Source organism: Sphingomonas sp. LR59, assembly GCF_036855945.1.
GTDB lineage: Bacteria > Pseudomonadota > Alphaproteobacteria > Sphingomonadales > Sphingomonadaceae > Sphingomonas.
In genome coordinates this window covers 976,029-1,033,699 of record NZ_JASPFL010000001.1, presented here as the reverse complement: position 1 = coordinate 1,033,699, position 57,671 = coordinate 976,029, and the positions used below count along the sequence as shown (strand labels likewise).

Genomic DNA, 57,671 nt, shown 5'->3' with positions numbered 1-57,671 from the left:
GAGGCGCTGACGGTCGGCGCCGCCGGCCGCTACGAGCATTACAACACGTTCGGCAGCGCGTGGGTCGGCAAGGTCAACGCGCTCTACAAGCTCGTCGAGGGCCTCTCGGTCCGCGGCAGCTTCGGCACCGGCTTCCACGCGCCGTCGCCGGGCCAGTCGAACGTCTCGATCGTCACGACGTCGTTCAACAACGGCAACGCGTTCCAGGCGGGCACCTATCCGGTCGACAGCGCACCGGCGCAATATTACGGCGCGGAGGCCCTGACGCCGGAGAAATCGACCAACTATGGCGTCGGCGTCATCCTCGAGCCGGTCCGCGGCATGACGATCACGATCGACGGCTATCAGATCGATCTGCGCAACCGGATCGGGCTGACGTCGCCGTTCATCGTCGACGCGGCGGCGGTCGCCGCGCAGCCGGCGCTGCAAGCGGTCGGCGTCGATGGCCAAGTGCAGTATTTCACCAACGGCTTCAAGACGCAGACGCGCGGCGTCGACTTCGTCGGCACCTATCGCACCAAGTTCAGCGGGGCGATGCTCAACTTCTCGCTGGCCTACAACTACAACAATACCAAGCTCAAATCGTTCGACCAGCAGGTGATCGGGCTTGCGCAACGGATCGACGCCGAAAACCTGGCGCCGAAACATCGCCTGGTGGCAAACGCGAACTGGTCCTTGGGCAATCTGAGCTTCAACGTGCGTGAAAACTATTACAGCTCGTGGACCAGCGCGCAGGATTACGGGGTGACGGTCACCAAGGCGGCTACCGCGACGACGCCGGCGGAGGGGTACGCCAATCAACGGTTCGGCGACAAGTTCACCACCGATCTCGAACTGAGCTACATCTTCGCCGAGCATTTCACGCTGTCGATCGGGGCGCAGAACTTCACCGACGAGCACCCCGATCGCCTTGCGGCGAATTCGACGGTGCAGATCTATCCGCTGACCGGGGGAACGTCCGATGGTCAGGTCTATGCGCGGAACGGCGGACCGTTCGGGTTCAACGGCGGCTTTTATTACACCCGCCTGCGCGTGAAATACTGATCCGGACAGGGGCGCAGGATGCGCCCCTGTTGGCCAAACCGGTCCGTCTTGGCGGAGCATGCTTTGCGGCGTGCTCCGCCTTACCGATTCTGCTGTGACTGAACGGATCGGACTCTTCACGGATCGCCATCAGGCCGCCTCGGACCTGACCGCATGGTTCGCACTAGGCATCCAGCAGACCAACCAAGTGGTAGATAGGCATTGACGCCAGCGTGGTATGCGGACATTCAGTGCGCTACCGATCACTTGGTAGGGAAAAACTATGACTGACCTGCTGCCCTCAACGCCCGCGACGACCCAATCAAACACGCCTGCGAAGCTCCGACTGTTCACGTCACCCTCCGCGTTCCCCAACCCGCAGCGTCTGCGCATCTTCCTGCATGAGAAGGGCATCGCCGACCGGTTCGACGAAACCGTCTACGATATGTCCCCGGTCGGCGAGCAGCGGCAGTGGAAGCATCTGAAGATGAACCCCTGGGGCGAGACGCCGACGCTTGAACTGGCGGACGGCAGCTTCATCTCGGAGACCGCGGCGGTCGTGCGCTATCTCGACCAGGCGTTTCCGGGTCGGCGGATCATGGGTGAGACACCGGAAGACCAGGGTCTCGACACGATGTGGGACAATCGGATCTGGGTCCATATCCTCTACCGCATCACGACCGCGTTCCACGTCCTGCACCAGGGTCTCGGCCCCAAGCTCGAACTGACCGCCAACGCCGCGTGGGGCGAGCATTGCCGCAAGGAGGCGCTCGCGCATACCGCGCTGGTGGACCGGCATCTAGCCGATGGCCGCGAGTGGCTGCTCGGGGGTGACGAACCCACATTCTCGGACATCACGCTGGCAACCGCGATCGCGTTCTCGAAGTTCGAGGTGAACGCGATGCCGCTCGACGAGCGGTATGAGCATATCGATGCGTTCTGGCAGCGTTGGCAGCGCCGGCCGACGTTCCTCGCCGCCTATGCGGATCGGAGCAGCGGCGTGCCGGAACTCGACGATCGTCGCTAATCAACGTGCGGTCGGCGGACCGCACGTGCCGACGGCCGCCACGTGCGGTAGGAATAGGGGCGGTTCGGAATGAGGGCGCCCTAGCGCTTCACCCGCACAGCCATCGGCGCATTGCCCTGATCGGCGGCGACCGAGCTTGCGGATCGACCTGCAGCGTCCTGGATCGTGCGGTCCGCGCCCGCCGCGAGGAGCATGTCGACCTGCCGCGTGCGGTTGAAGAGCGAGGCCATCATCAGCGCGGTCTGCCCGGCATTGTTGCGCGTGTTGACGTCGCATCCCGCCTTCAGCAGCCGCGCCGCGATCGCGTCCTCGCCCTTGAAGGCGACGCCCATCTGCGCGGTGTTGCCCTGATCGCGGTCCGGGCGGCATGCGTTCGCCCCCTTGGCGATCAGCGCGTCGACGGTCGCCGCCTGCCCATTATACGCGGCCAGGATCAACGGCGTGAAACCGCGATCGTCATACGCATTGATATCCGCACCAGACTTGAGCAGCGGATCGATCATGTCGGTGCGACCGAGCCGGGCCGCATCGAACAGCAATTGCTGACGGCGCTCCGGCGATGGCGCGACGACCTGAGGCGCGACGCCCTGAGGCGCGGCTGGGCGGTTGGCGGGCGCGGCTTGCGGGGCCGCGGCGGCGGCGAGCGCCGCGAAGAATATCAGCATCGTCAGTCTCGTTTCTCGACAATAAAGCGGGAGGGGGCACGGATCACGCCGCACCCCCTGCCCCTTTTTTAGCGGCGCGCAGTCTGCGCCGGGTTGGCGGTGCGGTAGTCCGCGACGGCGCGCAATACGTCCGCCATCGGCACATTGACCGCGGTCGCGAGACGCGTGCCGAAGTCCTGATCCGCCTGGTAGAAATAGCTGACCATGATCGTCTTCGTCCGCGCCGACGTGACGACGTTGAGGTCGCCCGCCAGATTGGTGACGAGGTCGGTCCGATCCTGCGGCTTCAGCGCACGGTAGAAGGCGCCCGCCTGCGCGAAGTTGTTGGTCTTGGCGATCGGCTTGGCGTCGACCGTCGCATCGACTGCGTAGGTCGAGGCGCGGTAGCGGGCGTCGGTCGACTTCGCGGCGGTTGCGGCCGGGAAATAATTGACGTCCGAGGTCCGCGTGGCGTGATCGAGCTGACCGTCCTGATTGTTGTTGACGACGCTGGCGAGCGGCCGGTTGACGGGCAGCTGCATGACGTTGGCGCCGATGCGGTGACGCTGCGTATCCGAGTAGGAGAACAGCCGGCCCTGAAGCATGCGGTCGGGCGACGCCTCGATCCCCGGCACCATGTTGGCGGGCGCGAACGCCGACTGCTCGGTGAACTCGAAGAAGTTGGTCGGCACCTTGTTGAGCGTCATCTCGCCGATCTTGCGGAACGGCACGCCCAGCCACTCCTTGGTGTCGTCGAACGGGTTATAGTCGAGCTTGGCGAACTCGGATGACTTCATCGTCTGCATCATCAGATCCCAGGTCGGGAAATCACCTTTGGCGATCTCGCCGTAGAGATCGTCGGTGAGGTAGTTCCACGACGCGGTCGCGACCTGTGCGCCGTTGAGGTTCTTCACGCCCTGGCGGCTGATCCAGCGGAACTTGGCGAACACGGTTTCGCCCTTGGCATTGACCAGCTTGAACGCGTGGACGCCGTTGCCGTCCATCGTCCGGTACGACGCGGGCGTGCCGAGGTTCGAATAGACGTGGGCGAGCATGTTGGTCGCCTCGGGCGTGGCCGAGAAGAAGTCGAAGAAGCGGTTGGGGTCCTGCTTGTTGGTCACCGGCGAGGGCTTCAGCGAATGGATCATGTCCGGAAACTGGATCGCGTCGCGGATGAAGAAGATCGGCAGGTTGTTGCCGACAAGGTCCCAATTACCCTGATCGGTGTAAAACTTGGTCGCGAAGCCGCGTGGGTCGCGCATGCCCTCGGGGCTGCCCGACGGGTGGATCACGGTCGAGAAGCGGACGAACACAGGTGTCTGCTTGCCGGCCGCGAACAGCGATGCGCTGGTGATGTTGGAGATATCGGCGGTCGCGGTGAACACGCCGTGCGCGCCGGTGCCGCGCGCATGGACGACGCGCTCGGGCTCACGCTCGCGGTCGAACCGGGCGAGCTTCTCGATCAGCGTGGTGTCTTCGAGCAGCACCGGACCAAGATCGCCGGCTGCCTTCGAGTTACGGTTCTCGCCGATCGGCGCACCGTTGTCCCGGGTCATCTGCGGGGTCGAGGCGCTGCCTGCATCGCCCTTCGCATCGACCGTTCCTGCGACGCCCGCCTGCGCGAGCGCGGGCTTGCCGGCGCTGACCGGCGCGGCCGCGGTGGTCATGCGGGTCTCGGCCTGCGTGTCGGCTGGCGTCATCGTCTGCGCGGCAACCGGCTGGATGAGGGCGCTGGGCGAGGCTGCGACGAGCAGCATCGCCGCCATCGCCTGACGGCTGTTCAAGTTCTTCATCGGGACCCTTTGTCTGTGCTCGCGCCCGTGGACGCGTGCCCGCACGGAACGTGCGGCGAGCCGCGGTCCCTGGTCGAACGATGTCCGCATTCGAAACGGGGAATATCCATGACAGCGATCGAGTCCTTCGATCGGCCGTTCCGGAGGCGTTATTGTCGGTTATTCTTGAGGGCGGCAGAAGCGCCAACAACCGGCGTCTCGCGCGCCGTCAATGTTGCGGGTCGGCCGACACCGTGCCGAGCAGGTGCGTCGTAAAGCGCGGCAATGAACAGGGGTCGGTGCAACCGGCTACGGACAACGTGGCAATCTCGGGCGGTGTGTCGATCGACAGCGGCGTGCGGTACCGCATCTGGTCGAGCCCTTGTGCGACATAGTTGATGCGGACGACCTGCCGGCCGGTCTTGGCGACACGCCAGACCTCGAACACCAGACCGCCACCGGGTGCGGCTTCGCCCGCGCCATAGTCGTGCAATTTCCAGTTCAGGCCGAGCAGTCCGGCGAGCATCGTCACGGTGCCGTCGTGTCCGCTGAGGACGACGATCTTCTCCGCCTCGCCGATCGGATCGGCGAGCGCGGTCGCGCCGACACCGCGCTGGAGCGTCGCGAGCAGCCGCATCGCTAGGTAGCTGCTGGTCTGGCGTCCGACCTCCGGGGTGCGGGTGCGCAGGTCGATGCCGGCGCCGTGCACGACGAGCGCCTTGCCGATCGTCGCCGCATCGATCCCGCGCCATCCGGGGAAGGCGAGCCCGTCGGCATAGGCCATCACCAGGCTCTCGGCGATCCCGGCGACTTGCAGGCTGGGGGATGACAGGTCCGGTTTGCCATCGTCGATCCGCATCGCGACGGGCGTGTCGCTTAGCCGGCGCTGCACCTTGGTCCGCTCGACCGCCGAGCAGGGGATACGGCGACATTGCAGCAACACCGCCTCGAACCGGTCGCGATCGGGGGTTTGGCGCGCGTCCCATGCCGCCAGGTTACCGTCGACCCGCGCGGATATCGCCGCCAGCATCCGCTGAGGGTCGAGTGGCGCGAGCGGCGTCTGCGGTGCCTCGAACAGCGGATCGGGGGCCGCGGCGGACTGGTGGATCGTCGCTGTACATCCCGGCGTCAGGCCGGCGGCGAGTGCGGTCGCGGTCGCCTCGGTGCGCTGCGTATGGTTCGCCCAGTAATAGACCGCGCAGTCGTTTGCGCCGAGCAGCCCCAACTGCCGGTAGTGGTCGCGATACCAGCCGCCGAGCATCGTCACGAGCGTTGCGCCGTTGGCGGTCAGGTGGCCCGGTGGCACCGCGAACCGCGGCCACGCCCGGCGGCTGTAGCGGCCGAGCTCTTCCGGGCTCGACATCGCACTGCGGACGCCGTGGCGCATGACGATGACCACGCGCTCGAGCTTGTCCTGTGGCGGCGGTGTGGTCTGCGCCGCAACCGCCCCCGCCATGGTCGAGAAGACCAGTGCGAAGCCGGCTGCGAGCGGTGCGACCCGCATCAGAACTTCGCCCGGACGCCGGCGGTGAAGGTGCGGCCGTAATCGGTATAGCCCGCAAATTGATTGTCGCGGACATATTGCCACTGGACGCCGCCCGCGACGTTCATGCCCTGCACGACGAAGGTGACGTTCGGCGTGACCTTGTACGACATGTCGAAATCGAGACTGCCGAACGCGCTATCATTGTTCGCCGCCAGCCCGGCTCCGCCGACGTCGCGCAGCACGTTGCCGCGCCAGCTATAGCTGACGCGCGCGCCGACGCGCTCTTTCTCGTAGAACGCGGTCAGGTTGAAGCTGTCCTTGGCGACGTCGACCAATGCGTCGCGGAACGTGCCGCCGGTCGCCAGCGCATAAGTGCCGCCGGTCTCGGTGTGCGTGTAATTCGCCTGCGCGCCGAGACCATCGAACGGCGCGGGGAGCATCTTGAAAAGCTGCTGATAGGCGATTTCGATCCCGGCGACATAGGCGTCGCCGCCGTTCTTGGGCGCGGTCAGGCGATAGGTCTGGCCATCGAGGACGAAGTCGCGCGTCTGCTGGAACACGAAGGTGGTGATGTCCTTGTAGAACACGCCGCCGACCAGCGCGCTGCCGGGCGCGAAATACCATTCGACGGTGCCGTCATATTGCCACGCCTCGAACGGCTTCAATTCGGGGTTGCCGCCGACCGCGGTGAGGACGGTCGGGCTCGAATTGATCGTCAGGCGCGGGGCAAGATCGGCGAGCGACGGCCGGGTAATCACTTTGGAGGCGGCGAAGCGCATCTGCAATTTGGGGGTGAACTCGGCGACCAGATTGAGCGAGGGGAGGAAATTGTCGTAGGTCTTCTCGTAGCTGACCGGCAGCGCGACCTTGCCGTCGTCGGCATAGCCCGACGAGGTCTGGCGCGTCCGGGCATAGCGCACGCCGACGTCGCCGCGCACCGCGATGCCGCCGATCGGGAACGCGAAGTCGGCCATGCCGTAGCCCGCGAGGATCTCCTCGCCGATCGCATAGCTGTTGCGCAGATCGCCGCGCGCGAGCGGGGCGGCGAGCAACGCTTCCTTACCGGTGGCGGCAGCGAGGAACTTGGCTGGGTCCGGTATCGCCCAGGTCGTCGGCAGATCGCCCTTGGCACCGTCGAGGAAGTCGTCGACCGGGAAGGGCACGAAATAGCTCGCGTCGAAATACTTGCCGGTGATGCCGCTGGTGAAGTTGATGTCGCGGCGATTATAGGCGCGCGTCCGCTTCTGGTATTTCGCACCGGCGTGCAGCGCGCTGAAGACGCCGGTGAGGTCGCGCGTGATGTCGAGCTTGGCGGCGCGCTCGCGGTCCTTCGAGATCGTTGACGCGGTATTCGATCCGCCGGCCCGGCAGCAGCGCCGGGTTCGACAGATCGGCGTCCAGCAGCGTCACGTTGGGCAGCCGGTCGCCCGCCTTGGCGAAGTCGAAAATCGTCGCGCCGACCGTCCCGAGCAGGCGGGTGCGATAGATCGGCTCCGGCGTATTCGAATAGGCCTGACCGATGCTGCCATCCGCAGCGATCGTCCAGCCGTTCGCCTGCCACCGTGCGTTCGTGCCGACCAACCAGTTCTTATATTGCAGCACGGACGTCTCGCGACCGATCTGCGTGGTCGAGGCGGTCGTCGTCGCGCCGGTCAGCACGCCGTTCTCGATCACCGCGCTACCCGGTACAATCCCGCGCGGCAGGCCGGCGCCATCCGCCGCCGAATAGGTCAGCTCGTCATAGGCGACGTTCAGCCGGCTCCACAGCCCGTCGACGTTCAGCTCGAACCGGTCGTCGGGCTTCCACTGCGCCGCGCCGTTGAGGCCGATCCGGTCGCGCTTCTCCTGCTCGAGCGTCGGGCGGATCGCGGTGGGGATCAGGATCGTCTCGCTGTCGAGCGAGCCGTTGCCGTCGGTATCGATCTTGCCGTCGGCCCAGCCGACGCCGGTGATGCGGTCCTGACGGGTGGTGCGTTCGTCATAGACGGCGGCGATCAGCGCGCCGATCTTGCCGTCGGGGCTTGCCCAGCTCGCCATGCCGGACAGGCGCGGGTCGACCGTATCGGCAAGCCGCGGCGAGCTGGCGGTGGCGGACAGCGACAGCACCGGCTTCTTCAGGTCGAGCGGGCGGAAGGTGCGCAGGTTGATGGTGCCGCCGATGCCGCCTTCGTCGAGGCTCGCGCGCGGGCTCTTGATCACCTCGACCGCGGACATCAGCTCGGAGGGCAGCGTGTCGAAGCGGAACTGGCGACCGCTCTGGCCGCTGTCGCGGACATTCTCGTTCACCGCGACCGAGCGGTCGTTGAGCGTGACGACCTGGAAGTTGGCGCCGAGCCCGCGGATCCGGACGAACACGCCCTCGCCGCGATCGCGGACGATCGACACGCCGGGGACGCGCTGGAGCGCCTCGGCGATGTTTTGCGCGGGGAACTTGCCGATGTCCTCGGCCTTGACGACGTCGATGACGTTGGTCGCCTTGCGCTTCTGCGCGAGCGCGGTGGTCAGGCTGCTGGCATAGCCGGTGACGACGATTTCGGCGGTGTCGTTTTGAGCGGCTTCGGTCGCCACCGTCTGCGGCGCGGTGCTGACGACCGCACTCGATACGAGCAGCGCGCCATTGGGCTCGCGACGCACGGTAAGCGGCGTGCCTGCAATCAGGCGCTCGACCGCAGCCTGCGGGGCCATCGTGCCGTTGAGCGCGGGGGCGGTCATCCCGGCGACCGCGGCGGGCGTGAACAGGATGTCGGTGCCGCTCTGGCGGGCGAGCGCTTCGAGCGCCTTGCCGAGCGGTTGGGCTGCGAGATGCAGCGTTACGCGCGCCTGCGCGGTCGCGGCGGTGGCGAGAAACGCGGTCGACAGCGCGGCAACGGCGGCGCCCAGCACGAACGATCGGCGCAGACGCCGGCGATTGGTGATCACGGTGTTCATCCCCCCAAGGAAGGCGGCGATGATGCCGCACCTCCTCGACGGGCGAGGATCGATCTACCCCACCCCACCCCACGGCGAATTGCGGCGAACTTTATCCGCCGAGCAGGATCGCGCCCTCGATCGTCCGCACCCGCAGCGCGAGCAGCGTGGCGAGCGACCGGCCCAGCGCGACGTTGTCGCCCATCCGGTACATCCCGCTGACGCGCACTCCGGCGACCGCCGGGTCGGCGATCACCAGCCGGGTCGTGCTGTAGCGGTTGGCCTCTTCGGCGACTGCGGTCAGCGTATCGTCGTGGAACGCCGCGCGGCCGCTCGTCCAGGCCTGCGTCGCGGCGAGATCGGGGCGGTCGATCCGGCCATCGACCAGGCGCTCGCCACCGGTCAGCTGCCTTGCGCCGCCGGTGGTCTCTATAGCGCTGCCCTCGATCGCGGTCACCGCGATCCGGTCTTCGCGGTCGCGGCGCAGGTCGAACCGGCCTGCGCTTGCGGTCATGTCCCCTCGCCCCGCGTCGATCGTGAACGGGATGGTCCGCGGCGCCACGGTTAGGTCGACCCGGCCGCGCTCCAGCCAGAGCTGACGGCGATCGGCGGTCGCGATCAGGCGAACACGCGTTGCCGCGTCGAGCAGCAGCGACGAGCCATCGCGCAGCCCGATCCGCCGCTGTTCGCCGATCCCCGTCTCGTACGGCGTCGCGGCATGCGCGGCCTGGAATGCGATCGTTCCGCCGGCGGTCGTCGCGGTTAGCGCCATGAGGCCGGCGAGTGCGCGACGCCGCGTCACCGGTGCTCGCGACGGCGCCGTTCCCGGCACCATGTCCCAAAGATCGGTAGCACGCTCGAACCGTTCGGCATGATCGGGGTTCGCGGCAAGCCAACGCCGGAAGTTCGCCGCGTCCTGCGCGGTCGCGTCGTCGGCATTGAGCCGCGCGATCCAGTCGGCCGCGCTTCGGTTGGTTGCAGCCGGGTTCGCATCAAAGCTGTTCGGGGGACGACGGCCGGGCATCGCGAAACTCACCAACCCTCCGTCCAATCGGCCAAGAAGGTCATCGCCTTGGCCATGTGCTTCTCGACCGCGCCCTGGCTGATGTCCAGCCGCTCGGCAATCTCGCGGTATTTATACCCGTCGAGCCGCTGCATCAGAAAAATCTCGCGGGTCCTGGGCGTCAGCCGGTCGATACCCTCGCGGACTCGCGCCAATCGCGCCTTTGCGATCATCACCTCGTCCTGGATCGGTGCGGGGTCGCGCAGCCAGTCGATCGCCTCGACCGGTTCGCACGTCCCGCGCACCGCCTCCCGGCGAAACGCATCGCGCCCCCGGTTAACCGCGGCGTGGACCAGGAACGCCTCGTCGTTGCGCGGCGCGGTCGCCAGCCCCGCCATGCTGACATAGGCGTCGTGGAGCAGGTCCTCGCCATCCGTGCGCCGCGTCATCCGCTCGACCTGCGCGCGCAATCGCGACCACCCCTGCCACAGACCGCGTGGCGCAGGTTCGGTCGCGGTGAGGTTGGCGGCAGTCATCCCCCGACCGGGTATGAGCCTGCCGGTACAGTTTGATGACGTCGCAGGGTCGGATCAATGACACGGACGTCGCCGATCCCGATCCGTCCTCACCGCGACGTCAACGATCGCTAGTCGACGGAGCCCGTCTGCATCAGACCGCGCACATCGGCAGCGACCTGATTGTTGGCGCCGAGCCGCTCGATCAGCTGCGCCTGACGGCTGCCGCGCAACCCGGCGGTGGTGAGCTGCTTGTCGCGGACATAGGTGTAGACGCCGCTGACCGCGAAGGCCGAGACATACGCGATATGCGCCTTTTGCGCGGCGTGCGTTGCGGTGAACGCGTCGGATTCGAAGAACGCACGCCGGGTCAGCGGGCTTTCGAAGGCGAGTTCGATCACCGCGATCCGTGCGCGCTCCGGGGGTACCAGATGATCGACATTGGGTGCCGGCGGGGCGGGTTCGGCATTGTCGTAGCGGTCCGGCACATGCAGACGAAGCTTCAACACCGCGGCGTCGGCGGCGAGCGTTTCGGCAAACTCGGTCATGAACGTGGCGAACGTCCCGGCGTCGCCGTCGGCCGCGCCGAAGTGGACGTGGATACGGTCGAAGCCGTCATCGCCATTGGGGATCGGATCGGCGATGCGGTCGACCAGCGTGCGCGATCCGTTGCACAGCGCATAGGCGACGGTAGCCGCGAACATGTTCTGCTCGTCGGCGAACAGGATGTGGCTCGCCGCGTTGAAGACGTCCTGATCGGCCTTCGACGCGAACCCGATCTCGACGCCGCCGTCGAGTTCGTAGTCCGCGAACGGCGCAATACCGTCGATAGCCGGCCAGAGATGCGCATCCTGTTCGCGGTTCAGATGGTTCTGGACGTACCAGCCGAGACCCGGGATGCGCGAACACAGCGGGCCGTGGACGTCGCGCCAATAGGTGGCGAACACGTCGTGCGGCACGCGGGGGCGGCGCAGGACGGTCGTGTAGCTGTTGATCGCGATACTCGCGTCGCGCGATGCGTAATCGGTCGTGGTGGAAACCTTGGGCATGGGTGACATCCTGATGATGAGGGGGTTAACGCGCGTCGGTGGGGAAATGCGGCAGGACATAGGTCGCGAGTTCGTCGGCCACGTCGGCAAACGGGCGGCGCGACGGCTTGGGGTTGAGCGCGACGTGCGCCACGCCCTCGTCCCGCTGCCGCTTCCAGAGGTCGATCAGCGCGTTGCGACCGCTGCGGATACCGCCGCTGGCATAGGCTAACGGTGCATCCGGGTCCGCGAGCAGGTCGAACATCGCGCCATAGCCATAAGGCTTATATGGGCCGCCCGCGGTTGCCGTTCGCCACCGCGCGAGAACATCGGGCAGGCGCCGCGCGTCGCTGAGATGCCAGATCCAGCCATCGGTGTTCGCGCCGAGCCAGTCCAGCGTCTGCCCCGCGCGACCGATCGCGAGGATCGGCAATCGCGGTCCGACCGGTTTGGGGACCATGTCGATGCTGCCGTCGAGCGTGCCGTAATACGCAGACGCATGCCGGGCGAACGACCGTTCGGTCGCGGCGCGGATGACGTCGATCGCATCGCGGTAGCGTTCGGGACGATCGTCGAGGTTGCTGTCGAACGCGGCGAACTCCGACGGCCGGTCGCCGGTCGACAGCCCGAGCAGAAAGCGCCCGCCGAGCAACTGGTCGACGCTTGCCGCCTGCTTGGCGACGATCAGCGGATCGCGCAGCGGCAGGACGATACCCGCCGTGCCGATCGCGATCCGCGTCGTCTGCGCCGCGAGCCAGCCGGCATAGACCATCGGATCGAGGACTTGCCCGACATCGCCGAAGCTCGGATCGTAGAACGGCACGTCGCGCAGCCAGATCGCCGCGAAGTCGAGCGCATCGACCTTTCGCGCCAGTGACGCGTGATCGGCAAGCGTCGGCCACGGCGCGGTCGGATAGGCTTCGAGCGGGGCGATGAAGCCCAGCGTCAGCCGGCCGGGCTGGAACACGCGCGCATAGGCGGCGTGTCCGGCCAGATCCGGTGCCAGTGCGTCCGGCGTGTCCATCAGCTGACGCTCCGGGCCTTCAGCCGATGCACCAGCGGCGTCACCAGCACCGCGAGGATCGCGATCGCGGCGGCGACATAGCCGACCGCGCCGAGCCCGAGATGCTGGATCACCGAGCCGCCAATGATCGCGCCGAGGCCGATCCCGGCATTGGCCATCGAGACGTTGAGCGTGCCCGCCAGCGCCTGCGCATGGCTCGCCGACTGCATCACGCGCACCTGGCAGATCGGGTAGAGCGCGGTGTTGGCGATGCCCCAGACGGCGAGCGCGATCGCCAGCCAGACGGTCGAGCCTGCGACCAACGTCGTCGCGGCCATACCGGTCGCCAGCACCAACGCGGTGATCGCCGTGACCAGCAGCGGCCCGCGGCCGACGAACTGCCCGCCCAGCCAATTGCCGGCGAGACCGACGATCCCGAAGCCCATCAGCCACCAGCCGACCTGCCCTGCCGGAATATGCGCGATCTGCTCGAGCGTGTCGGCGAGATAGGTATAGGCGGTGAACATCGCGGTGAAGACGATGACCGACAGCACGACGTTACCGAGGAAATACGGGTCCTTGAGGATGCGTGCCTGTTCGGCCAGCCTGACGCGCGCGGGACGTGCCAGCGTCGGCATCACGACGAGCAACAGTACCGCCATCAGCAGCGACAGTCCCGACAGTCCCCAGAACGTCCCGCGCCAGCCGAACGCGGTCGAGGCGAGCGTCCCGAGCGGAATGCCGAGCACCATCGCGCCGGAAATCCCGAGATAGACGTTGGCAACCGCCTTGCCGGCCTTTTCGGGACCTGCGAGTTCGCCTGCGGTTTCGCTGGCGGTGCCCCAGAACACCGGTAGTGCCAGCGCAGGCAGGAACCGCGCGAGGCCGAGGACCCAGATATCGGGGGCCGCGGCGGCCAGAGCGTTCGCACCGGCGAAGATCACGAGGATCACGACGAACAGACGCTTGCGCTCGAAGTGCGAAAGCATCGCGGTCAGGAACGGCCCTGCAAGCATGACCGTGAAGGCGAACAGCGTGACGAGCTGCCCCGCGACGGTGATCGAAATGCCGAGATCGCGCGCGAGGCTCGGCAACAGTCCGACGATGATGAACTCGGTGGTGACGATCACGAACGCGGAGATCGCCAGTAGCAGCACGGCGAGGCCATGCCCCGCCGACTTGGTGCCCGGCGGGGCGGCGTGGATAGAATGGCTGGGGGACGACATTGGCAAAGGACTCCTGAATGTCGCCCTCTCTACGCGCGACGAAAACGCACGTCGTGCGGCATTAATTCGTGCATAGAGCGACAATTATTCCATAATGGACGCATCCCCATGATCCCGTCGGAACGTCTCAAGGGTATCGAAGCCTTTGTCTGCACCGCCGATGCGGGCAGCTTCACCGCCGCCGGGGCGCGGCTCAACCTGACCAATTCGGCGGTCAGCAAGAGTGTCGCGCGGCTCGAGGCGCGGCTGGGCAGTCGGCTGTTCGAACGGACCACCCGCCGCCTGACGCTGACCGACGTCGGTGCCGCTTTCTACGAAACATGCGTGCGGGTGCTCGGCGAGCTCGCCGATGCCGAGGCGGTGCTTGCAGCGCATCGGTCGGAGATCGTCGGGCGGCTGAAGGTCGACGTGCCGATCGCGTTCGGGCGGATGCAGGCGATGCCGCTGCTGCTCGCCTTTGCCGAACGCCACCCGAATTTGCGCCCGAGCATCACCTTCACCGACCGCAAGATCGACATCGTCGAGGAGGGCGTCGACGTCGCGATCCGGATCGGCGCGGGCGAACCATGGCCGGACAATCTCGGTCACCGCTACCTCGGCAGCGAGCGCGTCGTCATCTGCGCCGCCCCCGCTTATCTGGAGCGGCGGGGCATGCCTGCGAATGCCGATGCGCTCGCGGCGTTCGACTCCATCCTCTTCGGCCGCGGCGATGGCAGCACGGCCAACTGGCGGTTCGCCCGCGACGCCGGGCGCATCGAGGAATACCCGATGGAAGCCCGCATCGTCCTCGGCAGCGCCGAAGCGCAGGTCGGCGCGGTGAAAGCCGGGTTCGGGATCGCCCAGCTCGCGACATGGTTGATCAAGGACGAACTCGATCGCGGCGAGCTTGTCGAGATCCTCCCGGAACTGGCGACGGTGGGCCTGCCGCTGCATCTGGTCTGGCGCCGAAGCCGCCAGCTTACGCCCAAGGTCGACGCGCTGCTCGAAGCGCTGACCGAGGGGTTGCGGATCGAGTGACCGGCGGTGCCGGTCAGCGTGCCGGGGTGACGGGCGGCTGGGCGGCCGGGGCGGCGAACGTCCTGGACAGTCCGTGATAGAGTTTCTCGCGACAGACCCACTGGCTGGCGGCGTCGGCGATGAACGCGGTCGCGAACATCGGCAGCATCAGCCCCCGGCTCGCGGTCGTCTCGGACAGGATGATGACCGCGGTCAGCGGTGCGCGGACGACGCCTGCGAAATACGCGACCATGCCGAGGATGACGATCGCGCTCGCCGGCTCGCCGGGGAACACCTGCCGCAGCAGATTGCCGACGCCTGCACCGACCGCGAGCGACGGCGCGAAGATCCCGCCCGGCAGCCCTGCGATCGCGGTCGCGGCGGTCGCCACGAACTTGGCCGGTCCGAACCACAAGGGCGCATCGACCCCGACGATCATCGCGCGCGCCGCGGAATAGCCGGTGCCCCAGGTCAACCCGGTCGCCACGCCCAAAACCGCCACCACCACGCCGCAGCCGCCCGCGAATGCGACGGGGTTGGCGCGGGTCCACTGCGTCACCCAGTTGCGGGCGAGCGCCATCGCCAGCAGCGTGCGCGAGAACAGGCCGCCCGCCATCCCGCCGACGATCCCCGCAACCGGCGCGACCAGCAGCGCCGACAGCAACGGCATATGCGCGCCGATCGCACCGAAATAGATATAGTCGCCCTGGACGGACTGCGCGACCATCCCGGCGATCACGATCGCGGCGAGCACCAGCAGCGTCACGCGCTGTTCATAGGCCGACGCCAGTTCCTCGATCGCGAACATCAGTCCGGCCAGCGGCGTGTTGAAGGCAGCGGCGACGCCTGCCGCACCGCCGGCGATCAGCACGCCGCCACGCAGCGGCACGCGCAGGATGCGGTGCGTCGCCCCCATCACCGCGGCGGCAAGCTGGACGGTCGGTCCCTCGCGCCCGACCGACGCGCCACCGAGCACCGCGCCGATCGTCAGCACCGCCTTGGCCGCGACCGTGCGCACCGAGATCAGCGTCCGCGTCGCGGCGTTGGGATCGGCCTGCGCGGCGATGACCTGTGGGATACCCGATCCGCGCGCGAACGGTGCGTATCGACGCGTGAGCCAGACCAGCGCCATGAACGTCAACGGAGTCGTCAACAACGGCAACCAGTGCCAGCGGCGGGCATAGCCGGCGAACATCGCCGCCGCCCGGTCAGCCGCCTCGGCGAACAGCGTCGCAACGATGCCGACGAGGATCGCGCCGACGAGGATGGCCGCGCGCGTCCGGAACTGGACCGAGCGGGGACCACGCGCTCGAAGCAGCGCGCGATAGCGGGACGGGGTCCAGCGCTTTGCCGGCATCAGACGATCGAGAAACGCAGCCATGACGTCGACCTAGATCAGGACGCGGGCGGCGTCACCCCGATGCGGACCTCTGCCCGAGACGCGGACGATGCGGGAGCGCAAGCGGATGCCGTGGTAAGGCAGACGCGGACACGCTTGCGCGCGACCATGACGCTCATGCGGCGCTGCACCGCTCATCGCGCCAGCCGACGATCGGGCGCGACGTCTTTACGTGGACAGCGGTAGCGTCGCCAACCGCCGTAACCGAGCGCTCGCATCCGCAACCCCAGCGGCGAACGCGCACTCGTGCCGGGTCGCGTGCGGCCCTTCGGCGCGATCCCTAACGCACTACAACCCGACATTATTCTTAGCTGAAGTTTAACGATCTTGGGGCATCATCCAGCCGTTGAGGGAGCTATTGTTCGTGCCGACCACAGATGCGAGTTTTGACGTCGTTTCGCTGAACGATCTCGAGTCCATGTCCGACGAAGATCGCGATGCGCTGCCGTTCGGGGTGGTCGGCTTCGGGGCGGACACGATCGTGCAGACCTATAACGCGACCGAGGCGCGGATGTCGGGACTGGATCCCTCGACGGTCATGGGTGTGCCGTTCTTCGACGCCGTCGCGCAGTGCATGAACAACTTCCTGGTTGCGCAGCGGTTCGAGGACGAGCCGGACATCGATGACATCGTCCCCTATGTGCTTACCTTGCGGATGCGCCCGACGAAAGTTCGCCTGCGGCTTCTCGCGGACGCGGGGATGCCACGCCGCTACATCCTGATCGAACGATGAGGTTGCATCGATGACCGGCAAGTCGAGCGAGGAACAGCTCCTAGAATTCCTGTATGCGTGCCCCGTCGGGTTGATCGAATGCGACCTGACCGGCGACATCGCCTTGATGAACCCGCATGCAATGCAGCATCTGCTACCGCTCGCCGGGCCGCGCGATGCCGGCAATCTGTTCACCGCGTTCGAGCAGCACGCCCCTGAACTGCGAAGCATCGTCGCGGGCTATGCCGCCGCTACCGGCAAGATCTGCGACGGGCATCGGATCTTCGTCGATCTGGGTCAGGGCCGGCGCGCGCAGGCGCCAAAGGTGCTCGCCTGCACGATCGTCAAGTTGGGCGCGGATCGCCTGATGGTGACGCTGAGCGATATCAGCCAGCAGGTCGTACAGGAGGAGCGGCTGCGGCAGGCGGATACCTGGTTCGCGACACTGCTGGACGGGGTCAACGAATATGCCGCGCTCGCGATCACGCCGGATGGCCGGATCGCGTCCGCCAATGCCTGCTTCACCAAGCAGACCGGTCATGACTGCACCGCGGTGACCGGTCATAATCTGGCGGACGTTCTCGACAGCGACACATCCGGTGGCGATCTGCGTCTCGACGAGCAGCTCGAAATCGCCGCGCGCGATGGCTGGCATCTGCAAGAGGGGTGGCAGCAACGCGCCGATGGCGAACGCTATTGGTGCCAGCGCCTCGTGGTCGCGCGATCCGAGGGCGATGGTCCGCGCCCGACCGGCTTTTCGGTGATCCTGCGCGACGTCCCGCGGCGCGAGGCGGCCGCCGAGGACATGCGCCGCCTGCTGACCTGCGATCACCTGACCGGCGCGTCGAACCGCCGCCACTTCAGCCAGATCATGGAGCGCGAGCAGGCGCACTGGCGCGAGCTGCGGCAGTCATTGTCGCTGATCGTCCTCGATCTCGATCATTTCAAGGCGGTCAACGACACGCATGGCCATCCGGTCGGCGACGTCCTGCTTCGTCGGGTCGCCGAGGTCTGCACGCTGCTTCTGCCGCCCCGCGGCATCTTCGCGCGACTGGGGGGCGAAGAATTCGGCGTCCTGCTGCCCCGCTTCGATCACGAGCAGGCGATCGGGTTGGCCGACGACATGCGCAAGGCCATCGCCGCGCTGGAATTGGACACGCCGCGCGGGCCGCTGAAGGTCACGGCAAGCCTGGGCTGTGCGACGCTCGACGAGGCCGGCGGATCGATCGATGCGGTCATCGCGCTCGCCGACAAGCGCCTGTACGCGGCCAAGCGCGAAGGACGCAATCGGGTCTATCGGTCCACCGCCTGCGCCGCGTGACGGTGACCGCCCTACCCCGCGCCGCCCTCTCCCGCGCCGTCCTCTCCCGCGCCGCCGCCCACCGGATCGCATGCGCCGTCGTTGCCGCAGAACTGCGTCGCTGGCGCGCAACCGGCGCCGCGCCGGTTCAGCCGGACGACTGGCTCGAAGCCCTGCCGATCGGCGACGACGGACTGGGGCTGGACTCGATGGAGCAATTGGGCGCGCTGGGCGCGTTGGCGGAGACGTTCTGCCTCGACGACGCGCTGCTGGGCCGGGAACCGCCGCGCATCGTCGGCGAGTGGATCGATTGGATCATGCTCGGACAGGATGCGACCAATGGTCGGATGACCGTCCGGACATCGGGGTCGACCGGTAGTCCCAAGTCTTGCGCCCATGCGACCGTCGACCTGCTCGACGAGGCCGCGTTCCTCGCGACGCAGCTTGCCGGACGCCGCCGCGTGGTGGCGCTGGTCCCCGCGCATCATCTCTACGGAATCATCTGGACCGCGCTGCTGCCGGCTGTGCTGAATGTCCCCGTCGTCGTTCGGACGATCGGCACGCCGCTCGATCTGATCGCGGGAGACCTCGTCGTCGCCGTACCGGACCAGTGGCGCGCGATGGTGCGCCTGACCCGCTGCTTTCCCGCGGACGTCGTCGGCGTAAGCTCGGCGGGGCCGCTCGACGACCGGCTGGCGGCCGACCTGCTTGCGGTCGGGCTGACGCGACTGATCGATATCTACGGCTCCTCGGAGACCAGCGGTATCGCGCTGCGCGATCTGCCGGCCACCGCGTATGCGTTGCTGCCACGGTGGCAGCTGATCCCCTCCGGCACCGCAGAAAGTAACGGCACCGGCGCATGGCAGCTGCGTGACGCACATGGCGGGCATCACGACCTGCCCGATCATATCGAGCGGATCGGTGACCGCAGCCTGCGTCCGATCGGCCGGCGCGACGGCGCGGTGCAGGTCGGCGGCCACAATGTCTGGCCCGGACGCATCGCCGACATACTGCGGGCGATCGACGGGGTCGCCGACGCGGCGGTGCGACTGCACGTCGACGGTCGGCTGAAGGCGTTCATCGTGCCGGACGATGATGATTGCGACGCCGACGAACTCCGCGGGCGGATCGACCGGGCGGCGGCCGATCAACTGACGGGACCCGAACGGCCAAAGTGTATCCGGTTTGGAAATATGCTGCCGCACGATGCGATGGGGAAGCTTTGCGACTGGGGGTGAACTTCGCGAAGATCCGGCACCGCTGGGCCGCGTGACGGCGCGCTTGACGTCCACGTTGCGCGTCGCGACTGTCGGGACCGATGGCTTCCACTCCTCCCCCGCTGGCCTGACGATCTGATGCAGGCGGCGCTGGCATTGCACGACAACCAGCTTCACATCGCCGAACCGCTGCTGAAGGCGTATCTCAAGCGCGATCCGTTCGATGCGCGTGCAATCCGGATGCTGGCCGAACTGGCAGGGCGGATCGGCCGCTATGGCGATGCGGAGGCGTTGCTGCGGCGCGCGGTCGAGCTGGCGCCGGGCTTTACCGCGGCGCGCGCGAACCTCGCGCTCGTCCTGTACCGCCAGAACCGCGCACCCGAGGCGCTGACCTTGCTCGATGCGGTGATCGCGGACGAGCCGGACAATCCGGGGCATGCGAATTTGAAGGCCGCCGCACTTGGCCGGCTGGGTGGGTTCGAGGATGCGATCGCGCTGTATGAAAAGGTGCTGCGCGATGCGCCCGGCCAGCCGCGCGTGTGGCTGAGCTATGGGCATATGCTCAAGACGGTCGGGCGTCGCGACGACGGCATCGCCGCGTATCGCCGCGCGCTGTCGCTGTTACCGACGCTTGGTGATGCGTGGTGGAGCCTTGCCAACCTCAAGACGGTAAAGTTCGACGACGACGATATCGCGACGATGGAAGCCGCCCTCGCGCGCGACGATCTGGACGACGAGGACCGCTTCCACCTCGATTTCGCGCTCGGCAAGGCGTTCGAGGACCGCCGCGATCCGGTGCAGTCGTTTGCGCATTACGCGGCGGGCAACGCGCTCCGCCGGACGCGGATCGTCTACGACGCGGACGAAACGACGGCGTTCGTCGATCGCAGCATCGCGCTGTTGACGCCCGAATTTCTTGCGGCTCGGCCCGATCATGGGTCGACCACGCCAGACCCGATCTTCGTGCTCGGGATGCCGCGCGCGGGCTCGACGCTGATCGAACAGATCCTGGCCAGCCACAGCCTAGTCGAGGGGACGACCGAACTGCCCGACATGCCCGCGTTGGCCCGCCGGATCGTGCACTATCCGCAGGGACTGGAGGCGCTATCCGCCGACGCGTTGCGCGACATCGGCGAAGACTATCTGCGTCGTGCCGCGATCCAGCGACGCACCGATCGGCCGTTCTTCATCGACAAGCTGCCCAACAACTGGGCGCATGTCGCGCTGATCCACCTCGCGCTGCCCAATGCGCGGATCATCGACGCACGTCGCGATCCGCTCGACTGCTGCTTCTCGAACTTCAAACAGCATTACGCTAGAGGGCAGACGTTCAGCTATTCGCTCGACGATCTCGGCCGCTATTACACCGACTATGTCCGGCTGATGACGCATGTCGACGCGGTGCTGCCTGGCCGTGTCCACCGCGTCGATCACGAGGCTTTGCTCGACGATACCGAGGCCGAAGTCCGCGCGTTGCTCGCCGCCTGCGGACTGGATTTCGAGCCTGCCTGCCTCGCCTTCCACGAGACCGAGCGCGCGGTCCGCACCGCCAGCTCCGAACAGGTGCGCCGGCCGATCAATCGCGACGGGGTCGATGCGTGGCGTCGCTATGACCAGTGGCTCGGGCCGCTGCGATCCGCCCTTGGACTCGCCGCGACGACATGACCCGTGGCGAAAACGTCACGGGTGCGTCACAAAATGTTTCTCTCCACGAAAGCTTTGTTTGACGTTTGTTGCGCCGCAACACAGGTTGCGGACACAAATCGTCGTGGGGGCAACGAGCATGCACATAATCGATCGTCGCGTAGTGATCGCGTCGCTCTTGGCGTCATCGGCCATCGTCACGCCAACCTTCGCGCAAACTGCGACCACTGCCGCGCCGACCACCGCCCCGCAGACCACCGCCCCGCCGACCATCGCTGCGCCGACCCCGGACGCGACGGCACCGCAGGCCGGCGAGTATGAAGGCGATATTGTCGTCACCGCGCAGAAGCGCGACCAGAATATCCAGGCGGTCCCGATCAGCATTCAGGCGATCGGCACCAAGCGGCTCGACGATCTGAACATCTCGAACTTCAACCAATACACGCAGCTGTTGCCGTCGGTGTCGTTCCAGACGACGCAGCCGGGCTCGACGGTCGTCTATATGCGCGGCGTCGCATCGGGCGGCGATGGCAACCATTCGGGGCCGCTGCCCTCGGTCGGAACGTATCTCGACGAGCAGCCGGTGACGACGATCGGCGGCACGCTCGACGTCCACATCTACGACATCGCGCGGATCGAGAGCCTGGCCGGGCCGCAGGGCACGCTGTACGGCGCGTCGTCCGAAGCGGGCACGATCCGGATCATCACCAACAAGCCCGACACCAGCGACTTTTACGGCCGTGTCGATGGCGAGGTGAACAGCGTCAAGTCGGGCGGGATCGGCAGCAAGATCGAGGGCATGCTCAACATGCCGCTGTCCGAGAGCGCGGCACTGCGCGTGGTCGGCTTCTATCAGCGCGATGCCGGCTTCATCGACAACGTCGCCGGGTGTCGCAGCTATCTGCCCGAGCCGACCGCGACCTCGTGCACGTCGGCGAATGGCGGCATCGTCGTCGACAATGCGGCGTTCGTGAAGAAGAACTATAACGACACCGAGACCTATGGCGGCCGCGCCGCGCTGAAGGTCGATCTCGACAGCAACTGGACCGTGACGCCCACCGTGCTGTACCAGGAACAGCGCAACCACGGCACCTATGGCTATGACCCGAAAGTCGGCGATTTGCAGGTCCAGCATTTCTTCCCCGAGTTCCGCCGCGACCGCTTCATCCAGGGCGCGCTGACGATCGAGGGCAAGGTCGGCAATTGGGACGTCACCTATGCCGGCGCGTATCTCGACCGGAAGACCTACACGTCGAGCGACTATACCGATTATGCCGAAGCGTATGACTCGGCCTATTCCTCGGTCGGGGGGCTCGCCGGCTATTTCTATTACCAGGACAATGCCGGCCGGACGATCGACCCGCGGCAGAAGATTATCGGCACCGATCACTTCAAGAAGACCAGCCAGGAACTGCGTGTCGCATCGCCCGTCGAGGACCGGTTCCGGATCGTCGCCGGCGCCTTCTACCAGCGCCAGACCAACGCGATCTTCCAGGATTACCAGATCGCCAATCTCGGCACCGCAGTATCGGTCAACGGCTCGCCGGGCACCTTGTGGCTGACCAAGCAGAAGCGCGTCGACAAGGATTACGCGATGTTCGGCGAGGCGAGCTTCGACATCCTGCCGAACCTGACTGCCACCGCGGGTGGCCGCGCGTACATCTACGACAATTCGCTGATCGGCTTCTACGGGTTCGGGCGCAATCCCGCGGTCGATCCGGACGATGGCCGGCCCTACACCGCCACGCCGTTCAATGCCGCGGGCAGCAGCCAGACCGGCGTCGCGGGCTGTTATCTGGCGAACGGCCAGACCTTGCGGGAAGCCTATCTGAGCGGCGGCGACACCTCGACGTTGTTGCCCGCAGCCGTGTCGGGCTCGCCGTGTACCAATCTGGCGACCTACACGACCACCGGCCTGATCCCGAAGAAGACGCAGGGGCAAGGCGCGACCTACCGCTTCAACCTGACGTTCAAGCCCACCGACACGGTCATGGCCTATGCCACCTTCTCGCGCGGTTTCCGACCGGGCGGGATCAACCGCCGCGGCGACGTCGCGCCGTATGATGCGGATTTCCTGACCAATTACGAGCTCGGCCTGAAGACCACCTTGTTCGACCGGCTGCGGTTCAATGCGTCGATCTATCAGCAGGCGTGGGACAAGTTCCAGTTCTCGTTCCTCGGGCTGAACAGCTTCACGATCATCCAGAACGGGCCGAATGCGCGGATCAGGGGTGCGGAGGCGGATGCGAACTTCTCGACGGGCGGCCTGTCGCTGACCGCGGCGGCGGCGTACACCGATGCCAAGACGCGCAGCGATCTGTGCGCGACGCAGATCTGTAGCGGCGACGGTACCGATGTGCTCGCACCATCGGGCACGCGCCTGCCGATCACGCCGCGGTTCAAGGCGAGCGGCACGGCGCGCTACAGCATGCCGATCGGCACGGCGAAGGCGTATATCCAGGGGCTGGTCGCACATCAGAGCTCGGCGTCGGCGGATATCCGACTGGCGCAGGCGGCGACGCTGGGACGGCTCAAGGCCTATACGACGGGCAATGCCTCGGTCGGCGCGGAGGTTTCGAACTTCACGTTCGAGGTGTTCGTCCAGAACCTGTGGGACGAACGCGCGCAATTGTCGCGGTATCAGCAATGCGGGACGTGTTCGCAGCGGACCTATATCGTCACCAGCACGCCGCGGACGATCGGGCTGCGCGCTGGGGCAAAGTTCTAAGAATGGCTCGTTGCGATCCTCCCCCGCCAGGCGGAGGTGGCAGGCGGCAGCCTGACGGAGGGGGCGGCATGCGATACCCTCTGCTCCGTGTCCTCCCCTCCGTCTGGCAAGTGCCAGCCACCTCCCCCTTGCGGGGGAGGATACAAAAGAAAGATGATGATGACGTCAAAGCTCAAGCTTCTCCTGGTCTGCACCGCCGCGATGACTGCCCTGCCCGCTGCGGCGCAGGCGCAGACCGCCGCGACCAACGGGCTCGAGATCGCCAAGAAGATGATCGCGTTTCGTAGCGTCCGTGGTCCCGGCAACCAGACGCCGCAGCTTGCCGCCTATCTGAAGTCGGTGCTGGTCGCGGGTGGCTTTGCCGCGAGCGACGTGACGGTCACGCCGGTCGACGACACCGCCTATCTGGTCGCGACGTGGAAAGGCAGCGATGCGGCGTTGAAGCCGATCGTGATCTCCGGGCATATCGACGTGGTCGAGGCCAAGCCCGCCGACTGGGAGCGTGATCCGTTCACCCCGGTGGTCGAGAACGGCTATCTCTACGGCCGCGGCGCGACCGACATGAAGCTCGACGCGGCGCTTGCGATCGCCACGCTGCTCGACATGAAGAAGACGGGGTACAAGCCCAAGCGCGGCATCGTCCTCGCGCTGTCGGGTGACGAGGAAACCGTCATGAAGACGTCGTCGCTGCTCGCCGACCAGCTCAAGACCGCCGAGATAGCGCTCAATATCGATGGCGGTGGCGGGCTGTACGGCGAAGACGGCAAGGCCGAGTATTTCACGATCGGCGCGGCTGAGAAGACCTATGCCGACTTCCAGCTCGAGACGACCAGCGCGGGCGGCCACTCGTCCGCACCGCGGAAAGTGAACGCCATCAACCAGCTTGCCGCCGCGCTGGTCAGGATCGGCGACTATCGCTTCACGCCGCAGCTGTCGCCGATCACCAAGGGCTATTTCAAGGGTGTCGCCCCGCGCCAGACGCCCGAGATCGGCGCGGCGATGCGCGCGTTCGCCGCTAATCCCAAGGACCAGAAGGCGATCGAGTCGCTTGCCGCCAATCCGGGGTATGTCGGCCAGATCGGCACGACCTGCGTCACATCGATGATCAACGGCGGTCATGCGCTCAACGCGCTGCCGCAGCGCGCGACCGCCAACATCAACTGCCGGATCTTTCCCGGCGTGAAACCCGCGACGGTGATGGCCGAGCTCGCCAGGGTCGCGGCTGATCCCGGCGTCAAGTTCAGCGACGTTACCGAAGGATCGAACCCGACCGACGCCTCGCCGCTGCGCGCCGACCTGACCGGTGCGGTGAAGAAGGCGATGGGCGCGATCCGTCCCGGCGTGCCGATCTTTCCGAGCATGTCGGCGGGCGCGAGCGATTCGATGTGGTATCGCTCGGTCGGCGTGCCGAGCTACGGCGTGAGCCCGACCTTTATCAAGCAATCCGACGACTTCAGCCACGGCCTGAACGAGCGCACGCCGATCGACAATATCCCGCTGGCGATCACCTATTACCGCTCGCTGCTGACCGATCTGACGAAGTAACGCGGAGACAGGGCGCGCGGTCCTCTCGCGACGTCACATATTGGTAGGGGAGCCGGGCAATAAATGCCGCCGCCCGGCTTTCTACATTGACGCAGTGCAGCATCACTTCTAGCTGCCCGCGCTCACCCTACGCTAAGCCCTTCGGCGCAGCTTGCCCAGCGCCGGAGGCGCCGCGTTACCATGACCATGACTTTTTCCGATCTCTCCCTCGCGCCGTTTTTGCTGCAGGCGCTAGCGGAGGAAGGCTATGTGAGCCCTACCCCGATCCAGGCGCAATCGATCCCGATGCTGCTGCAGGGCCGCGACATGCTCGGCATGGCGCAGACCGGGACCGGCAAGACCGCGGCGTTCGCGCTGCCGCTGCTCCACCGCCTTGCCGCCGATCCGCGGCCGGCGCCCAAGGGCGGTGCACGTATCCTCGTCCTCGCGCCGACGCGCGAGCTGGTGTCGCAGATCGCCGCCGGCTTCGAGAGCTTCGGTCGGCATCTGAAGCCGAGCGTGATGACGATCTTCGGCGGCGTCAGCCAGTTCCACCAGGTCAAGGCGCTGGAAACGGGCGTCGACATCATCGTCGCCGCGCCGGGACGCCTGCTCGACCTGGTCGATCAGGGCGTTTGCGACCTGTCGCAGCTCGAAGCGCTGGTGCTGGATGAAGCGGACCAGATGCTCGACATGGGTTTTGCCAAGCCGATCGAGCGGCTCGTCGCGACGCTGCCGACGGACCGGCACACCTTGCTGTTCTCGGCGACGATGCCGAAGTCGATCGCCGCGCTGGCCGAGAGCCTGTTGCGCGATCCCGCCAAGGTCGAGATCGCACCGCCATCGACCACCGTCGACCGGATCGACCAGTCGGTGATGTTCCTCGACGCCGCCGACAAGAAGGCCGCGTTGCTCGCGTTGCTCAAGACGCCCGACATGGGCCAGGCAGTGGTGTTCACACTGCAGAAGAACATCGCCAACGACGTGTGCGCGTTCATCGGCGAGGCGGGGATCACCGCAGAGGCGCTGCATGGCAACAAGTCGCAGGGCCAGCGCGAGCGTGCACTCGACGCGTTCCGGGCGGGCACCGTGCAGGTGCTGGTCGCGACCGATATCGCCGCGCGCGGCATCGACGTCGATACCGTGACCCACGTCTTCAACCACGATCTGCCGAGCCTGCCCGAGAGCTATGTCCACCGGATCGGCCGCACCGGTCGCGCCGGCCGCAGCGGCTTTGCGATCACGCTGTGCGATGCCGAGCAGCGCGCGTGGCTGCACGATGTCGAGCGCGAGATCGGTCGCACGCTGACCGTGCAGGACGACCATGAATGGCATTGCGAAGTGGCGCGCCATTCGACCAAGCGCGCGCCCGTGCTGGGCGGCGGTCCGGTCAAGCAGGTCAAGCCGGCCAAGGCACCGCGCGAGCGGAAGGTCTGGACCGAGGAAGAGAAGATCGCCGCGCGCATGGCCGCCAAGGCCGCTTGATGCGATCCTGACCGGCGTGACGGGGCGAAGGAACCGCCCCGTCACGCCGGTCAGGATCACCAGTCGGAATTGGGGCCGATAAAGCTCAACCGGCGAGGCGGGCGGCCAGGAAATCGACGAACACGCGGACGCGCGCGGGCATGTTCCCACCGCCGACGAATACCGCGTGGATCAGCTCGACATCGCCGGGATTGAAATCGTCCAACACGGCGATCAGCCGACCAGCGGCGATATCGTCGACGACGCTGAACGCACCGACCCGCGCGATGCCGACGCCCGCCGCGGCAAGCTGGCCGAGCGTTTCGCCGTTGTTCGCTTCGATATTGCCCTTCACCGACAGGGTGACGTCGCGTCCTTCGACGTGGAACGGCCAGACTGGCTCGACCCGACGGAAGTTGAAGTTGAGGCAATTATGCCGGTGGAGATCTTCGGGACGCATCGGCATGCCGCATCGCGCCAGATAGTCGGGTGCGGCGACGATCACCCGCCTGCTCTCGCCGAGCTTGCGCGCGGTCAACAGGCTGTCACCGAGCGGCCCGAACCGGATCGCCACGTCCGCCTGCCCCGCGGCCACGTCGGCGATCGTATCGGTCAACGCGAAGTCCACCAGGATATGCGGGTAGAGGCGCGCGAATTCGCCGAGTAGCGGCACGATGCACAACCGCCCGTGCGACAGCGCAGCGCTGATCCGCAGCCGTCCACGCGGCGCGCCCTGATCGGCGATCTGTTGCTCGGCATCGTCGAGATCGGCTAGGATCCGCCGGGCCATCTGAAGATAGGCCTGCCCTTCCGCGGTTGCCGTCAACGCGCGGGTGGAGCGGAGCAGCAGCCGTACCCCGAGCCGCGCCTCGATCCGATCGAGCGACCGGGCGACCGCCGATGGCGTCAGCCCCAACACCCGGCCCGCACCCGAGAAACTGCCTTCGCGCATCACCGTCGCGAACAGTTCGAGCGCGCGCGCGCGATCAGCCCCCAGACCCATCTTTGCATTCATCTCACAAATCCTTCGCGCGCACGGCCGCTAATCGCGCTGCCTCGATCCACCCATCTATGCATCAGGTTAATAGCGGGGATATGGATATGGACTATCGGCAATTGGGATCCTCGGGACTACGCGTCCCGGCCCTCAGCTTCGGAACGGCTACTTTCGGCGGATCCGGGCCGTTGTTCGGCGCCTGGGGACACAGCGACGAGACCGAAGCACGCCGCATGGTCGACATCTGCCTCGACGCCGGCGTCACGCTGTTCGACACCGCCGACGTCTATTCGAACGGCGCGTCGGAAACGGTACTCGGTGCCGCGATCAAGGGTCGGCGCGATCAGGTGCTCGTGTCGACCAAGACCGGACTGCCGATGGGCGATGGGCCCGGCGACTGGGGCACGTCCCGCGCGCGCCTGATCCGTGCGGTCGAGGCGTCGCTGCGACGTCTCGGCACGGATCATGTCGATATCCTCCAGGTTCACGCCTATGATGCGTCCACCCCGGCCGAGGAGCTGATGGGGACGCTCGACACGCTGATCGCGGCCGGCAAGGTGCACTACGCGGGGGTCTCCAACTATCCGGGCTGGCAGGTGATGAAGGCGCAGGCGATTGCCGACCGGTACGGCTGGCCGCGTCTCGTCGCGCATCAGGTCTATTACTCGCTGATCGGGCGCGCCTATGAAGCGGATCTGATGCCGCTCGGGGCCGACCAGGGTCTCGGCGCGCTGGTGTGGAGTCCGCTCGGCTGGGGCCGACTGACGGGCAGGATCGGGCGGGATCGGCCGATCCCCGCAGGCAGCCGCCTCCACGATACCGAGCAATTCGCGCCGCCGGTCGAGACCGACCATCTGTACCGGGTCGTCGATGCGCTCGAGGCGGTTGCAGCGGACACCGGCAAGACCGTGCCGCAGGTCGCGATCAACTGGCTGTTGCGGCGCCCGACCGTGGCGTCTGTCATCATCGGCGCGCGCAACGAAGAGCAGTTGCGTGACAATCTCGGGGCGGTCGGTTGGGCGTTGTCGGCGGATCAGGTCGCCACGCTCGATGCCGCCAGCGATGTCCTGCCCCCTACCCCCACACGCCGTATCGGCAGCAGGAGGGCTTTGCCCGCCTGAACCCCGCGCTGGTTTGAGGAGCGCCATCATGAAACTCAATCCCGGCCTGCTGGCCCTGTCTGTCGGCGCCTTCGGCATCGGCGTGACCGAATTCGCACCGATGGGCCTGCTCCCCGTCATCGCCACCGATCTCGGCGTGTCGATCCCGACCGCCGGACTGTTGATCAGTGCCTATGCACTGGGCGTGGTGATCGGCGCGCCGCTCATGACGCTGACCACCGGACGCGTGCCGCGGCGGACGTTGCTGATCGCGCTCGCCGGGATCATTACCATCGGCAACCTGCTTGCGGCGGTATCGACCGGATACGGCATGCTGATGGCGGCACGAGTCCTGACGTCGTTCAACCACGGCGCGTTTTTCGGCGTCGGCGCGATCGTCGCGGCCAGCCTCGTCCCGGCCGAGCGACGCGCGGGCGCGGTCGCGGCGATGTTCATGGGGCTGACCATCGCCAACGTGGTCGGCGTGCCGCTTGCGACCTGGGCCGGCGATCATCTCGGATGGCGTTCGGCGTTCTGGGGGATCTCGGCGCTCGGCATCGCGACGATGGTGGCGCTCCGCCTGACGCTGCCGGCGCTGCCCGCGCCCGTGGGCAGCGATCCGATCGCGGAACTCCGCGTGCTGACGCGGGGACCGGTGCTCGGGGCGCTGGGCCTTACCGTCATCGGTGCGAGCGCGATGTTCACGGTCTTCACCTACATCACCCCGATCCTGCGCGAGGTGACTCACGCCTCGCTCGGCTATGTCACCGCGATGCTGGTGACGTACGGCGTCGGCCTGACGATCGGCAACTGGCTCGGCGGACGCTTCGCCGATCGCTCGGTCGACCGGACGCTGATCGTGACGCTCGCTGCGCTGGCCGCGATCCTCGTCGGGTTCGCGATGCTGATGCCGTTCAAGGGACCTACCGCGGTCCTGATATTCCTGTGGGGCATCGCAAGCTTCGCGCTGGTCCCGCCGCTCCAGGTTCGGGTGATGCACGCCGCGGCGGACGCGCCCAACCTCGCGTCGGCGATGAACATCGGTGCGTTCAACCTAGGCAACGCGATCGGCGCAGCGGTGGGCGGCGGCGTGATCGCGGCGGGCATCGGCTATCCCGCCGTGGCGCTGGCGGGAGCCGCCGCCTCCGGGCTTGGCTTGGTCGCGGTGATCGTCGCACGGCACCGCGCGTCGAAACGCGATCGCCGACCACCAGACGTGGCGAGCGAGGCGGCGGCCCGGTCGGCCAATGCCTGAGGGTCGTGGCTGGTTTCGCGCACTGTGCTGGGGCGCGGCGGCCCCGACGATCACCGCGCCAGCCAGTCCCTAATCCCCGAGACGCTGCGAAAATCATCGATGGCGCGGACGTCGAGCGCCGGATCGACCGCACGCACCATATTGGCGAGCGCGGTGCCCGGCCCGAGCTCGAGTATACTGCGCGACGTGGGTCCGCTCGCCACCGATGACGAACAGGAGGTCGGGATTGACGATCGCGATGGCGCAGCCGAACCGGGCGACAAGCGCATCGACGCGCTCGCGTGGCAGACCCCGGATAAAGCCTAGCCCGTCGTCGGTACCGCTTGCGGCATCCATCGCTTCGGCGCGCGCTGCGGTCAGATGCAGCGTGCGTTCGGGTGACCAAATCCCCGCAATGCCCCATGCGGTCATTTCGCCGACGCTGTATCCTGCGACGACAAACGGCATCGTCGGCGCGAGACAGGCCGCCGCAACGAGTCCGCGGGTAACGCAGAGGATCTGGCTCGTCCGGTTGGCGAACAGCGTCGCCTCGTCTTCAGTGCGCAGGACCGTGAAGACGTCTCGCCCCAGCACGTCGCTCGCCTCGGCGAGGATCGGTGCGGCGCGAGGATCGTCGGCGAACAGATCGAGCATCGCGCGATCCTGCCGGCCCTGCCCTGAGCACAAGAGCGCAAGCGTCATAGCGCGGTGGTGTCGACGATCAGCGCCATGAGCGCGTGGACGCGACAGGCTTCTTCGTCCGCGCTCCGATGTCGCGCTTCGGCAAGCGCGGGCACGGCGATCCGGTAGAGCGAGGGAAAGCCGCCCGCCGCCTCGAACGCAGCCGCCTGCTCCGCATCCACGAGGCGAGCGAAGCGGCGGTCGAGGCGGGCGACGTCGATGCGTATGATGCGCTCAACCGCGAGTTCCACGAGGCGATCTACCGTGCCGCGCACAACGACTTCCTTGCCGATCAGGCGATCGCGGTCCGCACGCGTCTGAACGCGTTCCGCCGCATGCAACTCCGCCAGGACCGCCGGCTTGCCAAATCACGCGCGGAACATGATGCGGTGATGCGCGCGATCGCCGAGGGCGACGGCGACGAAGCCGCGCGCCGGATGCGCGCGCACATGCTCAACGCGGCGAGTGCGCTCGACAGCTACATCGCGCATCAGGACGCGTTGCATATTCAACCGGCCAAAACCTGAGGTGAGCAATTCCTCGGCGTGCTGGCCCCCGTCGCCGCCCGCGCCCGGCGCCTGGGGATTAGTGCTGGAAAGGCCGTAAAATTCGCACGTTCGTGCCGTACGTTAGCCGGGGTCCAACTATCGCACGGCAGCCTGCCCTAGAGGCTGTTCAGCGGCGCGTGCGTCATCCTGGGCAATACATGACGCGCGAACAGGTCGGCTTCCGCGGCGTGGGGATAGCCCGACAGGATGAACGCCTCGATCCCCATCTCCTGGTACATAGCGAGCTTGGCGAGTACCTGGTCGGGATCGCCGACGATCGCGGCACCGCAGCCCGAGCGTGCGCGCCCGATGCCGGTCCATAGATTGTCCTCGGCATAGCCATCGGCCGAAGCGCCTTCACGTAATGCCGCCTGCGCCGCGACGCCGGCAGACCCGGAATCCAGCGACTTGGCGCGGATCGCCGCGCCCTGCTCGGCATCGAGCTTCGAGAGCAGGCGATCGGCGTACACCCGCGCCTCGTCCTCGGTCTCGCGGACGATGACGTGCGCGCGGTAGCCGAAGCGCAGCGTGCGGCCGTGGCGAGCGGCGCGTGCGGTCATGTCGGCGATGATGTCGGCGACCTTCTCGCGCGTGTCGGGCCACATCAGATAGACGTCGCATTCTTTCGCCGCGGCCTCGCGCGCGTCCGGCGACAATCCACCGAAATACAGCAACGGCGCCTTGCCCGACACGGTGCCGATCCGCGGCGGGTCGAGCTTCAGTTTCCAGAAGTCGCCGTCGTGATCGAGCGGCTCGCCGTTCAGCAGCGTCTTGAGGATGCGCATCAGTTCGACCGTGCGGGCATAGCGCGGGCCCGACGCCAGCGTCTCGCCGGGCAGGTCGGACGAAATGATGTTGATGTTGAGCCGCCCGCCGAGCATCCGGTCGATCGTCGCGATCTGGCGCGCGAGTTGTGGCGGCCAGCTTTCGCCGACGCGCACCGCCATCAACAGCGCCAGCCGCCGGAGCATCGGCGCGATCGCCGCGGCGAACGCGGTGGTGTCTAGGCCGAGCGCATAGCCCGAGGGGAGTAGGATGTTGTCGTAGCCACCGGTCTCCGCCTGGAGGACGATGTCGCGGCAATGCTCCCACGTCGATTGCAGTCGGGGATCGGGCACGCCGAGAAACTCGTAGTCGTCGTCGCACAGCGCCGAGAACCAGCTGACTTCGCAGGATTTGGTCACGGCAGCGGCTCGCCCCGTGCCGCGATCAGCACATCGTACCAGTCCTGCCGGGTCCAGGTGATCGCGAACGCCTGCGCGAGTTCGGCGATCCGCGCCGGGTTCTGCGTGCCGACGATCGGGATCGCGCGCACCGGATGCGCCATGATCCAGCTATACGCGGTCGCCGCCCGGCTCGCGCCCGTCTCGGCCGCCTTGCGATCGAGCGCCGCCGCCACCCCTGCGCTGCGCGCGTCGGCGGGGACACCGAGCCGGCCACCGCCGAGCGGCGACCAGGCGAGCACCGCCATGTCGCGCTCCATCGCCTGATCGAACAGCCCGTTTTCGAGCGGTTCGAGGTGGAGTGGCGAGAACTCCGGCTGATGGCTGACGAGCGGAATGGTCAGGAACGACGCCAGTGCCTGCGCCTGCAAGGGCGTGTAGTTCGACACGCCGACCGCGCGCACCTTGCCCGCCGTGACCATATCCTCGAGCGCGCGCGCCGCTTCCTGCGGGTGCGTGAGGATGTCGGGGCGATGGATCTGGTAGAGGTCGACTTGGTCGACACCGAGCCGGGTCAGCGAGGCATCCAGCGCCTTCGCCAGATAGGCCGGACTCGAATCATACGGCAGCGGCGGGAGGATACCGCCCTTGGTGGACAGGACCATCCGGTCGCGCAGACCGGGCGAGTCTGCGAAGATGCGGCCGAGCAGCACTTCCGCATCGCCGAACCCGCCGACGCCGTTGAAACCATAGATGTCGGCGGTGTCGAACAGCGTGACGCCCGCCTCGAACGCCGCCTCGATCAGCGTGCGTCCTTCGGCGACGCCGACTCCGGCGAACCGCCACATGCCCCAGGCTATCGGGCTGACAAGGATTCCGCTCTTGCCGAGGGGAATGGCTTTGGGTGTAGGATCAAGCTGCGACATCGCTGTCACGAATAGGGGTAATAGGCTTGGTCGAGCAAGTACGTTATGGTTTGGTCGGAACCGGCATGATGGGGGTCGAGCATCTCCAGAACCTGGCGGTCACCCCCGGCGCGGTGGTGACCGCGATCGCCGATCCGGTGAGCATTTCGCTCGGCTGGGCGCGCGATGCGCTGGGTACGCGCGGCGACGGCGTGCAGGAATTTGCCGATGCGGCGGCGCTCGCGCGCAGCGGCCTGGTCGATGCGGTGATCGTCGCGAGCCCTAACTACACGCACCGCGACGTGCTGGAGCCGCTGTTCGATGCGAACGTGGCGATCCTCTGCGAAAAGCCGTTGGCGACGACGCTGGAGGACGCGCGCTGGGTCGTCGATCGTGCCGCGCAGATGACGCAGCCGTTCTGGACCGCGATGGAATATCGCTACATGCCGCCCGCCGCGGCGTTCATCGACCAAGTGCATGGCGGCCGGATCGGGCGCTTGCGGATGCTGTCGATCCGCGAACATCGCTTTCCGTTCCTGCCCAAGGTCGGCGACTGGAACCGCTTCAGCCGCAACACCGGCGGGACGATGGTCGAGAAATGCTGCCATTTCTTCGATTTGATGCGGCTGATCGTCCAGTCGGAACCGGTCCGGGTCTATTGCTCGGGCGCGATGGACGTGAACCATGTCGACGAGCGCTATGACGGCGAACGGCCCGACATCATCGACAACAGCTATACGACGGTGGATTTCGCCAACGGCGTGCGCGCGATGCTCGACCTGTCGATGTTCGCGGACGGCGCCGAGAACCAGGAGGAGATCACCGCGGTCGGCGATGCCGCCCGGCTTGACGTGTTGATCCCCGAGGGCGCGCTGGCGTTCAGCCCGCGCACCGGGTTCCTCAATCCGAAACGGGTCGAGCGTCAGGTGATCGCGGTCGACCAAACCGCACTCGACGCCGGCAGCCATCACGGCTCGACCTTCTATCAGCACCAGAAGTTCATCGCCGCGGTGCGCGGCGAAATCGGCGTCGAGGTTACCGCGCGCGATGGGCTCATGGCGGTCGCGATCGGCACCGCAGCGGAGGTCAGCGCGCGCACCAAGCGCGTGGTAGAGATGGCCGAACTCGGGTTTTGAATGAAGCGGTACTTTGCACCCTCCAAGGCGAATTGGTGTATGACAGCGCAGGACACTGTATAACCTACTCGTGAAGTAGGAATTGTGGAGGGGACGCGCATGAAAACGCATTGGTTGCTGACGGGGGTGGCCTTGGCCGCGGGGCTGAGCGCACCGGCTTGGTCGCAGGATGCGCAAGCGATACAGTCCGCGCCGGACGCATCGAACGACCAGGCCGCCGCCAGCCCGCCCGATGCGTCCGTGCCGGGCGAGATCGTTGTGACCGCACAGAAGCGGTCGGAGCGTCTGCAGGATGTGCCGGTCGCGGTGTCGGTAATCTCGGGCGCGCAGATCGCCGCGCAGGGTGCGGTGAACCTCGAAGGCGCGCAGTACCTCGTGCCGACGCTCAACTTCCGCAAATCGGGCACGACGATCAACCAGTCGCTGTTCCTCCGGGGCGTCGGCACCTCGACCTTCTCGGTCGCGGGCGAGCCATCGATCTCCACGGTCGTCGACGGCGTCGTCTACAGCCGCGCGGGCGAAGCGTTCAGCGACCTGATCGACATCGACCGGATCGAAGTCCTACGCGGTCCGCAGGGCACGCTGTTCGGCAAGAACACGAGCGCCGGCGTCATCAACATCGTCACCCAGCGTCCCGGCAACGTGCTCGCCGGGTCGGTCGAGGGCGCGTTCTTCACCGGCAACGGCAACGAATATCGGACGCGCGCCGCACTCGACATTCCGGTAAGCGAGACGATCAAGAGCCGCTTCACCGGTTTCTACGGCAATTACGCGGGCAACATCCGCAACGTCGCGCACGATAACCGGCGCGTGAACGGGTACGAGCATTACGGCTTTCGTGGCATGGTCGTCGCCGATGCGACGCCCGACCTGACCTTCACGCTGATCGGCGACTATCGGCGGAGCAACGACGATTGCTGCGCCGAGGTCATCGGCACCACGCCGACCACAGGCCTAACCGCCAGCGTCCTGCCCGATCGCAACGGCAACAAGTCGCGCACCGTCAACCAGGACCTGATCACGCATACCGACGAGAAGAGCTGGGGCGTTTCGCTGCAAGCCGACGCGACGCTCGGCACGCAGACGGTGACGTACATCGGTTCCTATCGCGAATACGACAATACCGAGATCCGCGACGGCGACTGGCTGCCGACCGCGTATGTCGGCGCCAACCAGCTTCACGATTTCGGGCCGCAGACGAGCAACACCTTTACGCAGGAAGTCCGGATCGCGTCGCCGTCGAACCAGTTCTTCAGCTACGTGGTCGGCGCATTCTACTCGCGCGCGGAAACCGAACGGACGTTCCGCCGCGACGACGTCGTCTGCACCGCCACGCCGACGCCGACCGTACTGACCCCCTGCTCGACCGCGGGCACGACAGTGACCCGGCCGACCGGCACCGCGGTGTTCGGCTCGACCTTCAAGAACCTCGCCTTTTTCGGGCAGGGCGTCTTCAACCTCACCGACCGGTTCCGCGCGATCGCCGGCGTCCGTTATACCAGCGACCAGCTCGACGTCTTCCACAGCCGCGTCACCACGCTGGCGGGGCCGGGCATCAATCCGAGCTTCGGGCCGTTCGCGGGCAAGACGACCAACACCAACTGGTCGGGCAAGGGCGGGTTGCAGTTCGACGTCACGCCGCACTCGACCAGCTACGCGACCTATTCGCGCGGCTATAAGGGGCCGGCGTTCAACATCTTCTACAATCTCGGCGCGACCGGCACCAACGTGATCGATCCGGAGACCGCCGACAGCTATGAGGTCGGCCTGAAGAACACGCTGTTCGGCGGCAAGCTGGTGGTCAACCTCGCCGCCTATTACGCCAAATATCACAATTTCCAGGCCAACAACCCCGACGTGGTCGCCGGCGTGCTCGTCACCCGCTTCACCAACGCGGGCGACATCTCGACCCGCGGCGGCGAGCTCGACCTGCTCTACCGCCCGGTCCGCGATCTCAACATCTCGGGCGGGCTCGCCTATACCGACGCGCATGTCGACCAGTTCAAGATCCCGACCAACGGCTCGACCACCGGCGTCGTGCCCGCGGGCACGCAACTCGGCTATGCGCCGCGGTGGAAGGGGTCTCTCGGCGGCGACTACCGGATCCGCACGGGCAGCAGCATCGATTTCACGCTGGGTGCGCAAGGCTCCTACCAGTCCAGCCAGATCTCGCAGTTCGACGCGAGCGCCGCGATCCGCGACGCAACGACGATCAAGGCGTACGGCTTGCTCGATCTGTCGGCCGGCATCGTCGACGCGAAGGATGCATTCAGGATCATACTCCAGGTGAAGAACGTGCTCGACACCAGCTTCGCCTCGTCGATCGTCAGTGGCGGGCCCGGTGGCGCCTATCGCTACATCATCCCGCGCGAGGCGGATCGCTACGCCGGCATCACCGCAAGGCTGAACTTTTGACGGAAACGGTACAGAGCCCCACCCCGGCCCCCTCGCCCGTCCCCGCGCCCGCCCATTCCAAGGCGCGCTGGGTGGTCGTGGCGCTCGTGTTCTTCGCGATCATGCTGAACTATGTCGATCGGCAGATCCTGGCGTTGCTGAAGCCGACGCTGGAACTCGAGTTCGGCTGGTCGGACCAGGATTACGGCAACATGGCGTCGGCGTTCCAGTTCGCCGCCGCGGTCGCGTTTCTGGGGACCGGCTGGTTCATCGACCGGGTCGGCCTGAGGATCGGTTTCGCGGCGGGCGTCTTCGTATGGAGCCTTGCCGGGATGGCGCACGCGTTCGTGTCGGGCGTGAGCGGATTCATTGGCGCGCGCGTTGTGCTCGGCGCGGCGGAGTCGATCGGCACGCCAGCCGCGGTCAAGTCCGCAGCGACCTATTTCGGCCCCAAGGACCGCTCGATCGCATTGGGGATCGGCAACACCGCGCCCAATGTCGGTGCGGTCATAACCCCGCTCGTCATACCGGCGCTGGCGATCGCGTTCGGCTGGCGCGCGGCGTTCCTCGTCGCCGGCGGCCTCGGGCTGGTCTGGGTCGTTGCGTGGTTCGCGTTCAAGATGCCCGCCGCGATTGCCGAGACCGGTGGCCCCGCGCCGATCCGCTGGATCGATCTGTTCAAGGATCGCCGGACGCTTGCCATCGCGGTCGCCAAAGTGCTGTCGGATCAGGTCTGGTTCTTCATGCTGTCGTGGTTGCCCGATCTGTTCCACCGGTTGTTCGGACTCCCGCAGGGTCAGGTCGGACTCCCCGTCGCGCTCGTCTATGCATTGGCGGCTTGCGGCGCGCTCTCCGGCGGCTGGTTGCCGACGCGGTTGATGGCGCGCGGCTGGAGCCTCGACCGTGCGCGGAAATCCACGTTGCTCCTGTATGCGTTGCTGATCCTGCCGGTGCCGATCGTGCTGTCGCTGCAAAGCCCGTGGACCGCAGCGCTGGTGCTGGGCCTCGGGCTGTTCGCGCATCAGGGGTTTTCGACCAACGTATTCGCGCTGACGACCGACGTCATGCCGGCGCGGTCGGTTGGGTCGACGATCGGGATCGCGGCGTTCTGTGGCAACATGGGATCGATCGGGATGATCCAGCTATCCGCTTGGTCGCTCGGCCACGGGTTCGGCTATGCGCCGATGTTGGCGATCTGCGCGGTCAGCTATCTGCTGGCGCTGGGGTTCATCCAGCTGCTCATCCCGCGGATCGAACCGGCCCGGTAGAGTCGCGGCGGATCAGTTCGAATGGGACCTCGATCCGCTTCACCGCGAACTCCGCGGCGAGCAGGAGATCCGCCGCCATGTAGCCGAGCGTCCGCGTCGGCTGGCGGATCGTCGTCAGCGCGGGCCAGACGAAGCGCGAGATCGCATCGTCGCCAAAGCCCGCGATCGACAGGTCGGCCGGCACCGACAGCCCGCGGCGGTGTGCGACGCTGAGCACGCCGGCGGCCATGTCGTCGTTCGAGGCAAAGATCGCGGTGGGCGGCAGGCGGAGCGCGAGCAGCGCCTCGGCCGCGTCGGCGCCCGATGCGAAGTCATAGTCGCCGGGGCGGACCAGGACCGGATCGAACGCGATCTCGGCTTCGTCGAGCGCGGCGCGATAGCCGGCAAGTCGCTGCACGCTGGTCGCATAGCTCGCATGCCCCGAGACGAAGCCGATGCGGCGGTGGCCAAGCGCCAGCAGATGCCGCGTCATCACGGTCGCGGCGCCGATATTGTCGATGAACACCGACGCGGTGAGGTCGAGATCGGTGCCCGGCGAGACGCGAACGAACCGGACGTTACGACGCGCCATGAGCGCCAGCACTTCGGGATAGTCGGTAGCGGGCGGCGTCAGGATCAGTCCGTCGACACCCGATCCATCGATCAGGCTCTCGATATCGTCGATCAGCCGGTCGGAATCATGGTCATAGGGCTGCGCGATCATCCGCACACCATCGAGCAGGCAGCGGTCGCGGATACCCGACTGCATCTCGTAGACGTAATACGGACTGGGGTTGTCGCAGGCGAGCGCGATCTGGAAGCTGCGATGCCCCGCCAGCGTCCGCGCCGCCATGTTTGGCCGGTATTTGAGCGTCGCGAACGCCGCCGTCACCCGCGCGCGCGTCGCATCCGACACGCGTGCTTCGTTGTTCAGGACGCGCGACACCGTCTTGATGGACACGCCGGCAAGTCGTGCGACATCGTTGATCGTTGGCCGCACGCAGTCCCCTTCCCTCGCCGCCTGCGCTTCGAAAATTCCGGTCCGACATCGCCGCGGGCTTAAGGCTGTACAGTCTTCCTATCGACCTTCCAGCAGCGCACCACGAAAATCCTTCATCCTTGTCGACCAGGGTCGTCGACCATCGGTAATAGGATTGCAGGGGCAGCCCTTGTGCGTGCCGATAACCTTACCGATCGGCGACAGCCCGCTTCGGCCCCCGGCATTCACGCGCAGCGTCGCGACCGTTCCGGCGAGCATCAGCGCTCCCGCGACGTACAGCATCGCGCGCGCATCGCCGCCCAGCAGCGACCGGTAGAATAACGGCACGGTCAGGCTCTCGATCATCATCGGCACGACGATGAACATGTTGAAGATGCCCATATAGATGCCGAACCGGGCCGGCGGGACGGTATCGGTCAGCATGACATAGGGATTGCCCATCATGCTCGCCCAGCCAAGCCCGATGCCGATCATCGGCAGGTACAGCCAGCCCTCGACGCCGATGCCGGGGATTGCCAGCATCGCCGCACCCGACGCGGCGAGGCACACCGCGTGGACGAAGCGCGCGCCGTAGCGCTTCGTCACCGGGACCAGCATAAGCGCGCTGACGAACGCGACCGCATTGTAGAATGCGCCGATCTGCCCGACGGTCAGCGCGGCGTCGCGAAACCCCTGGCTCGCAGGATCGGCGGTGCCGTGAAGCGAACGCGCCAGCGCGAACGCGATGAACTGCCAATAGGCGAACATCGCATACCATTGGCACAGCATCGCGACGCCGAGCTGGCGCATCGCCGGCGGCATATCGCGGATCGCGGCGACGACGTCGCGCAGCGCACTGCCGAACGTGACCTTGTCGGCCTGCATCGCCGCGCGCTCCTCGGCAGACAGCGGCAGTTCGGGGACGCGGATCACCGACCAGACGATCGTCGACAGCGACAGCACCGCACCAACGAGGAAGGCGATCCGGGTGATATCGGGAATGCCGTTGGCATCGACCGCATCCTTGTTCATCCCCCACCACACCAACAGCGACGGCGCGAGATAGGAGAGCGTCTGCGCGAGACCGGTGAACGCGGCCTGGATCAGGAAGCCGGTCGGCCGCTGGTCCTCCGACAGCCGGTCGCCGACATAGGCGCGATAGGGCTCCATCGTGACGTTGTTGGCGGCATCGAGGATCCACAACAGGCTGGCGGCGACCCACAGGGCCGGGCTGTACGGCATCGCCAACAGGCACAGGCTGCACAGGATCGCGCCGACCAGGAAATACGGCGTACGCCGGCCCAGCCGGCTCGTGGTCTTGTCGGACAGTGCGCCGATCAGCGGCTGGACGAGCAGCCCGGTCATCGGTCCTGCCAGCCACAATAGCGGCATCGACGCCTCGTCCGCGCCGAGATAGCCGTAGATCGGCGCCATGTTCGCCTGCTGCAAGCCGAACGAGAATTGCAGGCCGAGGAACCCGAGGTTCATCTCGATGATGCGCGCCAGCGACAGACGGGGTTTCATGCGCGATCTCCCATGAGCCACACGGCCTGCCAGGGTGCGAGCGTCGCAGCCGCAGCACTGCCGGACAGGCGGTCGGTGCCGATATCCGACAACGGTACCGCGCGATCCGAGAAATTGAGATACACGCGATCGGTGCCGCAGCGGATCCCGAGCAGCGCGGGAACCGATGCGTCAGTCACCAGCAGGGTCGGTGCACCCGCTCCTGCACCGGCTACGCGCGCGGCGCGCAACCGGGCAAGATCGCCGGCAATCCGCGTTGCCGCGGGGCTATCGAGCGCCGACCAGTCCATCTGCGGCCGGTGAAGCCAGCGCCCCTCATGCGCCCGGTCGGGGTCGTCTCGATACGCATAGTCGTTCAGCATCCCCGCCTCGTCGCCCATGTAGATCGTCGCGACGCCGCCGCTGGCGACGGCGAGCGTGTTGAGCAACGCGATACGCCCGAACGCCGTCTCCCGCGATACGTCGTCGGTGGCCGCCTCGAGTCCGGCAAGTGATGCCAGCGTGCCGTTGGTGCCGTGCAGGACCGAACCGTCCGACTGGAACGGTACGCCGCGTGCCCAGCTATCGCCCGCACCTTCGATGAAGTGCGCGGCGTCGGTAAGGCGCGCTGCGGGATCGGGGTCAATACCGCGCAGATCGCCCAGCACCGCGCCCCAGCCGATATCGTCATGACAGCGCGCATAGGTCAGCCAGTTCGCACCATGCGGCAGCCCGCCGCTGGCGTCGACGATCGCGGCGGGCAACGCCGCCGATTGCTCGGCCAACGCGACCCAGCCGGCGACCATCAGCGAATTATTGTAGACGAGGTGGCATTCTGGTTCGAACCCCTCGCCCTCGTCCGCGCCGAAATAGGGCGGCACGAACGCGGTCGGCACGATCGCCTCGGCCTTGAGCAACGTCGCCGGCGCGACGATGTCGAGCGCAGCGCGCAACGCGCGGACGATGAAATGCGATTGCGGCAAGTTGCGGCAATCCGTCCCCGCCTGCTTCCAGAGGAACGCGGTGGAATCGAGCCGAAACGCCTCGAACCCGTGATTGGCGAGCCGCAGCATCGTGTCGACCATCGCCAGCATGACCTCGGGGTTCGCCCAATTGAGGTCCCACTGGAACGGGTAGAACGTCGTCCAGACTTCGCCGCCCATCTCGGGCACGTGCGTGAAATTTCCCGGCGCGGTGGTCGGGAATACCTGAGGCAATACGGCTTCGCGTGCCGCCGCCTCGGCCTCGTCGAGGACGATGTAATAGTCGCAGTAGTGCGGATCGCCGGCCTTGGCCTTCAGTGCCCAGACATGGTCGTCCGCGGTGTGGTTGAGCGCTAGGTCAACGCACAGGCTGATCCGGCTGGCACGCAGGCGTTCGCAGAGCGCCTCGACATCCGCCATGGTCCCGAGCGTCGGTTCGATACTCAGATAATCCGCCACCGCAAAGCCGCCGTCGCTGTCGCCGGTACGCGCCTTCAGCAACGCGAGCAGGTGGAGATACCGGACACCCAGCGTATCGAGATACTCGACCTTTTGGGTCAGGCCGGAAACGGTTCCGGCGAAGCGATCGACATAGGTCGAATAGCCGATCATGTCGGGCGCGACGAACCAGTCGCGATCCGCGATGCGCGTGACGTCGAGCGCCCGCATCACCGCCGGACGCTCGGCCATGCGGTCGCGGAGCACGGCCTCGATCCGCGACCACAAGGCGTCGCCGTCGTGCGTAGCGCCGTACAGCCGCTCGAGCTGACGACGCAGCGTGGTACCATGCTGGCGCAGTCGGGTGTCCAGTTCGGACGATGTGGTGGCCATGACGGTCACGCCCCCGCACGAGACGGGCGGCGCCTGCCGGACCGAAGTCCCGGCATGACGCCCGACATGACGGGTGCAAGGCTGTCTGCTGTTCCAATCCGTCCACCTCGTATTCGCGCGGCAGGACATCGCCCGTGCCGCGGCAGTCTAACGATGGTCCCGGGTGCCGTCCTTGGCATCCGGGACCACGGCCTGTCATCAGAACTTCAGGCCGATCGTTGCGCTGATGTTGCGGCCGGGGAATGCCCGCGCGGTGTTGATACCGTTCGTCGGCAGCGTGTCGGTCGCCAGCCCCAGCTCGGTGATCGCCAGCACGTTGAACAGGTTCTGCGCATTGACCGAGACATGGACCGCAGGCGTGATCGCATAGGATGCGAACGCACCGGTCAGGACATAGCCGGGCATCTTCAGCTGGTTGAGATCCGACGCATAGGACGACGTCGTGCCGATGACGTTGGCGCCGACGGTCAGCTTGTCCACGATGATCGACGGCGAAGCCTGGAAGATCAGGTCCGCCTGGCGATACGGCGTATTCCCGTTCAGCGCTGGGGTCAGCTCGCTCTCGATGATGCGGGCATGCGTGTAGGTCGCGCCGCCGGTCAGGTGGAACACGCCGTAATCGACGCCCGCCTCGAGCTCGACGCCGTAGGAGCGGTAGCGATTGTTGATCGTGCGCTGCTGCGGGATGATGATCTCGTTCGACTCCGCGGTCGTCGCGCGGAAGCCGGTGACGTTGGCAAAGAACGGCCCCGAGCGGAACTTCACGCCCGCCTCCTGCTGGTTGACGAAGTTCACCGCGACGTCGTCGGCGATGCTGCCGTCATCACGGACACCGCCGCCGAATAGCACGCGATCCGCGTTGAAGCGTGCGCCGCGGCTGACGCGGGCGAACAGCGCGAGATCGTTCTTGATCTCGTAGTTCGCACCGACCGACCACGTGAAATAGTTCTTGCGGTAGTTCACCGGCTTGGCGGCGGACAGGCTGACGACCGGGACGGTCTGTTCGGGAACCTGGATCACGCCATCCTGATTGACGTCGAGCACGGTCAGCGCGTTCGACGCGTAAATGCCCTTCGCCTTCGAGCTGTTGTAGCGGACGCTGCCGTCGAGGTTGAGACGACCGGTCTTCCACGTCGCCGCCAGATACGGCGCGTCGATGGTGTAATCGACATCGTAATAGCGCTGGCAGCAATTGCCGTACACCGGCTCGCCATAGGCGATCAGCCCGTTCTGCGTGACCGGCTGGCCTGCCGCGTTAAAGACGTCGAGCAGCGCAGGCTCGTTGCCGTTGACCTCCTGCAGATAGCTGTTCCAGTGCCAGTCCATCTTCACCGCCTGGCGCGACTTGAAATAGCCTGCTGTGAGCGAGCCCGTACCGAGGCTGCCGCCGTTGATGTCCTTGCCGATCGTCAGGATGTTGGTGATGTTCGTAAAGTCTTCGAGCGTCGCATTGAACAGCAGCGAATTGCTGGCCAGGCCGTTGCCGTTCAGCGCCGCCGGGTTGGCGATCGTCTGACCGGCATTGGGACCGGTGGCATAGCGCAGCGTCGCGCCCGCGCCGCCGATCGAGTTCGCGAACGACGCGGCGGTGTTCACGTTTGCTGCGTAAGGCGAGGTGAAGCCGCCCGAATTCTTGGCGTAGTTAAACTTGTCGTCGAACGTCCAGCCGCCGCCGAGATCGAACGACGCTTCGCCGCCGATGCCGCGCACCTTGGTCCGATAGCCATCGGCGATGTCGGTGCGGATCCGGCGACCGTTCAGGCCGACCGACAGATCCGAGCGGAAGTTCGGCGACTGGAGCGTGTCGCTCTTCGGGTTGAAGTTCGCGAACGCCCCAAACTTGGGATCGCTGTTCGTGCCGGTGTTGCTGACCGGGACCGGGATATAGACCGGTGCCTTGTCGTCGAGATACTTGGCGTTGATCCGGACGAAGCCGTTCGAGAAGGTGCGCGTGACGTTGGCCTTGATCTGACCGCCCTTCTCGGCGTTGTAGCCGATGTCCTTCACGCCGTCGCCGATCCGGTAAAACCCGCCGACATGGAAGCTCCAGTCGTCGCCGATCGGCGCGCCGTAATCGGCGTCGATCCGGGTCCGATCGAAATCGATGCCCTTGGTCAGCGAGATGTTGCCGCCCGCGGTCTTGCCGGTCTTGCTGATGAAGTTGATGATCGCGCCCGGCGCGTTGCTGGTGAAGGTCGATGCCGAGCCGCCACGGACGACCTCGACGCGCTGGACGTTGTTGTCGGGGCGCACGAATGCGTCCGCGGTTGCAAAGGCGATGTCGCCGAAGTCGAGGACGGGCAGACCGTCTTCCTGAAACTGGACGAACTTGGCGCCGCCGCTGGCGACCGGCAGGCCGCGCACTGCGATGTTGGCATTGCCTTCGCCGCCCGACGCCTCGGAGCGCAGACCGGGAATGTTGCGGACCAGATCGGCGCTGCCGAGCGGCGCGGCCTGGGCGATCTGCGTCGCGTCGAGCGCGCTGACCGTGATGCTGGTGGTGAGACGACGCTCGGGGCGCGAGGTGCCGGTCACGACGATGTCGTTGCCGGCCTCGGCGGTGTCCGTGGTGGTTTCGGCAACCGGCGCAGGCGCCGATGCGGGCGCGACCTGTGCGGCGGCGGCAAAGGGCAAAACCGTACCGAGCGCTGCGCCGACGAGCCAATAGGATGCTGTCTTCATATACCCTCTCCTGCAGGATCCGCCGTAACCGCGGACTGATATGCAGAGCCGGTATGCGCCAATGCAATGGATTGCAACAATCGATTGCGGTGCGATGATCAAACGTTTCCGGTGTGACTTTTTCGCATCATTATTACTGGCAGTGGGCGGCGGTCAGGCTGAATCGCGCAGGATCAGATCGGCCGGCATGACGACCGATGGCGCGTCTTCGCCCCCCAGCCGGGCAAACAGCGCGGCGATCATCGCCGATGCACCCTCCTGAATGTCCTGGCGCACCGTCGTCAGACGCGGGACGATCGTGCTGGCGAGCGGGAGATCGTCGAACCCGATCACGGGCAGGCCACCCGGCACCGCAATGCCGCGATCCGCGAGCACCCGGATCGTGTGCATCGCGATGACGTCGGACGCAGCGGCGATGCCGTCGATCCTGCCACGGAGACGATCGAGATGGCCGGCGATTTCGTCCGACATCACATCGGACGCCAGATGGGTGGCACATTGGATCGGTTCGCCGAGCCCGGCCTCCTGCGTCGCCTGTTGCAGCCCGGCGTAACGCTCGCTCAGTTCGAGTGTGCGGATCTCGCCGAAGAACGCGATCCGGCGACACCCGCGTTCGATCAGCCGTCGTCCCGCACGCAACCCGCCGGCGCGGTTATCGACGCCGACGGCACAATGATGCTGGCCTTCGATATGGCTGCCCCAGACCACCAGCGGGCGATAGCGTTGCGCCACCCGCTCGATCGCCTCGAACTGGTCCGACTGCCCGATCAGCAGCACGCCGTCGAGCATGCCGGAGTCGACGATCCGCTCGAGCCAGTCGTTCGCATCCGGGATGACCCGCGACAACATGATGTCGTACCCGGCTTCGGTCAGTGCGTCGGCAAGATGCCCCAGGATCGCCATGAAGAACGGATCGGACACGTGCTGGCGGCGCTCATGGCCGAGCGGCACGACGACGCCGATCACGTTGGTCTTCTGCGTCCGCAATCGGCTCGCCATCTGATTGAGGCGAAAATCATGCTCATGCGCCAAGGCCTGGATACGCGCCCGCGTTTCCGGGTTCACGAGCGGATTGTCCGCCAAAGCGCGCGACACCGTCCCCGGGTGCACACCCGCCAACTTGGCAAGATCGCTGATCGTTCGTGGTTTGGTCGACGGAATGATGGGGTCGGTCATCCCGTCTTATACAAACGCCTCTCCGAGCAACCCAACTGAAAACGGGTACCCGTGGCTCATGCCGTCCCCGCGGTCCCTTAAACCACCACGCGGACCGCGGCGAAGCGCCGGATCACACGGCATCGTCCAGGCTGAACCGGTCCGCATCCTCGTCATACGCGAACACCTCGGCATAACGGCCCCAGTGCGTGACCGTCCGCAACGTTTCGTCGGCGTAGTCCTCCGACATATGGTCCTCCAACTCGTCGCGGAACCGACGCGCGGGGGCGACATGCCCGCTACGCTCGTCAAGGATCCGGCGGATGTGCTGCGCGAGCGGGACATGCGCGAGCAACGCCTGCGCGAACAGCGCTTTCCGCGCGTCGACATCGGCCTGCGCATAGCGTCGCGCGGCCGGCGTCAGGAGAATGTCGGCCCCCTGCAACTCGGCGAACCGCAGCAGCTGGAGCGTCTCCGCCATCGGGAACAGATCGTCGACCTCAAGCTGGAGCTGATCGGCGAGATCGGCCATCGCCGCGCGGCCGTCGAACGGACTGGCGTCGACTTCCTCGATCAGCCCGGCGAGCGCATTGGTCGAGACGCGCGGCAATACCATCTGGATACCGGTGCCGGGGAACAGCCCGTCGCGGACCGGCTCGGCCGGTGCGCGTGCGGTCATCTGCGCATAGATGTCGTCGACCAGCTTGCGAAAGGCGGGATCGAGGCGGTCGCGCGGTTGCGGCAGGTCGACCTTGATCTCGGCGGCGACGCGGCCGGGGTTGGACGAGAAGACGAGGATGCGGTCGCACATCAGCACCGCCTCCTCGATATTGTGCGTGACGATCAGGATCGACTTGATCGGCATCCGCCCTTCCGCCCACAGATCGAGCAGGTCGGTGCGCAACGTCTCGGCGGTCAGCACGTCGAGCGCGGAGAAGGGCTCGTCCATCAGCAGCAGCGACGGATTGACGACGATCGCGCGCGCCAGCCCGACGCGCTGGCGCATCCCGCCCGACAATTCCTTGGGATAGGCGTTCTCGAACCCGTCGAGGCCGATCAGGTCGATCGCCGCGAGCGCGCGAGTGCGGCGCTCGTCCGCCGGAACGCGCTGCGCCTCGAGGCCAAGCTCGACATTCTGGAGCACGGTGAGCCATGGGAACAGCGCGAAGGTCTGGAAGACCATGCTGATCGTATGCGCAGGCCCATCGGGGACGTCGGCGAAGTGCACGCGACCCTCGTCCGGCCGGATCAGCCCGGCGATCGAGCGCAGCAACGTCGACTTGCCCGAGCCCGAGCGACCGAGCAGCCCGACCACCTCGTCCTCGTGCAGCGTCAGGCTGACGTCGTCGAGCACCGGCGCGCCGCCATCGCCGCGCCCGTAGCGATGACTGACATGCTCGACCTGCACGAGCGGGCGGCTGGCCGGGGCGCGGGGAAATGCTGTTGCCATGTCTTGTCCTTTCGACATCAGGCGAGCCGGAGACGGCGTTCGGCGAAGGCGTACATCGGACGCCAGACGAGCCGGTTGAAGGCGATCACGAACATCGACATCACCGCGATGCCGAGCGCGACGCGGGGATAGTCGCCGGCCTCGGTCGCCTTCGCGATGAACGTGCCCAGCCCGTGCGCCTCGACCTTCTGCGACCCCCACGAGACCGCTTCGGCGACGATGCTGGCGTTCCACGATCCGCCCGATGCGGTCAGCGCACCGGTGACGTAATAGGGAAACACGCCCGGCAGCGCGACCTGCCGCCACCATTGCCAGCCGCGCACGCCGAACATCCCCGCCGCCTCGCGCAGATCGGTCGGGATCGCGCTGGCGCCGGCGATGACGTTGAACAGGATGTACCATTGCGTGCCTAGGATCATCAGCGGTGACAGCCAGATATCGGGCGACAGCCGCCAGTGGACGATGCCGATCACCGCGAACGGGAACAGGACGTTGGCGGGGAACGCCGCGAGGAACTGCGCGACGGGTTGCAGGCGTTCCGCCCATTTGGGGTTGAGGCCGATCCAGACGCCAACCGGCACCCAGACGAGGCTGGCCAGCGCGATCAGCACGACCACGCGCAGCATCGTGATGCAGGCCAGTCCGAACACCGCGACCGCATCACTGAGCCGCAGCGTCGCGAAGACATAGCGTCCCGCGAGCCAGAGCGCGGCGACCACGGCGATCAGGACCACTGCCTGCCAAAGCCGTTCCAGCACGATGCTCGGTTCGCGAATGCGCGCCTGCCCCGCGCGCGCCCTGCCCCGATCTAGCGTCAGCAGCAGCTGGCCAAGCGCGGTGACCGGCGCGAACAACACCGGCAGCAGGCGCGTGCGGCGGAACAGGTCATAGGCCCAGGATTGCGGCCGCTCGGTACTGGCGGTCTGCTCGAACCGGAAGCGATCCGCCCAGGCGACCACCGGCCGGAAAACAAGCTGATCGTACAGCAGGATGACGATCCCCATCGCGACCACGGCCAGCCCGATCGCGGTGAAGTCCTTGCGAGCGATGGCCAGCGCGAGCCACGAGCCGACACCGGGCAGGGTCACGGTCGTGTTGCCGACCGTGATCGCTTCGGATGCGACGACGAAGAACCAGCCGCCCGACATCGACATCATCGCGTTCCACACCAATGACGGCGTCGCGAACGGCAAGTCGAGCCGGAGGAAGCGCCGCACCGGCGACAAGGCGAAACCGCGCGTGACCTCGTCCAGGTCGGACGGTACCGAGCGCAGCGACTGGTAGAAGCTGAACGCCATGTTCCACGCCTGGCTGGTGAAGATCGCGAACACCGCGGCCAGCTCGACGCCCAGGATCTGGCCGGGAAACAGCCCCATGAACGCCGTGACGGTGAAGGTCAGGAACCCGAGGATCGGCACCGATTGCAGGATGTCGAGCATCGGCACGATGATCTGCCCCGCGCGGCGGCTGCGCGCGGCCAGCGTCGCGACGACTAGTGTGAAGACCAGACTTGCCGCGAGTGCCGCGAACATCCGGATCACGGTACGCAGCGCGTAATAGGGCAGATACCGCGGATCGAGCGTCACCGGCTCGACACGCAGGCGCGACAGCGGCTCGGCCACGCCTTCGGCGCCGCGGACCAGCAGCGCGGCGATGCCGATCAGCAGCACGAAGGCGATGACGTCGGCGCGGTTGGGCTGGGTCAGCCTGAGGATGCGCGAGAACGAGCGGACTCTGCCGGCAGTCGCTACCGTATCAGTCGCCATGCCATTCCTCCCCGCCGACGGGACGCGCTAGCGTCGCCGCGTGACAGGCGTGCGTCATGCCGACGGCTCGGTCACGGCGCGGGCTCCGCTCGCCGGCCACCCACGCAGGATGCGGCCACGGTGGAGCGGTGCTGCGGCAAGCGCAGCGTGGATGGCACGATCATGCTGGATCGTGCGGAAAACTACGTTGGTCATCAGGCGTCTCTTCCGGGCTCGTGGGCCGAGTCCGGGACAGACGCTCAGCCGGATCGCACTCGCGATTCGTGAACGGCGTGCCCGAACCCGGGACGTCCAGCCGTGATCGTCAGCAGAGCAGAGCCGCTACTGTCGCCATCGCCGGACAAGGGGTAGATCGGGGTTTCATGTGCGTCCTGTTCGTTACCGGTGCCGCGATTGCGCCACCTGCCGGGCGCCCTTGGCGTCGCGACGAGCGCCCGCTATACCCTAGGGGGTATAGATCAAGAGGGTGATGCATTTCGGCCATGAGCCATGTCGAGAAAGAGAAAAGAAGCTGCTCAACCGGCTCAAGCGGCTGAAGGGACAGATCGAAGCGCTCGAACGCGCGATCGAGGAAGACCGTGAGTGCGCGCGGGTCCTGCAACAGGCGACCTCGTGTCGCGGCGCGCTCGACGGGTTCATCGCCGAGGTGATCGAGGATCATATCCGCGAGCACATGATCGACCCCGCGACCGCGCGTGACGATCCGCGCACGGTCGCGGCCGAGGAACTGGTCGAGATCGTTCACGCCTACCTCACCTAATCACGCCACCCTACGCAGCGAACTCCTCGGGCAGATAGCGATCGGCGACGATCTCGAACCGGTCGCCGTCGACCAGGACCTGCGGACTGAGCGCGCGGCAATTGTAGGTCGATGCCATCGCCGCGCCATAGGCTCCCGTGGCATGCAGCACGGCGAGGTCGCCGCGGCGGACACGGTCGATGTCGCGCGCGAGTGCGAACACGTCGCCGCTTTCGCAGACCGGGCCGGCGATCGTCGCGACCATCCGCTCGCCATCGGACATGACCGCCTCGAAGCGGTGAAAGGCATCGTACAGCGCCGGCCGCGCGAGGTCGTTCATCGCGGCATCGACGATCACGAAGGGATGGTCGGCACCCGGTTTCACCCAGATCACCCGCGTCAGCAGCACGCCGGCAAGCCCGGCGACCACCCGCCCCGGCTCGAACGTCAGTTCGACGTCCCAGTCGCGCGTGACCCGCGCGACCATGGCGGCATAGGCGTCGAGCGTCGGAACGACGTCGTCGGCGCGATAGGGGATGCCGAGACCACCACCGAGATCGACGCGGCCGACGACATGGCCGCGCGCGCGCAAGTCCGCCACGAGCTGACCGATCCGGTCATAGGCCTCCTCCAGCGGCGCGAGATCGCCCAGTTGGCTGCCGATGTGCAACGCGACCCCGACCAAGTCGAGACCCTCAAGCCGCGAAAGGCGATCGTACATCGCGGGGACGTCGGTGATCGCCACCCCGAACTTGTTGCCGCGCCGCCCCGTCGAGATCTTGGCGTGCGTGCCGCCATCGACGTCGGGATTGACGCGCAGCACCGCGGTCGCCCGCCTGCCCCGCGCGCGGGCCAGAGCGGCGAGCACCTGCCCCTCCTCCTCCAGTTCGAGGTTGAACTGTCCGACGCCGGCAGTGAGCGCGTCGGCGAGTTCGCGATCGGTCTTGCCGACGCCCGAGAAGACGATGTCCGACGCCGCGATCCCCGCGTCGAGCGCGCGCCGCATCTCGCCGCCCGAGACGATGTCGGCGCCGAAGCCGCATCCGCCCAGCAGATGCAGCACCGCGCCGTTCGGGTTCGCCTTGACGGCAAACGCGACGCGCACGCGTGGCAGGATCGACAGCGCCGATCTGAACCGCTGCGCCGCATCGCGCAGCGCGGCGGCGGAGTAGACATGGACGGGGGTGCCAACCGCATCGGCGATGACGGGCAGCGGCACGCGCTCGGCGCACAACACGCCGTCCCGCGGACTGAAATAGGTCATGGGTTTTCGGTGTCCGGTATCAGGAATAGGGCGGATCGGCGCGCCGGCGGGTGCGACGAAGGCGCACGGCATGGATCGTTTCAGCGGTGTGTCCGTGGCCATGCCGTTCGGCCCGCAGCACCACCACCACGCGCTTGCCGTTGATCATCAGCGTCAGACCAAGCAACGCGATCGGAAACACGAGCATCGCCAGCGCCGACCCGTTCATCGCCGAGGCCACGCCGCAAGCCCCGGCGGCCAGCACCAGGCCGATCCCGCGCCAGAGCATATCGCGCCGGGTCATGCCGCGATGCTCCGAACATGGCACGCGGCATCGTCGGCGATCACGATCCGCCCAGCTTTCCTGACGGCATGCGATGCCTCCGGGCGACGGTCTCGCGCAAGGTCGTGGCAGATCACGATATCGGCCGGTGGGTCCTGCTCGTCGCGCAAGGCCACGACCATGTCGGAAACCTCGAAGTCCACGCCGATCGCCGGGTCGACGATGCGGTGCACCGCTGCCCGCGCCCGCCCGATCAACAGCGGGGATCGGTCGATGCCGCGTCCCTCGATCGCCGTAAAACCGAGCCATCTTGCCTCCGCCAAGGCCTCCAGCAACAGCGTCCCGGCACCACATTCGGCATCGACGATGCGCACCGCGTGCCGGCCATTCGCCCGCAACGCCGCCAAGGCTGCCTCGATCTGGCGCCAGCGCGGATCATGGGCGGCGGCCTTCGACACGTGCCGCGATGGACACGTCGACGAGACCCCGCCGATCGCCGCGCGCAACCGGACGGGAAGAGAATGTACGTTCATTTCGATCCCTCCTTCAGGCCGCCCGCGGCAGCGCGCGCTCGTCGCGACCGACGGGGGCAAAGGACACGAGCGGCGTCAGCGGCAGGTCGGCGATCTCGACGCTCGCATGATAGATATCCCGTTCGGCCTGCGCATAGCGCATTGCCGCGCCGTAGGAGATGAAGCGGCCTTCCAGGCTGCGCCTGCTGTCCTGGACCAGCCAATGGCCTGCGCGATCCTGGCCGACATAGATGACGAGCCCGGTAGAATCGGGCTCCGATATGGGTTCAGACGACATCTCGCCTTGGTACCTTTCGTATCGCGAGCGTCCTGCCCGCCCCCGGGATTTACGAGGTACGGCATAGCGCTTCGAGATCGATCCGCGCCGATCGCATAGTACCAGCATAGTAATCCGCGGAGGTGGGGCGGCAGTCGATCTAGCGGGCTCGACCCTGCGCCAGGCGGTCGTGATCCGGCGGCGTTAAAATCGCCATTTGAAGGTGACGGCGGCGGCGGGCGTCGTGGCTACCGGACTTGTCTGCTGGATCGCGTGAATGGTGGTCTCGGCTTTCAGGGGGCCGGTGAATTCCGCGCGAACGGGCTTTGCCACAAAACCCCGTACATCGCCGAGCCAGATATCCATCCCCTTTGGCGCGCACACCACGACGTCATCGGAGCCGGTTCGATCCGCGCAGGTCACTTCTTTGGTACGAACCTTGGCGAGGTCGAATTCCAGCGCGAGGGGGACAACCGTGGTTGGCCCGGCCGATGCAGCGATGGCCATGACGATCAGATCGCCCACCATGTCGACCTCCTTTCCCAAGTCCCGAAAAATTCAGAGACCGTCGCAGCCGGTCTTGGATGCCTCGGCAATCGATGCCCGCAGCGCGCTCCCGTCACCCGCCATTGGAGCGAGATCGGGCGATTCCACCCGGACATGGCGAACCCCGGCACGCCATTGCTGACGCCACCAAAGGTTGCCCGCCTGTGCATCGATCGCTGGAAGACGGGTCTGCGCGCGTCGCAATAATGCGCTGGGCGGGATCAGCGCCCTGCCCGCGGCAAAAGCGTGAGAAAGGTCCTTGGCGAGTTCGACGTTCTGAACTTGGCCCATGACGCTGGTACGCCGGTCGAGATCCTGGATCAGATCGCGCTGTGCCGCGTCCCATTCTTGATCGGAGAAGCCGCCACTATCAATCGCGCACCTCACCCGGGCCAGACCGGCAATGGCGGGGTGCCATGCGTTGCCCGCAAAATTGTCCCAGAGCATGATCAGCCGGTGACCCTGCTCACCGTTCTCGATGTAGAGCCCGACCTTGCCCGGTGGACTGTCTGGTTGCATTGCGCTCAGCCGCGTGTTGACCGCGCGGAGCACCAGCATCTCCAGCAGCATAGCGTCGATCTGTTGTCCGCGGGTCGGCAGCGGCGGAGCCGTCGGCATCACCACCGTCATCAGCGCAGTCCGTCGTCCCTGGGGCAGCGCCGCGACGCTGATCGGTGCGATGCGGTCGGGTTGAAACGCTGGCACGGCGACATGCGCGGTAGACCGCCCGGCATGCCGCCAACTGCCGAAATGCTCGCGGATCAGCGCCTTCGTCTTTACCGGATCGACGTTTCCGACGATCACGATCATCATGTTTTCGGGCTGGTATAACCGCTGATAGAGAGCCCTGATCGTGGCGATGCTTGCTGTCGGTACGTCGTCCGAATTCTGGGCGTCGATCACGTCAGTCGGAGAGCCAGGTGCGACGGCCGCGATATACCTGGCGTAGATGTCGTTCCCGAGCGTTTTTTCGGCCATTTCACGGGTCACGTCCGCGCGCTGATCGTCCACCGCGTCCGCACGGAACGTCAGGTCGGTCGCCACCTCGCGGAATAGTCCCAGCAGCGTGTCGAGATCGGTCATCCTGGTCGTTCTTGTCGAGACGAAGTAATTGGATTCCGCCAACTCGTCGTCGCGGCGGAGGGCGCGGGAAAGGTCAGTGGCAAGCCGACTTTGGGAAAATGCCGAAGTTCGTCGGGCGCATTGATCGTCGGGCTGGTGAAGACGAGATGTTCGATCAGATGGGTGAGCCCGCGTTCGCCCGGGCGGCGTTCCTCGATGAAGCCACCCTCGTTCCGCATTAGCACGCCGATGCCGGGTTCGCCCCCGCGCCGGGGAAGAATAGCGAAGCGCACGCCGTTCTTCAGGCGTCCGGTCATCACCGGCTGCCAATCGGCCGAAGACGATCGCGTCACGCTCGCCTGCGCCATCGTCTCGGGGACAGCGAGCCTACGGCGCTCGTTCGCCTGTGCAACGGTCGCGGCAAGACTAAACAGGCCCAAGTGCAATGGCACCGTCGAGACGTTCCTGAAACGCACGCCTGATCTCCCGCTCCTATCCGAACGCCGCGTGACGTCGGATTTGTTGGATGATGCGGGGCATTTACGGCAACACGGTGGCGCCAGTCGTGACGTGCGGGACCAGCGATATTTTACTGACGTACGACATCGAACCAACGTGATCTTCCGTTGATCGGCGCGCTGCTACCGGGATGTTTGCCTGGCGGTGATAAATCTCCAGCCGGACGACTGCGCTGAAGGTCAAAACAGTTTGCGGAGCGACAGGACTACACTGCGTCCGACGGCATCGAGCAGATCCGGCTGATAACGATAGGGAACGGAGCCGCTCGCATCACGCACGCGTTGACGCGCATCGGTTATGTTGGCGACTTCGAGCTTGAAGCCGAGATGCCGGGTCCAGTTCTGGTGCGGCAGAAAATGGTGGATGCTCAGCGAACCGCTGAGATTGATCTTGCACAGAGGCGCGAATGTGAGGGTCGATGCGGCGACCGTCCCGCGAACGGTGGCCCGGCCGGTGCAGTAGAAGTCGAACGTGCCGCCATTGCCGAGATAGCTCAAACCCCCATAGCCATAGCCGGCCAGTCGCTGCGTCGTGCCACCCGACAGCGTGTCACCGGCCAGCAGGTCGAGCATCGGCGCCCCCGGCCTGAGCGCGATCCGGTCGGCAAAGCGGACCGTCGGGCCGATCCCGCCGTAGAAGGTCGGGCGGTCGGGCGGCCGACCATCCGGCGTCGTGGGAGGCTTGGCGCGACCGAGTTGGCCGTTGGCGGCGAGCGTGATGTTCAGCGTCCGCTGGCGCTCTCGGAAGACGTTAGTCGGACGGAAAGCGACCGATACCAATGCGCCGGCGCCATCGCGGACGAACAGGTCGGGCAGCGCCGCCTGGATGGCCGGGGTGAGCGCGTAGACGGTCTGGATGCCATCCCGTATCTCGGTTGCCTCGTAGGTTGCGCCGATCCGAAGCTCGCTCTTGGCGAACGGTTTGACGGTCGCGCCGATCGAACGCGTCCGGCGACGCTCCGCGGACAGCGCCGGGTTGCCGCCCAAAAACAGCGTGACGAGCGTCGAGCGGCCGGTAGCGAAGTCGAACAACGAGACCTGTGGCGCCGAAACCTGCGGCCCGGCAAGCTGGTCCAGCGTCGGCGCAACGGCCGACCGTTTGAACTGCGCCAACAGCTGCAGGCCGGTGAACGGCGCCCAGTTCACGCCCAGCGTAGAGTCCGATAAAGTGCCGAAACCGCCGACGTGGCGGACGCTGGCGGAGGTGTTGGCCGACAGCTCGCCGATCCAAGGCAGAACATCCTCACGGCGTGATGCTATCGGCAGGTCGAGCGCGACTGCGCCCTCGACCCGGCTGCGATCGAAGGCGATCGCGGAGGGCGTGGCGCCGCGCGTCCTGCTGTCCGTACCGATCTGCTCGCCCTCGACGGTGGCGGTCAACGTGACGCGGCCCGCGGGGAGGCGCAACGGGCGGTTGGTCGCAACGAATTTGGTCCCGGCACCATAGGTCGATTGCACGGTATGATCGACAAGCCGGTTGGCGAGGAGCGCGGAATCGAACGGCCGGAATGGATCGGCGCCGGCGGCGATCGCAGCATTGGCGGCGGTGATGTCGATCGCCTTGGCGACGATGCCGTCCCGGTGCTGCGTATCGAGCGTACCGGTCCAGTCCCATTGCCAGCCCCGCCATGCGCCACGCACCACGGTACCGGCATGAAGCGTCGTGATATCGGTGCGCTGGCTGAGCGGCGGCGCCTCGACGAGGTAGCGCTGGAGCAGCACGTCCCGGCTGAACGGTGAATACGGATTGCCACTGGGCAGCACGAACGTCGCGCTGGCGGGGCCGAACACGGTCCGCTCGCGACTATGATCCGCGGTCAGCGTCAGAGAACCGGACAGCTTTCGGCCGATCCGGTTGGCGATCACCGCTTCGCCGTGGATCGTGTCGTTCGAGGGTGCGAGCGTACGAAGCGGCGACAGATCGAACAGCCGCGGCTGGTTTGCGTTCGCCGCAAAACTGTCCAGTCCAACCATGCCGACCGATAGCGGCCCCGCCGGCACCGGGACGATCGTCACGACCTGCCCCACCATTGCGGACAATGCCGGGTCGATCTCGCCCCCTGCCAGCACACCGGTGATGTTGCCCCTCGCGTCAAACGGCACGTCCGGATCCGGCAGGACGCGACGCCGCGATTGCAGCAGCGCATCGGTATGACGCGCATCCAGCGACAGAGTCAGGCGACCGTCGCCGCGCAGCCGCGTGAAATCAAGATGCGCGTTGGCATTGTCGGCACCACCGCGTGTTGACGTACCATCGGCCTGCTTCAACGACAGTTGGCGAAACCGGCGCTTGGTGATGAAGTTCACGATCCGCCGGGTCGGTGGATAACCATATTGGAGCGCGACCGGCTCCGGAAACACCTCGACCTTCTCGATCGCTTCCGGCGGCAGATTGCCGATTTCCTGATATCCCGGCACGCGTTGCGCATTGAGCAGGAAGATCGGCTCCTGCCCGTCGCCCGACTGCGTCACCCCGCGAATGGTACGCAGCAACTCATCGATCGAGGTCGCGCCGGTCGCGGCTATCGCCCCCGCATCCAACGTCGCCAGCGGCAGGATCGCGGTGTCGACCTGCCCGCGCCGGCCGACGACGACGATATCGTGACGCGTATCCAATGCGTCGGGCCGGGCGGGTGTTGCATCGGGATCGGCGTTGGCTGGCGCAGCGGGAAGCGCCCCAGACTGGCAAATACCCGCCACCGACCAGTTGAATGCAAGAACCGCTAGAGAAAGACGACCAGCCCGTAGAGTATCGCAATATATCCTGTCGGGTGATCTCACGGGTGCTTCACCTTTATGAGGTTGCGGTAATCGGCGACACCAAGCGGATCAACTATACCCAGGATCGTACTGCGTATCCGCGGTGTCTCGATCTATGCACCAATGCCATCGCACGAGCACCAGGATCGCAACATGCTGCGCGACAAACGCCAGGATCGGCAGCGCCATGCGGGTCTCATCGAACCCGAGCAGCGCAACGAATACTATCAGGGTCAGTGTCGCCGCCGCGGTGAACCGCTCAAGCGCCGCAACGCGGTCCCAGTTACGGTCCAGTATCGCCCAGGCGATGAGGACACTCGCGCCGGCCAGCAGGAACACGGCTAGCGACAGCGACGATG

48 protein-coding genes and 1 pseudogene (2 of these 49 cut by a window edge) are annotated in these 57,671 nt (G+C 66.5%); 17 read left to right on the top strand and 32 right to left on the bottom strand.

The window, feature by feature from the left end; translation table 11 throughout:
• Positions 1–1,044, top strand: the 3' portion of a protein-coding gene (locus tag QP164_RS04775) for a TonB-dependent receptor plug domain-containing protein (RefSeq protein ID WP_333922346.1). It extends 261 nt beyond the left edge of the window; 1,044 of the gene's 1,305 nt are visible here — the last part of the coding sequence; the start codon falls outside the window, past its left edge; the stop codon is at positions 1,042–1,044.
• A 262-nt stretch (positions 1,045–1,306) separates the two neighbouring features.
• Complete coding sequence (locus QP164_RS04770; RefSeq protein WP_333922345.1) at positions 1,307–2,050, top strand: glutathione S-transferase family protein; 744 nt, start codon at positions 1,307–1,309, stop codon at positions 2,048–2,050.
• Positions 2,051–2,130: 80 nt separating this feature from the next.
• Here the strand turns inward: QP164_RS04770 and QP164_RS04765 are convergent, their stop codons facing one another.
• From QP164_RS04765 to QP164_RS04720, 10 genes are all read right to left on the bottom strand, one after another.
• A complete protein-coding gene (locus tag QP164_RS04765) occupies positions 2,131–2,715 on the bottom strand; it encodes an ankyrin repeat domain-containing protein (RefSeq protein ID WP_435368340.1) in 585 nt (194 codons plus the stop codon).
• 68 nt (positions 2,716–2,783) lie between these two features.
• Complete coding sequence (locus tag QP164_RS04760) at positions 2,784–4,487, bottom strand: catalase (protein WP_333922344.1); 1,704 nt, start codon at positions 4,485–4,487, stop codon at positions 2,784–2,786.
• A gap of 208 nt (positions 4,488–4,695) precedes the next feature.
• Positions 4,696–5,970: a histidine-type phosphatase gene (locus tag QP164_RS04755; protein ID WP_333922343.1), complete on the bottom strand. Its 1,275-nt coding sequence runs from the start codon at positions 5,968–5,970 to the stop codon at positions 4,696–4,698.
• Positions 5,970–7,253, bottom strand: coding sequence for a TonB-dependent receptor (locus QP164_RS04750; protein WP_333924183.1), 1,284 nt, complete (start codon positions 7,251–7,253; stop codon positions 5,970–5,972). The genes QP164_RS04755 and QP164_RS04750 overlap by 1 nt, the downstream gene beginning before the upstream one ends.
• A complete protein-coding gene (locus QP164_RS04745; RefSeq protein WP_333922342.1) occupies positions 7,177–8,871 on the bottom strand; it encodes a TonB-dependent receptor in 1,695 nt (564 codons plus the stop codon). Before QP164_RS04745 ends, QP164_RS04750 begins: the two co-directional genes overlap by 77 nt.
• 100 nt (positions 8,872–8,971) lie before the next feature.
• The gene (locus tag QP164_RS04740) at positions 8,972–9,895 is read right to left on the bottom strand and encodes a FecR family protein (protein ID WP_333922341.1); all 924 of its coding nucleotides are present in this window, start codon (positions 9,893–9,895) and stop codon (positions 8,972–8,974) included.
• Positions 9,892–10,398 (bottom strand): RNA polymerase sigma factor, encoded by a 507-nt coding sequence (locus QP164_RS04735; protein WP_333922340.1) that lies wholly within the window; start codon positions 10,396–10,398, stop codon positions 9,892–9,894. Before QP164_RS04735 ends, QP164_RS04740 begins: the two co-directional genes overlap by 4 nt.
• A 110-nt stretch (positions 10,399–10,508) precedes the next feature.
• Positions 10,509–11,426, bottom strand: coding sequence for a hypothetical protein (locus QP164_RS04730; RefSeq protein WP_333922339.1), 918 nt, complete (start codon positions 11,424–11,426; stop codon positions 10,509–10,511).
• A gap of 25 nt (positions 11,427–11,451) precedes the next feature.
• Positions 11,452–12,429 (bottom strand): TIGR03571 family LLM class oxidoreductase, encoded by a 978-nt coding sequence (locus tag QP164_RS04725; protein WP_333922338.1) that lies wholly within the window; start codon positions 12,427–12,429, stop codon positions 11,452–11,454.
• Entirely contained in the window at positions 12,429–13,634 is a 1,206-nt protein-coding gene (locus QP164_RS04720; RefSeq protein WP_333922337.1) for an MFS transporter, read from the bottom strand. Before QP164_RS04720 ends, QP164_RS04725 begins: the two co-directional genes overlap by 1 nt.
• Positions 13,635–13,742: 108 nt before the next feature.
• On the opposite strand from QP164_RS04720, the gene QP164_RS04715 reads away from it, so the two are divergent.
• Positions 13,743–14,651: a LysR family transcriptional regulator gene (locus QP164_RS04715; RefSeq protein ID WP_333922336.1), complete on the top strand. Its 909-nt coding sequence runs from the start codon at positions 13,743–13,745 to the stop codon at positions 14,649–14,651.
• Positions 14,652–14,664: 13 nt separating this feature from the next.
• Here QP164_RS04715 and QP164_RS04710 read toward each other — a convergent pair whose 3' ends face one another.
• The gene (locus QP164_RS04710; protein ID WP_333922335.1) at positions 14,665–16,011 is read right to left on the bottom strand and encodes a chloride channel protein; all 1,347 of its coding nucleotides are present in this window, start codon (positions 16,009–16,011) and stop codon (positions 14,665–14,667) included.
• A gap of 436 nt (positions 16,012–16,447) precedes the next feature.
• On the opposite strand from QP164_RS04710, the gene QP164_RS04705 reads away from it, so the two are divergent.
• The 7 genes from QP164_RS04705 (at position 16,448) to QP164_RS04675 (ending at position 26,639) form a co-directional block, all read left to right on the top strand.
• Positions 16,448–16,762: a phosphonate transporter gene (locus QP164_RS04705; RefSeq protein ID WP_132896657.1), complete on the top strand. Its 315-nt coding sequence runs from the start codon at positions 16,448–16,450 to the stop codon at positions 16,760–16,762.
• Between the two features lie 10 nt (positions 16,763–16,772).
• Positions 16,773–18,062 carry a sensor domain-containing diguanylate cyclase gene (locus tag QP164_RS04700; RefSeq protein WP_333922334.1) on the top strand — a complete coding sequence of 430 codons (1,290 nt, stop codon included), beginning with the start codon at positions 16,773–16,775 and terminating at the stop codon, positions 18,060–18,062.
• 2 nt (positions 18,063–18,064) lie between these two features.
• A complete protein-coding gene (locus QP164_RS04695) occupies positions 18,065–19,279 on the top strand; it encodes an AMP-binding protein (RefSeq protein WP_333922333.1) in 1,215 nt (404 codons plus the stop codon).
• Between the two features lie 117 nt (positions 19,280–19,396).
• Entirely contained in the window at positions 19,397–20,923 is a 1,527-nt protein-coding gene (locus tag QP164_RS04690; RefSeq protein ID WP_333922332.1) for a tetratricopeptide repeat-containing sulfotransferase family protein, read from the top strand.
• A 118-nt stretch (positions 20,924–21,041) separates the two neighbouring features.
• Positions 21,042–23,630: a TonB-dependent receptor gene (locus QP164_RS04685; protein WP_333922331.1), complete on the top strand. Its 2,589-nt coding sequence runs from the start codon at positions 21,042–21,044 to the stop codon at positions 23,628–23,630.
• Between the two features lie 159 nt (positions 23,631–23,789).
• A complete protein-coding gene (locus tag QP164_RS04680) occupies positions 23,790–25,175 on the top strand; it encodes a M20/M25/M40 family metallo-hydrolase (protein WP_333922330.1) in 1,386 nt (461 codons plus the stop codon).
• A 180-nt stretch (positions 25,176–25,355) separates the two neighbouring features.
• Complete coding sequence (locus tag QP164_RS04675; protein ID WP_333922329.1) at positions 25,356–26,639, top strand: DEAD/DEAH box helicase; 1,284 nt, start codon at positions 25,356–25,358, stop codon at positions 26,637–26,639.
• A gap of 85 nt (positions 26,640–26,724) precedes the next feature.
• Here QP164_RS04675 and QP164_RS04670 read toward each other — a convergent pair whose 3' ends face one another.
• Positions 26,725–27,633 (bottom strand): LysR family transcriptional regulator, encoded by a 909-nt coding sequence (locus QP164_RS04670; protein ID WP_333922328.1) that lies wholly within the window; start codon positions 27,631–27,633, stop codon positions 26,725–26,727.
• Positions 27,634–27,719: 86 nt separating this feature from the next.
• Between QP164_RS04670 and QP164_RS04665 the strand changes: the two are divergent.
• Positions 27,720–28,753: pseudogene (locus QP164_RS04665) on the top strand (aldo/keto reductase).
• A gap of 11 nt (positions 28,754–28,764) precedes the next feature.
• Complete coding sequence (locus QP164_RS04660; RefSeq protein WP_333922327.1) at positions 28,765–29,970, top strand: MFS transporter; 1,206 nt, start codon at positions 28,765–28,767, stop codon at positions 29,968–29,970.
• Between the two features lie 93 nt (positions 29,971–30,063).
• On the opposite strand, the gene QP164_RS04655 is transcribed toward QP164_RS04660, so the two are convergent.
• Positions 30,064–30,603 carry a hypothetical protein gene (locus QP164_RS04655; RefSeq protein ID WP_333922326.1) on the bottom strand — a complete coding sequence of 180 codons (540 nt, stop codon included), beginning with the start codon at positions 30,601–30,603 and terminating at the stop codon, positions 30,064–30,066.
• A gap of 83 nt (positions 30,604–30,686) precedes the next feature.
• Between QP164_RS04655 and QP164_RS04650 the strand changes: the two genes are divergently transcribed.
• Positions 30,687–31,157, top strand: coding sequence for a GntR family transcriptional regulator (locus tag QP164_RS04650; protein WP_333922325.1), 471 nt, complete (start codon positions 30,687–30,689; stop codon positions 31,155–31,157).
• A gap of 137 nt (positions 31,158–31,294) precedes the next feature.
• Here the strand turns inward: QP164_RS04650 and QP164_RS04645 are convergent, their stop codons facing one another.
• Both QP164_RS04645 and QP164_RS04640 read right to left on the bottom strand, forming a co-directional pair.
• Positions 31,295–32,362, bottom strand: a complete 1,068-nt coding sequence (locus QP164_RS04645) for an LLM class flavin-dependent oxidoreductase (RefSeq protein WP_333922324.1) — start codon at positions 32,360–32,362, stop codon at positions 31,295–31,297.
• A complete protein-coding gene (locus QP164_RS04640) occupies positions 32,359–33,189 on the bottom strand; it encodes an aldo/keto reductase (RefSeq protein ID WP_333922323.1) in 831 nt (276 codons plus the stop codon). The genes QP164_RS04645 and QP164_RS04640 overlap by 4 nt, the downstream gene beginning before the upstream one ends.
• Positions 33,190–33,293: 104 nt before the next feature.
• Here QP164_RS04640 and QP164_RS04635 point away from each other — a divergent pair, with 104 nt between their 5' ends.
• From QP164_RS04635 to QP164_RS04625, 3 genes are all read left to right on the top strand, one after another.
• Positions 33,294–34,382, top strand: coding sequence for a Gfo/Idh/MocA family protein (locus tag QP164_RS04635; protein WP_333922322.1), 1,089 nt, complete (start codon positions 33,294–33,296; stop codon positions 34,380–34,382).
• Between the two features lie 99 nt (positions 34,383–34,481).
• Entirely contained in the window at positions 34,482–36,797 is a 2,316-nt protein-coding gene (locus tag QP164_RS04630) for a TonB-dependent receptor (RefSeq protein WP_333922321.1), read from the top strand.
• A gap of 101 nt (positions 36,798–36,898) precedes the next feature.
• Entirely contained in the window at positions 36,899–38,044 is a 1,146-nt protein-coding gene (locus tag QP164_RS04625; protein WP_435368356.1) for an MFS transporter, read from the top strand.
• On the opposite strand, the gene QP164_RS04620 is transcribed toward QP164_RS04625, so the two are convergent.
• From QP164_RS04620 to QP164_RS04585, 8 genes are all read right to left on the bottom strand, one after another.
• The gene (locus QP164_RS04620; RefSeq protein WP_333922320.1) at positions 38,016–39,023 is read right to left on the bottom strand and encodes a LacI family DNA-binding transcriptional regulator; all 1,008 of its coding nucleotides are present in this window, start codon (positions 39,021–39,023) and stop codon (positions 38,016–38,018) included. The two genes, QP164_RS04625 and QP164_RS04620, sit on opposite strands and share 29 nt — an antisense overlap.
• Before the next feature lie 78 nt (positions 39,024–39,101).
• Positions 39,102–40,526 carry an MFS transporter gene (locus QP164_RS04615; protein WP_333922319.1) on the bottom strand — a complete coding sequence of 475 codons (1,425 nt, stop codon included), beginning with the start codon at positions 40,524–40,526 and terminating at the stop codon, positions 39,102–39,104.
• Positions 40,523–42,319: an alpha-amylase family glycosyl hydrolase gene (locus QP164_RS04610; RefSeq protein ID WP_333922318.1), complete on the bottom strand. Its 1,797-nt coding sequence runs from the start codon at positions 42,317–42,319 to the stop codon at positions 40,523–40,525. Before QP164_RS04610 ends, QP164_RS04615 begins: the two co-directional genes overlap by 4 nt.
• A 198-nt stretch (positions 42,320–42,517) precedes the next feature.
• Entirely contained in the window at positions 42,518–45,001 is a 2,484-nt protein-coding gene (locus tag QP164_RS04605; protein WP_277982790.1) for a TonB-dependent siderophore receptor, read from the bottom strand.
• A gap of 153 nt (positions 45,002–45,154) precedes the next feature.
• Complete coding sequence (locus QP164_RS04600) at positions 45,155–46,177, bottom strand: LacI family DNA-binding transcriptional regulator (protein ID WP_333922317.1); 1,023 nt, start codon at positions 46,175–46,177, stop codon at positions 45,155–45,157.
• A gap of 112 nt (positions 46,178–46,289) precedes the next feature.
• The gene (locus tag QP164_RS04595; RefSeq protein ID WP_333922316.1) at positions 46,290–47,606 is read right to left on the bottom strand and encodes an ABC transporter ATP-binding protein; all 1,317 of its coding nucleotides are present in this window, start codon (positions 47,604–47,606) and stop codon (positions 46,290–46,292) included.
• A gap of 17 nt (positions 47,607–47,623) precedes the next feature.
• Positions 47,624–49,372, bottom strand: a complete 1,749-nt coding sequence (locus tag QP164_RS04590) for an ABC transporter permease (RefSeq protein ID WP_333922315.1) — start codon at positions 49,370–49,372, stop codon at positions 47,624–47,626.
• Between the two features lie 54 nt (positions 49,373–49,426).
• The gene (locus QP164_RS04585) at positions 49,427–49,567 is read right to left on the bottom strand and encodes a hypothetical protein (RefSeq protein ID WP_333922314.1); all 141 of its coding nucleotides are present in this window, start codon (positions 49,565–49,567) and stop codon (positions 49,427–49,429) included.
• Between the two features lie 274 nt (positions 49,568–49,841).
• Here QP164_RS04585 and QP164_RS04580 point away from each other — a divergent pair, with 274 nt between their 5' ends.
• The gene (locus tag QP164_RS04580; RefSeq protein WP_333922313.1) at positions 49,842–50,132 is read left to right on the top strand and encodes a metal/formaldehyde-sensitive transcriptional repressor; all 291 of its coding nucleotides are present in this window, start codon (positions 49,842–49,844) and stop codon (positions 50,130–50,132) included.
• A 10-nt stretch (positions 50,133–50,142) separates the two neighbouring features.
• Here the strand turns inward: QP164_RS04580 and lysA are convergent, their stop codons facing one another.
• From lysA to QP164_RS04535, 9 genes are all read right to left on the bottom strand, one after another.
• Positions 50,143–51,375 (bottom strand): diaminopimelate decarboxylase, encoded by a 1,233-nt coding sequence (gene lysA / locus QP164_RS04575; protein WP_333922312.1) that lies wholly within the window; start codon positions 51,373–51,375, stop codon positions 50,143–50,145.
• A 19-nt stretch (positions 51,376–51,394) separates the two neighbouring features.
• Positions 51,395–51,658, bottom strand: coding sequence for a hypothetical protein (locus QP164_RS04570; RefSeq protein ID WP_333922311.1), 264 nt, complete (start codon positions 51,656–51,658; stop codon positions 51,395–51,397).
• Entirely contained in the window at positions 51,655–52,170 is a 516-nt protein-coding gene (locus QP164_RS04565) for an SAM-dependent methyltransferase (protein WP_333922310.1), read from the bottom strand. Before QP164_RS04565 ends, QP164_RS04570 begins: the two co-directional genes overlap by 4 nt.
• 13 nt (positions 52,171–52,183) lie before the next feature.
• Complete coding sequence (locus QP164_RS04560; protein WP_333922309.1) at positions 52,184–52,447, bottom strand: hypothetical protein; 264 nt, start codon at positions 52,445–52,447, stop codon at positions 52,184–52,186.
• Positions 52,448–52,630: 183 nt separating this feature from the next.
• Complete coding sequence (locus tag QP164_RS04555; RefSeq protein WP_333922308.1) at positions 52,631–52,954, bottom strand: hypothetical protein; 324 nt, start codon at positions 52,952–52,954, stop codon at positions 52,631–52,633.
• 30 nt (positions 52,955–52,984) lie between these two features.
• A complete protein-coding gene (locus QP164_RS04550) occupies positions 52,985–54,055 on the bottom strand; it encodes an insulinase family protein (RefSeq protein WP_333922307.1) in 1,071 nt (356 codons plus the stop codon).
• Positions 54,052–54,351, bottom strand: coding sequence for a hypothetical protein (locus QP164_RS04545; RefSeq protein ID WP_333922306.1), 300 nt, complete (start codon positions 54,349–54,351; stop codon positions 54,052–54,054). Before QP164_RS04545 ends, QP164_RS04550 begins: the two co-directional genes overlap by 4 nt.
• A 381-nt stretch (positions 54,352–54,732) precedes the next feature.
• Complete coding sequence (locus QP164_RS04540) at positions 54,733–57,252, bottom strand: TonB-dependent receptor domain-containing protein (RefSeq protein WP_333922305.1); 2,520 nt, start codon at positions 57,250–57,252, stop codon at positions 54,733–54,735.
• Positions 57,253–57,381: 129 nt separating this feature from the next.
• Positions 57,382–57,671, bottom strand: partial view of a hypothetical protein gene (locus QP164_RS04535; protein WP_333922304.1) — the final stretch only. The gene runs 340 nt beyond the window's last position; 290 of the gene's 630 nt are visible here — the last part of the coding sequence; the start codon falls outside the window, past its right edge — the gene reads right to left on this strand; its stop codon occupies positions 57,382–57,384.

Coding starts and splice junctions, on each gene's coding strand:
- QP164_RS04655 (WP_333922326.1), bottom strand. CDS start 30,603: ATGCTCGATCTGTTCGCCGACGATCCTCGCGCCGCACCGATCCTCGCC.
- QP164_RS04555 (WP_333922308.1), bottom strand. CDS start 52,954: ATGGTGGGCGATCTGATCGTCATGGCCATCGCTGCATCGGCCGGGCCA.
- QP164_RS04700 (WP_333922334.1), top strand. CDS start 16,773: ATGACCGGCAAGTCGAGCGAGGAACAGCTCCTAGAATTCCTGTATGCG.
- lysA (WP_333922312.1), bottom strand. CDS start 51,375: ATGACCTATTTCAGTCCGCGGGACGGCGTGTTGTGCGCCGAGCGCGTG.
- QP164_RS04625 (WP_435368356.1), top strand. CDS start 36,899: ATGCTGAACTATGTCGATCGGCAGATCCTGGCGTTGCTGAAGCCGACG.
- QP164_RS04705 (WP_132896657.1), top strand. CDS start 16,448: ATGTCCGACGAAGATCGCGATGCGCTGCCGTTCGGGGTGGTCGGCTTC.
- QP164_RS04580 (WP_333922313.1), top strand. CDS start 49,842: ATGCATTTCGGCCATGAGCCATGTCGAGAAAGAGAAAAGAAGCTGCTC.
- QP164_RS04765 (WP_435368340.1), bottom strand. CDS start 2,715: ATGCTGATATTCTTCGCGGCGCTCGCCGCCGCCGCGGCCCCGCAAGCC.
- QP164_RS04560 (WP_333922309.1), bottom strand. CDS start 52,447: ATGTCGTCTGAACCCATATCGGAGCCCGATTCTACCGGGCTCGTCATC.
- QP164_RS04550 (WP_333922307.1), bottom strand. CDS start 54,055: ATGACCGATCTCGACACGCTGCTGGGACTATTCCGCGAGGTGGCGACC.
- QP164_RS04680 (WP_333922330.1), top strand. CDS start 23,790: ATGACGTCAAAGCTCAAGCTTCTCCTGGTCTGCACCGCCGCGATGACT.
- QP164_RS04725 (WP_333922338.1), bottom strand. CDS start 12,429: ATGGACACGCCGGACGCACTGGCACCGGATCTGGCCGGACACGCCGCC.
- QP164_RS04715 (WP_333922336.1), top strand. CDS start 13,743: ATGATCCCGTCGGAACGTCTCAAGGGTATCGAAGCCTTTGTCTGCACC.
- QP164_RS04760 (WP_333922344.1), bottom strand. CDS start 4,487: ATGAAGAACTTGAACAGCCGTCAGGCGATGGCGGCGATGCTGCTCGTC.
- QP164_RS04570 (WP_333922311.1), bottom strand. CDS start 51,658: ATGACCCGGCGCGATATGCTCTGGCGCGGGATCGGCCTGGTGCTGGCC.
- QP164_RS04685 (WP_333922331.1), top strand. CDS start 21,042: ATGCACATAATCGATCGTCGCGTAGTGATCGCGTCGCTCTTGGCGTCA.
- QP164_RS04690 (WP_333922332.1), top strand. CDS start 19,397: ATGCAGGCGGCGCTGGCATTGCACGACAACCAGCTTCACATCGCCGAA.
- QP164_RS04755 (WP_333922343.1), bottom strand. CDS start 5,970: ATGCGGGTCGCACCGCTCGCAGCCGGCTTCGCACTGGTCTTCTCGACC.
- QP164_RS04640 (WP_333922323.1), bottom strand. CDS start 33,189: ATGTGGCGGTTCGCCGGAGTCGGCGTCGCCGAAGGACGCACGCTGATC.
- QP164_RS04605 (WP_277982790.1), bottom strand. CDS start 45,001: ATGAAGACAGCATCCTATTGGCTCGTCGGCGCAGCGCTCGGTACGGTT.
- QP164_RS04630 (WP_333922321.1), top strand. CDS start 34,482: ATGAAAACGCATTGGTTGCTGACGGGGGTGGCCTTGGCCGCGGGGCTG.
- QP164_RS04615 (WP_333922319.1), bottom strand. CDS start 40,526: ATGAAACCCCGTCTGTCGCTGGCGCGCATCATCGAGATGAACCTCGGG.
- QP164_RS04610 (WP_333922318.1), bottom strand. CDS start 42,319: ATGGCCACCACATCGTCCGAACTGGACACCCGACTGCGCCAGCATGGT.
- QP164_RS04735 (WP_333922340.1), bottom strand. CDS start 10,398: ATGACTGCCGCCAACCTCACCGCGACCGAACCTGCGCCACGCGGTCTG.
- QP164_RS04545 (WP_333922306.1), bottom strand. CDS start 54,351: ATGACCGGACGCCTGAAGAACGGCGTGCGCTTCGCTATTCTTCCCCGG.
- QP164_RS04590 (WP_333922315.1), bottom strand. CDS start 49,372: ATGGCGACTGATACGGTAGCGACTGCCGGCAGAGTCCGCTCGTTCTCG.
- QP164_RS04660 (WP_333922327.1), top strand. CDS start 28,765: ATGAAACTCAATCCCGGCCTGCTGGCCCTGTCTGTCGGCGCCTTCGGC.
- QP164_RS04585 (WP_333922314.1), bottom strand. CDS start 49,567: ATGACCAACGTAGTTTTCCGCACGATCCAGCATGATCGTGCCATCCAC.
- QP164_RS04720 (WP_333922337.1), bottom strand. CDS start 13,634: ATGTCGTCCCCCAGCCATTCTATCCACGCCGCCCCGCCGGGCACCAAG.
- QP164_RS04770 (WP_333922345.1), top strand. CDS start 1,307: ATGACTGACCTGCTGCCCTCAACGCCCGCGACGACCCAATCAAACACG.
- QP164_RS04595 (WP_333922316.1), bottom strand. CDS start 47,606: ATGGCAACAGCATTTCCCCGCGCCCCGGCCAGCCGCCCGCTCGTGCAG.
- QP164_RS04565 (WP_333922310.1), bottom strand. CDS start 52,170: ATGAACGTACATTCTCTTCCCGTCCGGTTGCGCGCGGCGATCGGCGGG.
- QP164_RS04710 (WP_333922335.1), bottom strand. CDS start 16,011: ATGGCTGCGTTTCTCGATCGTCTGATGCCGGCAAAGCGCTGGACCCCG.
- QP164_RS04600 (WP_333922317.1), bottom strand. CDS start 46,177: ATGACCGACCCCATCATTCCGTCGACCAAACCACGAACGATCAGCGAT.
- QP164_RS04675 (WP_333922329.1), top strand. CDS start 25,356: ATGACCATGACTTTTTCCGATCTCTCCCTCGCGCCGTTTTTGCTGCAG.
- QP164_RS04670 (WP_333922328.1), bottom strand. CDS start 27,633: ATGAATGCAAAGATGGGTCTGGGGGCTGATCGCGCGCGCGCGCTCGAA.
- QP164_RS04730 (WP_333922339.1), bottom strand. CDS start 11,426: ATGCCCAAGGTTTCCACCACGACCGATTACGCATCGCGCGACGCGAGT.